Consider the following 56,001-nt stretch of genomic DNA (forward strand, 5'->3'; position numbering starts at 1 on the left):
GGCCTTCCCTCGTCACTCCAGTCGCTTCGCTCCCTCCGCTCCTCAGTCCAGGCCGGGAGGCCCCATGACCACGACCAATCCCCTTCACAGGCACGGATTCAACTCGCTCCGGTCCGGAGGCTTCAACTGGGACGGGCTGCCGCTGCGGTTGTTCGACAAGGGCAATCGGAAGTTCTGGAATCCGCGCGACATCGACTTCAGCCAGGATGCCAAGGACTGGCAGGAGCTCAGTGACAACGACAAGGACAACGCGTTGATGCTGTGCTCGCAGTTCATCGCCGGGGAGGAGGCGGTGACCGAGGATCTGCAGCCGTTCCTGCAGGCGATGGCGGCCGAGGGCCGGTTCGGCGACGAGATGTACCTGACCCAGTTCTGTTTCGAGGAGGCCAAGCACACCGCGGTCTTCCGGCTCTGGCTGGACGCGGTCGGCGTGACCGAGGACCTGCACCACTACGTCGAGAACAACCCCGGCTACCGCGCGATCTTCTACGAGGCCCTGCCCGTCGCACTCAAGTCGCTGGCCGACGACCCGTCTCCGGCCAACCAGGTCCGCGCGAGTGTCACCTACAACCACGTGGTGGAAGGGACGCTGGCCCTGACCGGGTACCACGCGTGGAACCTGCTCTGTACGGCGCGCGGCATCCTGCCGGGCATGCAGGAACTGATCCGCCGGATCGGCGACGACGAACGCCGGCACATGGCGTGGGGCACGTTCACCTGCCGCCGGCACGTCGCCGCCGACGAGACCAACTGGAAGGTCGTCACCGACACCATGGAGGAGCTGCTCCCGCACGCACTCGTCCAGATCCAGTGGGCTCTCGACAACTCCCAGGAACTTCCGCCAGAGATCAACCCGACCGCACTGATGACGTACGCCGGTGACCGCGCGACCCGGCGCCTCGGCGCGATCGAGTCCGCGGTCGGCGCGGATGTCGCCGGTATCGACCTCGACTACTCCCCGGAGAAACTCGAGGACGACTTCGGCGACGAGGACTCAGCCGCGCTGGCCGCGGTTCGCTAGGAGGACCACGAGAGCCGCGGTTGCCAGGACTCGGTAGCCAGGTGACGGTCGTCGTACCAGCGACCGCGATACCGGCCGGCAGCGGCGGGAAGTAGCGCGCGAGGGCGGCGGCCGACGCGACGGAGAGCAGGCCGACGGCGGCGAAGGCCCAGCGCCGGCCGACGAGTTCGCCGATGTACGCACCGGCCGGAATGCCAAGCACAGAAGCGATTCCGATCCCGCCGAGTTGCCCAGCAGCACACTGCAGGAAGGCTGTCGCTGATCGCCGCCGACCGCGGCGGCATGCTGCCCTGCCGCGCCGGCGCCGACCAGAACCGCCGTACCGACATCGTCAACATCCCGATCACCGGCGTCCCCGAGTCCGCCCTCGGCCTCGTCTGGCGCCGCGGCGAGGAAACCCCAGCCTTGAACGCGTTCGCCCAGTACCTCAGGTGAGGCCGAGCAGCTCCACGGACTTCTCGCGCATTTCGATCTTGCGGATCTTGCCGGTGACCGTCATCGGGAAGTCGTCCACCAGTACGACGTACTTCGGGATCTTGAAGTGGGCGAGTCTGCCGGTGGCGAAGGCCTTGACGGCTTCCGCGTCGACGGGGTCGGCGCCGGGCTTGAGTTTGATCCAGGCGCAGAGTTCTTCGCCGTACTTCTCGTCGGGGACGCCGATCACCTGGACGTCGGCGATCGACGGGTGGGTGTAGAGGAACTCCTCGATCTCGCGTGGGTACACGTTCTCGCCGCCGCGGATGACCATGTCCTTGATCCGGCCGACGATGTTCACGTAGCCGTCGTCGCGCAGGGTGGCGAGATCGCCGGTGTGCATCCAGCGGGCCTGGTCGATCGCCTCCGCGGTCTTCTCCGGCTCCTCCCAGTAGCCGAGCATCACGGAGTACCCGCGGGTGCACAGCTCACCCGGCTCGCCCCTGCCGACCACGAGCCCGGTCGCGGGGTCGACGAGCTTCACCTCGACGTGCGGCATCACCCGGCCGACGGTCGACGTACGCCGGTCCAGATCGTCGTCGCGACGGGTCTGCGTCGACACCGGCGAGGTCTCGGTCATGCCGTAGCAGATCGCCACCTCGGCCATGTGCATGTCGGCGACGCAGCGCTTCATCACCTCGACCGGGCACGGAGATCCCGCCATCACCCCGGTCCGCAGAGAGGTCAGGTCGTACGACGCGAAGTCCGGCAGCCCGAGCTCGGCGATGAACATCGTCGGTACGCCGTACAGAGCCGTGCACCGCTCGTCCTGCACGGCCCGCAACGTCGCGGCCGGATCGAACGCCGGGCCGGGGATCACCATGCAGGCGCCGTGGGTGGTGCAGCCGAGGTTCGCCATCACCATGCCGAAGCAGTGGTAGAAGGGCACTGGTATGCAGAGCCGGTCCTCGGCGGTGAACGCGATCGTCTCGGTGACGAAGAAGCCGTTGTTGAGGATGTTGTGATGGCTGAGCGTCGCGCCCTTCGGGAAGCCCGTGGTGCCGCTGGTGTACTGGATGTTGATCGGGTCGTCGAAGGCCAACTCGCCTTCCCTGGCGTGCAATTCGGCCTCGGCGACGCGGCCGGCGGCGTCCCGGAGTTCGTCCCAGTCCCCCGTGCCGAGGTAGACGGTCTCCTCCAGCGCCGGGCAGTCCGGCCGGACCTCGTCGACCATCGCCCGGTAGTCACTGGTCTTGAAGTCGGTCGCCGAGATCAGCAGCCGGACGCTGGACTGGTTCAGTGCGTAGGCCAGTTCGTGGGTCCCGTACGCCGGGTTGATGTTCACCAGGATCGCGCCGATCATCGCGGTCGCGTACTGCGTGATCGTCCACTCGGCGCGGTTCGGGGCCCAGATGCCGACCCGGTCACCCTTCGCGATCCCCCGCGCCAGCAGGCCGCGCGCGACCAGGTCCACCTCGGCGCCGAACTCGTCGTACGTCCAGCGCCTTCCGGTCTGGACCTCGACCAGTGCGTCCCGATCGCCGTACTCGCGGATCGTGCGTCTCAGGTTGGCGCCGATCGTCTCGCCCAGCAAGGGAACCTCGGACACCCCGGATGCGTACGACGGCAGGCTCATGGTTGTCATCGTCGCCTCGAGCAGATGCGCCTGCAAGTGCACGCGCGGCAGGAAACAGGTGGTGGACGGCAAGCAATGTCCTTACCAACTCTCCGTCATGACGGTCGCGCAGCGTGGTTGTACCATTACATTGGTGTGGAGAGGTGTGAGGCGATGGGCCGATCCTTTGAAGGTCACGGCCGCAGCGACCGTCCGCCCGGGCGAACCGCCGAGGCGGCACAACGAACCGCTGCGGTGCAGGAGTGCGTCCGGGTCCTGGGCAACGTGCTGGCCGACGCCCTGGCGATCGATGTCCACGGCACCGATCTGCAGACCCTCAAACGGGCGCCCCGGCGGGCGCCGCCGACGGTGTCGCCAACCGATCTCGAAGCGCATCCCGGACCGATCTGGGATGCGTTCGTGCCCCACCCGCCTGGACGGCTCCGCTGGTGGGGAGCCGAACGGCGGTTCGCGCGGCGTCTCGCCTGCGCGGAGGACCGGTTCGCGGAGGCGATCGAGCGGCACCGGGCTGCCGAGGAGAACCGCCGGGAGCGGGTGACCCAGGCGCTGCGGGACCAGGTCGAGCGACAGCGCCGGCTCGACGAGGCGACCGCGGATCAGCACGCCCGGATCGACGCGTACGAACGCTTGGTGGTGAACCGCGATCGCGCGGCGGTCATGCGGTACTTCCAGAAGGCGCTGGACCGGGTTGCGGAGCCGCTCGACTTCCCGCGCCGCCGACGGGTCAGGTACGTCCCCGAGTCGACGTTGCTCGCGCTCGAGTGGGATCTTCCGGACGTAAGCGTCGTACCGGCGGAGGCGTCGTACCGCTACGACCGTTCTGCCGACACGGTGCTGGCGGTGCCGCGGGAGGCAGCGGAGCTACGGCGGCTGTATCAGCAACTCGTGGCCCAGTTGGCGTTGCGGGCATTGCACCTGGTCTTCGGCAATGATCGGTACGGCGTGGTCGACACGGTGGTGTTCAACGGGATGGTCGAGTCCGTGGACCTGACCACCGGTCAGACCGTGCGGCCGTGCCTGATCACGCTGCGGGCGACACGAGAGCAGTTCCAGGCGCTCGTACTGGATCAGTTGGACCCGGTCGCGTGTGTGCGGCACTACTTCGCGGCGGAGGTGTCGCGGCATCCGGAGGAACTGCAGCCGGTGGAGCCGGTGCTGGAGTTCGACCTCGCGGATCCGCGGACGATCGAGGCCGTCGACGTGATCAGCGAGATCGACAGCCGGCCGAACCTGCTGGAGCTCAGCCCCGAGTCCTTCGAGCACCTGGTCCACAACCTGCTCACCAGGATGGGGCTGGAGAGCCGCCTGTTCCGCCGCGGCACCGACGGCGGGATCGACTGCGTGGCCTACGATCCCCGCCCGATCACCGGCGGCAAGTTCGTCGTCCAGGCCAAGCTCTGGACCCGCACCGTCCCCCCGTCCGCCGTCCGCGACCTCTTCGGCACCGTCGTCGACGCCGGCGCCACCAAAGGCATCCTCATCACGACCTCCGGCTTCGGCCCCACCAGCTACCAGTTCGCCACCGGCAAACCCCTCCAACTCATAGACGGCACAGCCCTCCTCTCCCTCTGCCACTCCCACAACATCCCCGCCCGCATCATCCCCCGCGCTAGCTGAGGGGTGACTCGTAGATCTGGATCTCGGTGCCGCCTGGGTTTTCGCCGTCGTCGGGGGCGGTGAGGAGGCGGAGTTTGGTGCCGGTGGTTTCCAGGGCTACTGGGTTTCGGGTGGCGTTGTGGTTGGTGGTGGGGGAAAAGGCAGGGAAGGGGATTTCGTGGAGGATGCGGTTGGTCTTGAGGTCCAGGAGGGCCAGGCCGCCCAGGTCGTACGACGTGTTGTTGGGGCCGGGGAGGGTGGTGACGCCGCCGCAGAGTTCTTTGCCGCGGGAGACGTAGTCGCAGTCCTGATAGTCGAGAATGTGGGACTCGTTGGGGGTGGACTGGAGCTGGCGGCCTGTGGGTGTCCAGTCGTACAGGGTGCGGGAGCCCCAGCTGACTCCGTGGACCTGGCCGGTGGTGCGGTCGCGGACCACTCCCCCGACGTGGTCCTTCACGCGGAAGCGCTCAGTCACGCGGTAGGTCTTCGGGTCGACGGTATACACGATCGCCCGCGAGTTCGGCCGGTACTCCGCGGCCGGGACCCACACGTTCTGCCCGTCGAAGTCGATCCCGCCCGGGTGGTACGCCGTACCCTCGCCGAGCCGGATGTCCTTCTTCAGATTCCCCTGCCGGTCCAGCACGAACAGATGCCCGATCCCCTTGCCCGGAGTGCGGTCGTACCCGTCCACCGGCACCGGGTACTTCACCGGCGCCTCCAGCACCTCCACGCTGGACAGGAAGATCAGGTCTCCCACCAGAGCGAAACCCTGCGGGTGGTACGTCGGGAACCGCAACGGGATCCGCTCCACCAGGGACCACGCCGTACTGCGGTCCGTTGCCTGGAACGCACGAGCGACACCGGAGTCCTTCCCGGTCGCGTCGGCGGTGGTCAGCCCGGTGAGCAGAACACCGGCGAGAGCTGTGGTGACGATTAGTCGGCTGCGCATCAAAGTCTCCTTGGGGCGTGAGTCGATGAAGCAGTGTGCGATGTCCGGATGACACCCAGACCGACACCAGATGATGCCAAACTGACGGGCATGGACACAGGGGTGAGAGTTGTCGGGTCAGGACAGGTCAGTACGGCGCCTGATGTACTGCGAGTCTCGCTGAGCGTCGAGCATGTCGCGGCAGACGTCGCCACGGCGGTGGCGCAGGTCGGTGAGCGGTCGGACGCGGCGATCGCGGCACTCCGGGAGCAAGGAGTCGGGAGCTCCGAGCTCGCGACGACCACGGTGAACGTCTACCAGGAATATCGGGAGCCGGGGACGGCCGCGGCCTACCGCGCGTCGCACTCGATCACGGTGACGACGAAGGACCTGACCGGGTTCGGCCGGCTGCTCGCCGCGGCGGTGGATGCCGTCGGCAACAGCCTTGGTCTGCAGGGTCTCCAGTTCGACGTGGAGGACAAGGAACCGCTGCTCGTCCGGGCGCGCGAGCTGGCCTTCCGGCAGGCCCGCGCCAAGGCCGGGGAACTCGCGGCGCTGGCCGGCTACTCGCTCGGCTCGGTCACGTCGATCTCCGAGACCTATGGCCACACTCCTCTTCGGGAGACCCTGCAGTCCGCCAAGTCGTTCGACTCAGCCATCAACATCGTGCCCGGCGACCACACCGTCGAGGTGTCCCTCGAGGTCCAGTTCTCCTGGGCGTGAGTTGTAACGCCTGTCTCAAAAGCAGAACTGGGGTTGCGCTGTCGGTGCCGTCGTGGAGACTGCTTCCATGTACGCACCGGCGCCCTTGCGGCGGCAACTGAATCGGTCCGGGCTGTTACTGCTCGGACCGGCGTTCGTCGCGGCCGTCGCGTATGTGGACCCGGGGAACTTCGCGACCAACATCGCCGCGGGCGCGACGTACGGGTATCTGCTGTGCTGGGTGGTCGTCGGGGCGAACCTGATGGCCGTCCTGGTGCAGTATCTGGCCGCCAAGGCGAGTATCGCGACTGGGCGGACGCTGCCGCAGCTGTGCCGTGACCACTTCCGCCGGTCCACATCGACCGGGTTGTGGGCGCAGGCCGAGCTGGTGGCGGTCGCGACCGACCTGGCCGAGGTGGTCGGCGGTGCGATCGCGCTGAACCTGCTGTTCGGGATCCCGCTGCTGCTCGGTGGCGTGATCACCGGCGCGGTGTCGTTCGGGTTGCTGATCTATCAATCGAAGCGCGGGCAGCGGCCGTTCGAGGCGGCGATCATCGGTCTGCTCGCGGTCGTCCTGGTCGGGTTCGTGGTGTCGACGGTGAAGTCGGAGCCGTCCGCGGCCGGTGTGATCGGCGGTATGGTGCCGCGGCTGGACGGGACCGAGTCGCTCGTGCTCGCGGCCGGCATGCTCGGCGCGACCGTGATGCCACACGCGATCTGGCTGCACGGCGCCCTGGTCACCGACCGGCACTGGAAGACGATCCGCTCCGCCAAGGGCAAGTCGCGCGTACTGCGCGCCACCAAGATGGATGTGGCCGTCGCGATGGCCCTGGCCGGCGCGGTCAACCTGGCCATGGTCGTGCTCGCCGCGGCCGCACTGAACGGTACTGGCGCAGATTCACTGGACGCCGCCCACGCTGCGATCGGTGACCGGCTCGGCCAACTCCCCGCGCTGCTGTTCGCGCTCGCCCTGCTGGCCAGCGGGTTCGCTTCCTCCTCGGTCGGTACGTACGCCGGTTCCGTCATCCTGGAAGGGTTCTGGCACCGGCACGTCCCGCTGGCGACCCGCCGGCTGATCACGCTGCTGCCGGCGCTGGTCATCCTGGCGATCGGTATCGACCCGAGCCGGGCGCTGGTGGTCTCCCAGGTGGTGCTGAGCTTCGGCATCCCGTGCGTCCTGTGGCCGTTGGTCCGATTGACCGCGTCCCGGCGCGTCATGGGCGACCTTGTCAACCGCCGGGCGACTACTCTCACCGCATGCCTGGTTGCCACCGCCGTCACGGCGCTCAACGTCGTACTGATTGTGCTGACCGTGCGGGGATGACATGACCCGGGTGTTCGCCGTGAGCGACATCCACGGCTACCCGGAGAAGCTGAAGGCCTCGCTGCTGGAGGCCGGACTGATCGATGCCGAGGGCACCTGGTCCGGCGAGGACGCGCGGCTGTGGATCCTCGGCGACTTCTTCGACCGCGGTCCGGACGGGATCGGCGTGCTGCGGTTCGTCCGGCAGCTGATCGAGCAGGCACCGGACGGGGCCATCACCGTACTGCTCGGCAACCACGAGATCCTCGCGCTCGGGATGCGGAAGTTCGGCGACACGTTCGTCCCGCACGACGGCATCACCTCCCGCAGCTTCGAGCGGTCCTGGGCCCTGAACGGCGGTCAGGACCGGGACCAGGAGCTGCTCACCGACGACGACGTCTCCTGGCTGCTCGACCGGCCGATGCTCGGACTCGACGCCGGGCACCTGCTGATGCACTCCGACACCGCGGAGTACCTCGAGTGGGGCGACACGATCGACCAGATCAACGCCACGGCGCGGGCCGAGCTGCACTCCGACGACATCGAGGTGTGGTGGGAGATCTGGCGCCGGATGACGTCGCGGTACGCGTTCCGCGGCGCGAACGGACCGGAGGTGGCCCGCATCATCCTGCACCACCTCGGCGGTCACCGGATCGTGCACGGCCACAGCATCGTCGCCGACCAGCTCGGCATCGACCCGGAGTTCCTCACCGGCCCGCACCTGTACGCCGAGGGCCTGGCCCTGGGCATCGACGGCGGCGCCTTCGACGGCGGCCCCTGCCTGGTGGTCGAGCTCGAAGACCTCACCGCGGACTGACACCAGGCAGGCCGCCGGCCGGCTATTTGTCGGCGGTGAGGGTGCCGCCGACGGCCCAGCTTTCGGGCGGGGTTTCCTGGATCCAGACCTGCACGCTCTGGGCCGGTACGCCGAGGCTGTCGACGAACGCGTCGGTGATCCGCTGGACCAGCTCACGCTTGAGCTCCGGGGTCCGCGGGCCTTGCAGAACGGTGACGACGGGCATCGGATCTTCCTTTCTCCGTGGGGATGTCGTCCCCATTCCAGTCGTCGGAGCGCTCGCGAACGAGACGCAGATCCGATCCGCAGGTATCACTCGAAGTGATCGGACGCCTTCCGGCAAGCATCCAGCAGTACGGCGAGCTCGCCGCTGATCGTGGTCCCGGCGGGGACGGCGAGGCTCGTGGTCAGGGCGAGCCGCGGACGCGGTCGGCGGAAGACCACCCGGCCCTCGCGGAGCAGCTGTGCGTGCGACTCGTAGATCACGGTCCAGCTCGGCGTCCCGGCGCCGATCGCGGCATGGGTGTCCTGCAGACTGTCCGAGCGGGGCCCGAGTACGGGTTCGAAGCCTTCCGCCGCGCAGGCAGACATCACCAGGTCCACGAGTGGAGGGTTGTTGCGGCGCGAGGTGATCCGCAGCGGCAGGTCCCGCAATACCGAGAGGGTGACCGCATCCGCCGGATCGGGCACAGGCGGCCAGGCGGCCGGCAGTGCGATCAGTAGCGCGTCCTGCCAGACCGGGATGAACTCCAGACCTGCCGACTCCTCCGGTCCGCGCACGAACGCGGCATCGAGCTGGCCGCCCCGGACCCGATCCAGCCGGGCGCGCGTCGACGTACTGACCAACTCGACCTGCACACCCTTCGCGGCGAGCTCGGCGACGACCGTCTCCAGCCGTTCACCGAGTCCGGTGCTGGTACCGAGGCGCAACCCTCGACCGGACAGACCGATCGCGGCCGCGCGGGCGTGGTCGACCGAGACGAGCACCGCGCGAGCAGCCGGCAGAAAGCGCTGACCGGCCTCGGTCAGCCGGATCGCCCGGGCCGAGCGGTCGAACAGCAGGACACCGAGTTCACGCTCGAGCCGCGCGATCTGCTGACTCACCCCCGGCTGGCCCATTCCGAGCTGCTCCGCGGCCTGCCCGAAGTTGAGCACCTCCGCGACCGTCACGAAGTACTGGATCTGCCGCAGCTCCATCCCACGATGATGACGGATTCAGGGAATGCCGTCAGAGCAGGCCCGGTTGTCGCAAGGTATGGCGGACAAGACTGTGAAGATTCCTGGCCCGGACCACCCGATCACCGTCGGGAAGAATCCGGACCGGGTGGTGGTGAAGATCGGCGACCAGGTGATCGCGGACACCCGCGAGGCGCTGTCGCTGCAGGAGGCGAGCTACCCCGCGGTGCAGTACATCCCGCGCAAGGACGTCGACCTCACGCTGCTCGAGCGCACCGACCACGAGACCTACTGCCCGTACAAGGGCGACGCGTCGTACTACAGCGTCCTCCCCGCCGGGGCGGACGGGGTGAACGCGGTGTGGACCTACGAGCAGCCGTACGACGCGGTCGCGGACATCCGCGAGCACGTGGCGTTCTACCCGAACAAGGTCTCGATCGAGATCATCACCGACTGAGGAACTCAGTCAGCACCGGCGCGAGCATCTCCGGCGGTACGACGTGATCCTGGTCCACGAGCTCGGCGTGCCGGGCCGTGGGCAGGATGGTCACGATCCGGTGCGCCGCGTCGACCATGAACGGTGGTGACGCGGTCCCGGCGACGACCAGGGTCTCCGGCGTGATCGCGCGGAGCAGGTCGACGGGAGTCCGTCCGCCGGGGGCGCCGTGACCCATCACGGCGAAGTCGTAGGCGAGTGTCGGCGCGAGGTCCTCCACGCCTGGAACGGCCGCGGTCTCGACCGCCACGGCCTGCGGCATGCCCGCCATCATCAGGAACAGCTCGACCGCCTCCTGCCGGCGGTCCTCGCGCAGCAATTCGAGCACTTGACCGCCGTCCTCGTCCGAGTCGACGTCATCCGGCCCGTACGGCGGCTCGTGCAGCACGACCCTGGTGAACGGCAGCCCCGAGCTCGCCGCGATCGCCGCCAGCCCGGCGCCGGACGAGTGTCCGTAGATGGCCGCCGTACCGCCGACCTCGGTGAGCAGCGCCGCGATGTCGTCCACCTCGCGCTCCACGGCGTACGACGTACTGTCCCCGGAGTCACCGCGGCCGCGCCGGTCGTACGTCACGACGTCGAAGTCGCCGGCCAAAGCATCTGCCAGTGGTCGTAGCGCATGTCGGTCGCAGAGCGCGCCACCGACCAGAATGACCTTCGGCCCGCTCCCCAGTCGCTCGTACGCGATCGTCGTACCGTCGGCCGAGCTGACCTTCTCCATGTCCGTCCTCCACATCGTCGTTGACGAACGAGACGTCGGAGCCGGCGCGTGGACTTCGACATAATCCCTGGCGCGGACCCCGCAGCGGTGGTTACATGCCTCGCGATGATCAGCAGAGTCGACGATTACCTCCACGCGGTCCCGCTGTCCGGCTCGTTCGCCGAGCAGGTCGGGCCGTTCACACTCTTCCGCAGTACGACGGTCTGGCCGTACTACGCCCGTCCGGTGCCGGGCTCGGGGACGACCATCGAGCCGGCCGATATCGACGGATTGCGTGCCCGCTGCGCCGAGCTCGGGATCCCGGTGAGTTTCGAGTGGGTCGTCCAGACCTGCCCGTCGCTGGGACCGGCGGCGGCCGCGGCCGGACTGTCCGTGGTCGAGCATCCGCTGCTCGTGCTCGAGCGGAAGGATTTCCGCCCGGCGAAGGCGGAGGCGCGTTGCGAGATCCTGCCCGCCGACGAGGGCGTACTCCGGCAGGCCCGGGCGGTCGCGGGACTCGCGTTCGGCGACCCCGGGACTGCGGTGGGCGTGGCCGGACCAGCCGACCGTGATGCCAAGGCCGACGCGGTGGCGGACGACATGATTGCCGCAGTGCTGGACCGTGTCCTCAGCGGCGTGACCGTGGGTGCGGGTGCGTTCACCGACGAAGGCATGGTCGCCAGCGGGCAGCACCAGCCCGTCGGGTCCACGACCGAGATCGTCGGCGTCGGTACGCTGCCGTCCATGCGACGCAAAGGCCTGGCCGCCGCTGTCACGTCCACCCTGGTCGAGCATGCGTTCGCGCATGGGGTCGACCTCGTCCTGCTCTCGGCCGAGTCCGCAGCGGTAGCGGCCGTTTACGAGCGGGTCGGCTTCCGCCGGATCGGGAGCGCCGGGGCAGCGGAGTGACGGGCAGTCTGACCTCGCGTCTCGTCGTACTGCGTGGCAACTCCGGCTCCGGCAAGTCCACGACCGCCCGTCTGCTGCGGGAGCGGCTCGGCCGCGGTACGGCGTGGGTCGAGCAGGACCAGATCCGCCGGATCCTGCTGTGGGAGAAGGACCATCCGGGCGCGGTGAACATCGGCCTGATCGACGCGAACGTCCGGTACGCGCTCGACCACGGGTACGACGTGATCGTCGAGGGCATCATGGACGCCGGCCGGTACGGCGACATGTTGCGCAAGCTGACCGCGGATCACCGGGGCGTGACGCTGCACTACTACTTCGACATTCCGTTCGAGGAGACCGTCGTCCGGCATGGCAATCGGGACTGGGCGCACAACGTGACCGCCGAGATGATGCGGGACTGGTACCGCGAGCACGACGTCCTCGACGGGGTCGACCAGGTGGTGATCGGGCCGGAGAGCGCTCAGGAGGAGACTCTCGCGCGGATCCTGGACGATCTGGGGGAACGGTTGGTGGTCATTGGGGATCGGGCCGTACCGTTGGAGGGATGAGCACAACCGAGCGGAACCGCCCACGTACCCTCGCGGAGGCGTTGCGTACCTGGGACGACGCCGCACTCGGTCGCCTGCTCCAGCGCCGCCCCGACCTGGCGATGCCGATCCCCGCGGACACCGGCCAACTGGCGGCGCGGGCGACGACCAACGCGTCGGCGGCGCGCGCGATCAACCGGCTGGACGAGTTCGGCGTGGACCTGCTCGAGTCGCTGTCCGCACTGCCCGAGCCGGTGGACCTGGCCGTTTTGGCCGCCGGTGTCGATCAACCGGTCGACGTGGTCCGGCCTCGGGTGACGGCGTTGCTGGAGCTGGCACTCGTCTGGGGTTCCGAGGACGATCTGCGACCGATCCGTGCGGTCCACGAGCTGCTCGGGCCGACGCCGGCCGGGCTCGGGCCGGTCACGACCAGACACTTCGGTGATCTGGACAAGCTGATCGAGGAGGCCGGCACCGATGCGCGACAGGTGCTCGACAAGCTGACGTGGGGTCCGCCGACCGGTTCGGTCGAGAAGGCCGAGCGGCCGGTGACGATCGCCTCCGCCCGCACACCGGTGGAGCGGTTGCTCGCGCGCGGTCTCGTCGTACCCAAGGATGCGAACACGGTCGTCCTGCCGCGGCAGATCGGGCTGCATCTGCGCGGTGGGCGAGTGCTGGCCTCAACCCGGCCGGTGCCACCACCGTTGGACGGGAAGCAGGTGTCGGCCGCGATCTCCGACCGGGCCGCGGCCGGGGCAGCGCTGGACCTGGTGCGGCTCGTCGATCGTGCGATGGAGCAGCTCGGTACCGAGCCGCCGCCAGTGCTGCGCACGGGTGGCATCGGTGTGCGTGAGCTGCGCAGTCTGGCCGGCAAGGTCGGCGCGGAGGAGCATACGGCCGCCGCGGTCCTGGAGATCGCGTACTCCGCTGGGCTCGTTGCGGCGGTGGAAGTCGGGACCAGCGAGCTATGGCTGCCCACCAGCGCCTATGACGACTGGTTGGAGCTCGACCTCGCACATCGGTGGGCCCAGCTGGTCATGGCCTGGTTCGGTGGGCTCAGGGCGATCGGACTGATCGGCAGACGCGACAGTGGTGGTGCTACTGCCGCTGCACGCGAGCGGCTGATCAACGCGCTCGCCCCGGATCTGGAGCGGTTGCTGGCGCCAGAGGTCCGGATGCTGACGTTGCAGGCGCTCGCCGAGGCCGGTGCGGGTACGGCGCCGGCCACGGAGTCGGTCGTCACGTGGGTGGCGTGGCATCGCCCGCGGCGTGGTGGGCAGTTCCGAGACGATCTGGTCGAGTGGAGCATCACGGAGGCCGCACTGCTCGGTCTGACCGGACTCGGCGCGTTCGCGGCGCACGCACGGCCTTTGCTCAAGCCGGAGCCGACGGCCGACGATTTGGCCGAGGCGATCAGCCCACTGGTGCCGGAGCCCGTGTCCGAGGTGCTGCTGCAGGCTGACCTGACCGCAGTGGCTCCTGGTCCGCTGGTGCGTGTTGTGCAGGACGAGCTGTCCGCTATGGCCGATGTCGAGTCGCACGGCGGCGCGGCGGTCTATCGCTTCAGTGAAGGCTCGGTACGGCGTGCTTTCGACCTTGGACGGACCGCTGATCAGTTGCACACGTGGCTGGCCGAGCACTCGCGGACTCCGGTCCCACAGCCGCTCACTTACCTGATCGATGACGTTGCGCGGCGGCACGGCGTACTCCGGATGGGTACGGCGTCGACGTACCTGCGTTGTGATGACGAGGACGTGCTCACGCAGCTGCTGAGCTCGAACCTGCCCGGTGTTCGGTTCCGCCGGTTGGCGCCGACCGTGGTCGTGTCTCCGTCACCGCCGGACATGGTGCTGAGCCGGCTGCGGGAGGCGGGTCTCGCGCCGCTGGCGGAGACGTTCGACGGCGTGGTCCATGTCACCGGTCCGGCGACGCGCCGTGGTGAGGCGCCACGGCGTCGTACCAGCCGGGACTTCGTGGACAACCCGGTCGACCTCAGCGACGACCAGGTGAAGGCCGTGATCGAGAAGGTCCGGGCCGGCGACCGCATCGCCGCCGACCGGCCAACCGACGACGGCCTGATCGAGCCCACCGCCCCCGCCGAGACCATCGCGGTCCTGACCAACGCCGCCGAGGCCCACACCCGGACCTGGATCTCGTACGTCGACCACAACGGCAACGCCTCCGAACGCGTCGTCGAACCGGTCCGGGTCGCCGATGGCTGGCTCACCGCCTACGAGGACGCCACCGACCAGCCCCGCACCTACGCCCTCCACCGCATCTCCGCCGCACGACCTGTCCTTTGACCCCCTCAGGCACAATGGAGGGTCGGGGCGACGATGGGAGCTGTTGGTGACGGACGGGCCTTTGATCGTGCAGTCGGACAAGACACTCTTGCTCGAGACCGCACATCCGGACGCGAACGACTGCCGGAAGGCGATTGCGCCGTTCGCTGAGCTGGAACGGGCGCCGGAGCACGTGCACACCTACCGGCTGACGCCGCTGGGGTTGTGGAACGCACGGGCGGCCGGGCATGACGCCGAGCAGGTGATCGACGTCCTGCTGCGGTACAGCCGCTACCCGGTGCCGCACTCGCTGCTCGTCGACATCGCCGAGACCCTCGACCGGTACGGGCGCTTGCGGCTGGAGAAGCACCCTCAGCACGGCCTGGTCCTGGTGACGACGGACCGGCCGGTGCTGGAAGAGGTGCTGCGCAGCGCCAAGGTGAAGCCGATGCTGGGCGAACGCATCGACGACGACACCGTCGTGGTGCACCCGTCGGAGCGCGGTCACCTCAAGCAGACGCTGCTGAAGATCGGCTGGCCCGCGGAGGACCTGGCCGGGTACGTCGACGGCGAGACGCACAAGATCGAACTAGTCCGGGACGGCTGGGACATGCGCCCGTACCAGCAGCAGGCCGTGGACTCGTTCTGGCACGGCGGCTCGGGTGTCGTCGTGCTGCCCTGTGGCGCCGGCAAGACGATCGTCGGTGCGGCCGCGATGGCGCAGGCGTCCGCAACCACGCTGATCCTGGTCACGAACACGGTGTCCGCGCGGCAGTGGAAGGACGAGTTGCTGAAGCGCACCAGCCTGACCGAGGACGAGATCGGCGAGTACTCCGGTGCCCGCAAGGAGATCCGGCCCGTCACGATCGCGACGTACCAGGTGATGACCACGCGCCGGAAGGGCGTCTACTCGCACCTGGAGCTGTTCGACGCCCGCGACTGGGGCCTGATCGTGTACGACGAGGTCCACCTGCTGCCAGCGCCGATCTTCCGGATGACCGCGGACCTGCAGACCCGGCGGCGGATCGGCCTGACCGCAACGCTTGTCCGGGAGGACGGCCGCGAGGGCGACGTGTTCTCGCTGATCGGCCCGAAGCGGTACGACGCGCCCTGGAAGGACATCGAGGCGCAGGGCTGGATCGCGCCGGCCGACTGCATCGAGGTGCGGGTGGACCTGGAGCAGAGCGAGCGGTTCGTGTACGCGACCGCCGAGCCCGAGGACCGCTACCGGCTGGCCGCGTCGACCCCGGCGAAGTCCAGGCTGGTACGACAGATCGCCGAGCATCACGCGGACGAGCCGCTGCTCGTGATCGGTCAGTACATCGACCAGCTGGACGAGCTCGGTGAGCGGCTGGAGTGCCCGGTGATCAAGGGCGAGACCACGGTGAAGGAACGGCAGCGCCTGTTCGACGCGTTCCGCAAGGGCGAGGTCAAGCGGCTGGTGGTCAGCAAGGTCGCCAACTTCTCCATCGACCTGCCCGAGGCGTCCGTGGCCATCCAGGTCTCCGGCACCTTCGGCTCCCGGCAGGAGGAAGCCCAGCGCCTCGGCCGCGTCCTCCGCCCCAAGGGCGACGGCCGAACCGCGAGGTTCTACTCCATCGTCGCCCGAGACACCATCGACGCCGAGTTCGCCGCCCACCGCCAACGCTTCCTGGCCGAACAGGGCTACGCCTACACCATCGTCGACGCCGAAAACCTATTCGCCTAGCCGGGTGTGAATCCCGTTGAAGTGCTTCTTCATCGAACGGGCGAAGGAGTCGGGGTCGCCGGATCCCAGGGCTACCAGGAGGTCGCGGTGCCAGGCGGCGGCGTCGGCGGGTGAGTAGCGGGCGCCGGGGAGGCGGGCGTCTACCTGGGAGAACGTGCGCCAGAAGACTGACAGCAGGTCGATCACCAGCGCGTTGCCTAGCGGCTCGTAGAGCGCCTGGTGGAAGGCCCAGTCCTCGTCGGGGAAGTACTCGCCGGCGGCCGCCTTGGCTTCCATCCGTTCGACGATCGGCTCGAGGTCGGCATTCCCGTGGGACGTGAAATACGCGACGACGTCGTCCGCCAGGCCGACCTCGATGGCCTGGCGGACCTCCAGGACGTTCTGTACGTCGCGGAGATCGCCGGCCATCGATTGCGACATCCGGAAGGCGAGGCCGTCTTCCAGTGACTGCAGGGAGACCTCGCCGACGTACGTCCCGTACCCGTGCCGGATCTCGATGATGCCGACCGCCTGCAGCGCCTTCATCGCCTCCCGCAGCGGGTGCCGCCCGACCCCGAGCTGAGCCATCAGCTCCTGCTCGTTGGGCAGCGGATCACCCGCCTTCAGCCCACGCTCCAGGATGTACGACTTCATCTGGTCGCGGATGAAGGACTGATTCCCCGCCGCACCACGTGCCCGGCCGAGCCCACCCGTTGTCACGCCGGTCCCTCCTTTGGAATAGGTCGTGTCTGGTGGTCCCCCGCCGTAGCGAGCAGGTGCTCGGTGCGGTGCATCGGCGTGCTGGAGCGAAGGTCTCGATGCGGAGCATCGTGGCCTTTGCGCCAGTGCGGCGAGGTGCCGTGCCGAGTGCCGCGCACTAGGCTGGGGACCACCAGACACGACCTTAGGACCGCTCAGTGTAATCCGGCCCGGTCCAGCAGTGGGCGGATCGCGGCGATCTCCGTGTCGTTCAAGGGAATACACGGGTACGCCGTGACCGGGCAGTCGATCACGCCGAGCAGGTACAGCCCCGCCTTGAACGCACCCAAGGCCGCCGACGAAGCGCCCATCCGCGAACGGTCCGCCACGTTGATGATCTCGAACAACCGGAACAGCCGATCCTGCTCCGCCCGCGCCGCTGCCGCGTCACCCGCCGAGGCCGCGTCGAACAACCGCACGTACCCGGCCGGATCCACATTCCCCAACCCCGGTACGACGCCATCCACACCAAAAGCCAGCGCGGAATCGACGGTCACCTCGGATCCGGTCATGATCGCGAACGCGTCCAATCCCGCATCCCGGCGCGAGAGGACCAACTGACGCAGCGATGTCTCCTGACCGCTGGAGTCCTTCACGCCGGCGATCACGCCCTGTTGCCCGAGCGAGATCATCAGCGATGCCGGCAGCTTGGTCCCCGCCCGCGACGGAATGTCATAGGCATAGAGCGGCGTATCCCCGGCCAGTGAAGCCAGCCGGGTGAAGTGCCGCTCGATCTCCGCCGGATGCGTAGCGGCATAGAACGGCGCCGTCGCGACCAGACCGTCGACACCAGCCTTCAGTGCGGCCGACATATGCGCGCTGACGCGGGAGGTCGACGTGTCGATGACACCGGCCAGCACAGGCACCTTCCCCGACACCTCCGCCACGGTCGTCTCCAGCACGACCTGCCGCTGTTCGTCGGTCAGGAACGTGCCTTCGCCGGAGGTGCCGAGCACGAACACACCGTCCACACCCCCGGTCAACTGGTACTGGATCAACCGCGCCAGCGAGGCGGTGTCGATGTCGTACTCGGGGGTGAGCGGGGTGACCAGCGGCGGTACGACGCCGGTCAACTGGGCGGGGTCGGTCAAGGGGTCTCCCAACGTCAAAGGGCGAATGTGGCGAAGCGCAAGGTCGCGAACGAGGACGTCTCACCGGCCTCGTAGAAGATGCCGACCGAGCCGTCAGGCAGCAGCACCAGATCGGAGTACCCGGCCATTCCCGGGTGCACGACCAGGGCCGGCTGCCACGAGACACCGGCATCCGAGCTGACGAAGACGGTCAGCTCCCGGCGGCTCGTCGGATTCACCGGAGTCGACAGCAGCAGCCGGCCGTCGGGCAGGGTGAGCACACTCCCCTGGATCCCCGGCGCGGTGATCTCGGGAACCCCGACGTACGGCGCATCGAGCGTCAGACCGCCATCGGACGACCACGCGTGCACCCGCGCCGGGCCGGTGCCCTGGTGGTTGCGGGCGTTGAAGTACACCCGCCCATCAGGCAACTCGGCCACAGCCGTCTCGTTCGCGTTGATCTCGGCGCCGTCGTTGCGATCGACGAAGCCGACCGACCACGTGACACCACCGTCGTCGCTGACGATGCAGTGCCCGCCGTTCAGCCGGATCAGGTCATCCACAGGTTCCGACGGCACGAACGAGTGGTTCGCCGGTAGGACGATTCGCCCACTGGCCAACGCGATCCCGTGACACGGCCCGGTCGCATACCAACCCCAGTCGGACGGCTTGACCTGCGCGGTGATCTCCACCGCCGGGCTCCAGGTCGCACCGTCGTCGGCGGACCGCTGCACGAACACGCGCCGGCCGGACTCCTGATCGGTGCCGCGGGCAAGCGACATCTCCACCGCGTGCGCGCCGTTCTGCACGGTCACCAGCACGATGTCGCCGCTCGCGGGGTCGATCACCGGCACCGGGTTGCCACACGTCTTGCCCGGCTCGGCCGACGCCACCTGCAGCGGCAGCCAGGTCCGTCCACCGTCGAGCGAGCGCCGCAGTACGACCTCGATCTCGCCGGCGTCGCCGGACCCGTGCAGCCGTCCCTCGCAGAAGGCGAGCACCAACTCGCCTCGCGCCAGCACGGACGGGATCCGGAACGTGTGGTAGCCGCTGCCGGCCGGATCGAACACCGGTCCGGCGATTTCCACGGCACCGACTCTTGAAGACATAGGACGTACTATGTCATGGTGTGGCCCCCCGATGGAAGTGAGGCCTCATGCCAGTCAGCAGAAGAACATTCCTCGGCGGCGGCCTGGCGGCCGCCGCTGTCGCGGTCACGGGTACGCCGCTGCTGGCGGGGTGTGCTTCGGACAAGAAGACCGCGGCCGCGGCGAACGCGGCCGTGAAGCTGCCGACGTACACGAAGTACGGCCAGATCAAGCCGGACCTGCCCGGCACCGACGTGGTGCTGGACGGATTCCTCAAGTACCCGGCCAACCCGGTGAAGGCGATCACCGACGTGCCCGGCGACGGCCGGCCGATCACGTTCCTGACCAACATCCCCGGCGCGATCCCGCCGGCCGTGGACAAGAACCAGTTCTGGCAGGCGCTGAACCAGCGGCTCGGCTCCGAGCTGCAGATCAGCATGGCGTCCAACGACGAGTACAAGGACAAGTTCGCCACCCGGATCGCGGGCGGTGACCTGCCGGACATCCTGAACATCCCGACCGACACCGCGCAGATCCCGGGCCTGGTGAAGGCCAAGTGCATGGATCTGAGCGAACACCTGTCCGGGGACGCAGTGAGCAAGTACCCGTTCCTGGCCAACATCCCGACCGAGTACTGGAAGGGGTGCGTCTTCAACGGCGCGATCTACGGCGTGCCGGTGCCGCGCGGGATGTCGCGGACCTCGCTGGCGCTGTACCGCGAGGACCTGCTGGCGGCCAAGGGGATCAAGAACCCGGCACCGAAGAACTTCGAGGAGTTCTTCGACCTGGCCAAGGAAATGACCGCGGCCAAGCAGAACAAGTGGGCCTGGACCCGGGTGCCGACGTCGTCCATCCGGCAGATGCTCGGCCTGCCGAACGTCTGGAAGGAGGAGGGCGGCAAGTTCTCCTCGGTCTACGAGCACGAGGCGAACGCCGACGCGCTCGAGGCGGCCCGCAAGATGGTCGCCGCCGGCGTGATCAACCCGGACGCGTTCAACGACAAGGCCAGCGCCCGCAAGCAGTGGTTCAACGGCGGCATCGCGGCGTTCGACTACGACAGCTTCGTCGCCTGGAACCAGTACTACTCCGACAACACCGCCGGTGACGCGTTCGCGGTGAACATGCTCGACGTACCGGGCTTCGACGGCGGCGAGGGCAAGCCCTGGATGGGCTCCGCTCTGAACAACGTGACCGCGTTCAGCAAGGACAGCAAGCACTCGGCCGAGACGCTGCTGAAGATCGCCAACTGGATGGCCGCGCCGTTCGGCACCGAGGAGTACATGTTCCGCAAGTACGGCGTGGCCGGCCGGCACTACACCATGCAGGGCACGGATCCGGTGCCGACCAAGGTCGGCCTGGTGGAGACCGGCATCGGTCTGCAGTACATCAGCGACAGCACGCTGGCGCTGTACTGGGCCGGCAAGCCCGACGTACCGCAGAAGCAGCACGCGATCCAGCAGAAGGTCGCCGACCGGCTCGTGTACGACGCGTCGTACGGCCTGTACTCCGACACCCTGTCGAAGAAGCAGGCGCAGCTCACCAAGACGATGAACGACCTGGAGAGCCAGATCGTGCAGGGCAAGAAGCCGGTCTCGGACTGGGCCGCGGGCGTGCAGACCTGGAAGTCGTCGGGCGGCGACAAGATCCGCACCGAGCTCGAGCAGGCCCTTGCGGACACGGCAGGGAAGTAGATGCTGCAACGTTCCAAGACGCGGCCGCAGCAGCAGCTGAGCCTGGGGCGGCGCCTGCTCCGGGACCGGGTGCTGCTGCTGTTCGCGCTGCCCGGGACCGCGCTGATCATCGCGTTCCACTACGTGCCGTTGCTCGGCAACGTGATCGCGTTCAAGGACTACCAGCCGTTCCTCGGGATCGGCGGCAGCGACTGGTCCGGCTGGGCGAACTTCAGCGTGATCTTCAACGGCGACCCGACGTTCCTGCGGGCGTTGAAGAACACGCTGATCCTGACCAGCCTGCAGTCGGTCTTCGTGTTCCCGGCGCCGATCCTGCTCGCGCTGCTGCTGAACTCACTGTTCTCCGAGCGGATCAAGCGGATCGCGCAGAGCATCCTCTACCTGCCGCACTTCATGTCCTGGGTGATCGTGGTCGCGCTCTTCCAGCAGATGCTCGGCGGCAGCGGGTTGCTGAACAACTACCTGCGGTCGCACGACCTGGCCACGATCAACATCATCGGGAACTCCGAGCTGTTCCACGTCCTGCTGACCTCGCAGATCATCTGGAAGGACACCGGCTGGGCGACGATCCTGTTCCTGGCCGCGCTGTCCCAGATCGACTCGCAGTTGTACGAGGCGGCGAGTGTGGACGGCGCGAGCCGGATGAAGCAGCTCTGGCACGTCACGCTGCCGGGGCTGCGCGGGATCATCATCCTGCTGTTCATCCTGCGGCTCGGCGACTCGCTGACCGTCGGCTTCGAGCAGATCATCCTGCAGCAGCAAGCCGTCGGCCGGGACGTCAGTGAAGTGCTGGACACCTACGTCTACAACAACGGCGTACTCGGCGGCGCCTGGGGCGTGGCGGCCGCGGTCGGGCTGGTGAAGGGCATCGTCGGCGTCATCCTCGTCCTCACCGCGAACAAGGTCGCCCACATCTTCGGGGAGCAAGGGGTGTACAACCGATGACACAGGCAGTCGTGTCCCGGCGGGTCGCGCCCCGCCGGATCGTGCAGGGCGTGCCGATGCCGTCCTGGCCGATGCGGATCTTCAAGGGACTGATCCTGCTGGTGTTCTGCGCGGTGGTGATCATTCCGTTCGTCGGCGTGATCTCGACCAGCGTCGCGCCGAACAAGCAGATCAACGAGTCCGGCGGGCTGGTGCTGTTCCCGAAGTCGGTCAACTTCGCCGCCTACGAGTCGCTGTTCGCCGGCGGAGTGGTGACGCAGGCGCTCTTCGTCAGCATCTTCGTCACGGTCATCGGCACGCTGCTGAGCCTGACCGTGTCGTGCCTGCTCGCAAACGCGTTGTCCCGGCCGGGGTTCGCGGCCGGGCGGCCGATCCTGCTGGTGATCCTGTTCAGCATGCTGTTCTCCCCCGGCATCATCCCGACGTACCTGACGGTCAAGGGCGTCGGGCTGCTGGACAGCATCTGGGCCCTGATCGTGCCGACGATGGTGAGCGCGTTCAACGTGGTGGTGCTGCGGGCGTTCTTCATGAACCTGCCGAACGAGATCTCCGAGAGCGCCCGGATCGACGGCGCGGGTGAGCTGAAGACGTTCTGCTACATCGTGCTGCCGCTGTCCAAGGCGGTGCTCTCGGTCATCGGCCTGTTCTACGCGGTCGCGTACTGGAACGCGTTCTTCTCCGCGCTGCTGTATCTCAACGACTCCAAGCTGTGGCCGTTGCAACTGGTGCTGCGCACGTACGTCATCAACGACACCCAGCTCGGCAGCGCTGAGCTCGGCACCGAGCTGCTGCCACCCCAGGCGTCGATCCAGATGGCCATCCTGGTCGTCTCGATCGTGCCGATCCTGCTGGTGTACCCGTTCCTCCAGCGCCACTTCGCCAAGGGCGTGCTGACAGGGGCCGTCAAGGGTTGATCGCGGGGGTGTGACGGTCGCGTCACGACCCGTGGTCCCCGAGCGTGACCAGGGTTGCCCAGGGCAACGCCAGGGTTGCGCCTGGGCAAATCCTGAGGGTACGGCAGGTACCGTCGAGGAGTATGGGGATAGAGGCGCTGGAGCGGGTGGGGCAGGGTGGGACAGAGCAAGGGCAGCGGGGGGCGCAGACCTTCTGGCGGGTGGTCCGGGAAGCAGTCCTGTTGGCCACCCTCTTCTTGGTCTACAGCGCGGGCCGGCAGATCGCCGCACGACATACCGGTTCCGCGTTCGACCACGCACATGACGTCCTGGCCATCCAGAACTGGCTCCACCTGCCGAACGAAGCCGCGATCCAGCACTGGGCACTGAAGTTCCCGAATCTGATCGAGAGCGCGAACCTGTACTACGCCAGCGTGCACGCTCCACTGACGGCGGCGGTGCTGCTCTGGCTGAGCATCTGGCGACCGAAGGCGTACCCGCACGTTCGGTGGACGATGGTGTCGGTGACCGGACTGGCTCTGGTCGGACACATCGCGTTCCCGCTGGCGCCGCCGCGGATGATGCCCGGGTTCGTCGACACCGGCCTGCGGTTCGGCCAGTCGGTCTACGGTCCGGACCACTCCGGCGGACCGGTGAACCAGTTCGCCGCGATGCCCAGCCTGCACGTCGGCTGGGCATCGCTGATCGCGCTCTCGATGATCCTGATCACCCGGTCGAAGTGGCGCTGGCTGTGGCTGCTGCACCCGATCATCACCTTCGCCGTGGTCGTGGTGACCGCGAACCACTACTGGCTGGACGGCATCGTCGTACTGATCCTGCTGGCGGTCAGCCTGCCGCTGCTGCTGCGTCCCGGGTTGCACGACGACCGGCTGCGGACCCGTAATTCGGTTCCCCCACGGCGGGTGCTCAAGTAACGTGGCCGGGCTTCCCCCACCCTTGCCGGAGGTTTCAGCATGCCCCCCGATACGTCCGACACCCTCCAGGCCGAGAAGGACTACCTGAAGAGCTCGCGGGCCGCGCTCGCGGTGATGCGGGAGAAGACCGGCGCCCTCGAGGTGCACAGCGCGGACCGGGTCAACCAGGAGTATCTGCAGGCCGCGATCTGGCGGCGGATGAAGGAGCTCGAGGACGACCCGGACGTACCGCTGTTCTTTGGCCGGCTGGACTACCTCGAGCCGACCGACGAGACGTTCCACATCGGCCGCCGGCACGTGAACGACGAGCTCGGCGAGCCGCTGGTGGTGGACTGGCGAGCAGACATCTCGGTGCCGTTCTACCGGGCCAGCCGGACCGAGCCGATGGGTGTCGGCGTACGGCGGCGGTTCGGCTTCACGCATGGCGACATGACGGCCTTCGAGGACGAGGACCTGACCTCGAGCGCTCCGGCCGACGAGCACAGCGACATCCTGGACGCGGAGATCGAGCGACCCCGTTCCGGCCCGATGCGCGACATCGTGGCGACCATCCAGCCGGAGCAGGACGTGATTGTCCGGGCCGGTGTCGACGACACCATCTGCGTGCAGGGAGCACCGGGGACCGGGAAGACCGCGGTAGGCCTTCACAGAGCGGCGTACCTGCTCTATGCGTACCGCGACCAGCTCAGCCGGGCCGGAGTGCTCGTGGTCGGGCCGAACGCGAGCTTCCTGCGCTACATCGGCGACGTACTGCCCGCACTGGGCGAGATCGAGGCGAAGCAGACGACGGTCGAGGAGCTCGTCGCCCGGGTGAAGGTCGCGGGTCCGGGTCCCGCGGCAGTCGACGTACTCAAGGGCGATGCGCGGCTGGCCGAGGTGCTGCACCGGGCGGTGTGGTCGCAGGTGCAGCTGCCGAAGGAGGCACTGGTGGTGCCGCGCGGCGCACACCGCTGGCGGGTGGCGGCGTATCAGGCGGAGGAGCTCGTCAACGAGCTTCGGACCCGCGGAGTCAGGTACGGCGCCGGGCGGGCGATGCTGCCGCAGCGACTGGCCCACGCCGTCCTCCTGCGCATGGAGGCGGCCGGAGACTCCCCGGACGACCGGGTGCAGGACTCTGTCGCGCGGAGCCGACCGGTCAAGCAGTACGCCGAAGCACTCTGGCCGGCTGTCGACCCGGCGAAGCTGCTCTTCCGGCTCTTCACCGACCCGGAGCTCCTGGCCGAGCACGGCGACGGGATCCTGACGCCTGACGAGCAGGCGATGCTCATCTGGGAGAAGGCGCCCCGCTCGGCCGGTGCGGCGAAGTGGTCCGTAGCGGACGCCACTCTGATCGACGAGATCGCCGATCTGGTCGACCGTACGCCGTCACTCGGTCACGTAGTGCTGGACGAGGCACAGGACCTGTCGGCCATGCAGCTGCGGGCCGTCGGACGACGCTGCTCGACCGGCTCGATGACTGTGCTCGGCGACATCGCCCAGGGCACCACTCCGTGGGCCACACCGTCGTGGGACGAAGCGCTGAAGCACCTGGGCAAGACTGGCGCCCACACCGAAGAGCTGACCGCAGGCTTCCGCGTCCCCGGCCAGGTGATCGAGTACGCCGCCCGTCTGCTGCCCACGATCGCGCCACACCTCACCCCGCCCACCGCGGTACGGCGGGCGCGCGGTGAGCTCGCCATTACCCGGGTGCCCGACAGCCTGGCCGCCGCGGTGACGACCGTCGACGAGGTGTCGGCGCGCCTGGGCTCGATCGGCCTGATCGTCCCGGACGCCATCGTGACCGCGACCCGGAAGGCCTTGCAAGACAAGGGAATCGCGTTCTCCGTGCTGGGCGACGAGGACGACGTCGACGCGCACCTGGACGTCGTCCCTGCGTCGCTCGCGAAAGGCCTCGAGTTCGACCATGTCGTCCTCGTGGAGCCGGCCGGGATCGTGGCCGGCGAGGCCGACGAACGAACCGGTCTGCGCCGCCTCTACGTCTGCCTCACCCGCGCCGTCACCTCGCTGGCCGTCCTGCACAGCGAGGACCTCCCCCTGGTACTAGAACCCGCGGGAGCCGCCTGACCTGCGCGATGAGCGCCGGGACGAACCGCCACTGCTCGAGCGTGTGCGGGACGACCAAGAGCGCCTGGAACTGCCACTCGACCAGCCGCTGCCGCTGTCCGAGCCGTTGCCGGAGGACGCCGACCAACTGCTCACCGAGGATCCGACGTCGGAGCTCCAGCGGCTGAAGCGTGCCCCCGGGCGGCGCGAGCGCCAGCGGGCCCGCATCCGGTCACCGGTCCGCCGGGCGTCGTCGTCCGGGAACCACCAGCGCCGCCCGTCGCCCTGCGACCAGTAGCCGTCGATGTAGGCGGAGACGTCCTCGCCGACTTCCCAGTACGGCCGGAAGTTGTCGCTCCACTTCTCGACCATCCGAACCTGCGGCTCCTCCCCGGCCACGGCACGCTGCTTGCAGGCCGCGCACACGCTGACCTCGCGGACGCTGCCCCGCTCCGGCTGCCACTCGACGGCGTCCGTACTGGGTCCGTGGCGCGGGTCGAAGAAGCAGGGCGCCGTAGGCTCCGGGATCGGCTTGCCGGCCCGCACTGCGTCGAGGCACACCAGCCCGTAGCGAGCCGAGCCGAGCAGCGTCGTCACCGCCTCGACGTCCGCGTCGCCCTTGGCCGCATCGAGTCTCTGGCGCGCCTTCTCGACGGTGTCGAGCACGTCCTTGGACAGCTTGGACTGCTGAGGGTCGGACGTCGTCGGCAGCGCTGAGACCTGCTGCGACAGCGCGATGATCTCCTCATTCAGCAGCGGCCGTGTGACGTCCAGATGCTCCTTCTCATCCGTACGGCGAGCCCGGCGAGCACCTAGCGCGGTCAGGCCGTACCAGAGCCCGATCACACCGGCCACACCACCGGCGTACGGCGCAGCGTCGACATAGAACGGCTTGTCGACCTGCTGTGCCCGCTGGATGAACCTGACCAGCATGTCCTCGTAGTCCGGCGCACAGCAGTCCACTGCCTCGTCCACTGCGTCACCCACGTGGTACGTCGGCCCGCGGTCTGCCCGTTGCACGGCGTGGAACCCGCGTCCGTCGGACTCCGAGTCCGCATCGACCAGTACGGCGTACACACCCTCGACGCCGACGCGGTCGTACAGCTGGTCCGCGATCTCCTCGCCCTCCCAGGCCAGGTTCACGTTCGCCGTCGACCACGCGCCCGGCATCGGCGTACGCATCGATCGCCGCCTGCACGTCCACTCCAGTGTCCACGCCGTCCAGACGCACGTCTGCGGCATCCAGTTCCTCACCGAACCGGGTGACGTCCTCGCGCGCCAGCGCTTGCCGTTCCTCGAGCGAGTCCCCTTCGTCCGGCAGAACTTCGTACGACGGCCGGTAGAGCGCGGGGCCTTCTTTCTTGCGTGATATCGATCGCAAGGAGCGGGCCAGGAAGAGAGCGGCCACCAGCAGCACCAGGACCGGCCAAAGCCAGCCTGGTCCCGACGACGTCTTGGGTACGTCGAGTTGGTCCAGCACCCCGTTGAGCGTGCCGACCGGGTCGGAGCGGCTGTGCTTGTCCAGCTCGTCGGTCAGGATGTCCGCGATCGGGGTGTCGACACCGACCGCGCTCCCCCAGGTGATCGCCCCGCCGAACACCACCAGGTAGATCCCGTCGGCCTGCTGCACGTCCACGAGCTTGTCCACGTACGCGCGAGCGGCCGCGCTGTTGTCGCCACTTCCGTCGTTGAGGGTCGCCGCGGGTACGACCGCGATCCGGATAGCCGGATCGCGGTCGCGGACCCGCTCGGCCAGCTGGTCGGCGTCCTTGTCCGGAACCAGCGAGCGCTGCGACGGGTCGACGTACACCGGTGAGGTCTTCCAGCCGTCGACGACGGACGCCGGATCCGGACCGAGAGCGGCCGCTGTGGGCGCGAGTACAGACGCGACGGCGAGGACCCCAGCAAGCAGACGCATGGGCAGAAGCCTGCCCTGTCCGCGGTTCGCTTCAGTCAGCTGCAGCAGTGAGATAGATGTCCTCTTCGCGCTCGAGCTCCTCGACCCGCTGGAGTCCCGTGTCACGCCAGAGCACGTACAGCAGGCCCAGCACCGCCAGCGAGAGTACGGCCGCCAGCAGCGGCAGGTAGCCGACACCGACCAACTGGATGACCAGACCGCCGACTACCGCGGACAGTCCGGCGCCCAGGTAGATCGCCGAGGCGTTGAGCGAGATCAGCAGACCGCCACCGAGCTCCAGCAGCAGGTTCTGGATCGGCGGGTTGAAGGCCCAGGTGAACATGCCCCAGACGAACAGAGCCGCACCCGCACCGACCTCCGTGCTCGCCGTGATGTCCAGAGTGCTGACAACGGCGGTGATGCCGATCAGCAGGACCAGGAGTGTGCGCAGACTGCCGAAGCGGTCCGTGGCGCGTCCTCCGACGAGATTCCCGAGCACTGCGCCCAACCCGTACAGGAGAAGCAGGAGGCCGGCGGCGTTGCCGGACAGTCCGGCCGTGTGCTTCAGCAGCGGCACGATGTAGATGTAAACGCTGAAGGCGCCGAGCACTGCGAGGACTGTCATCGCGAGAACGATCTGCACCCGTCGATCGGCCACACCGGCAAACCGTTCTCGCAGTCCGACCACTGGAGGCGCGTCCACCTTCGGGAGGGCGACGCGCTCGACGATGGCGACCAGTACGGCGATGACCGTGATGAGTGCGAAGACACCCTTGTAACCCAGCGTCGGACCGAGCAGACTCCCGGCCGGTACGCCGATCACCAGAGCGAAGGTCAGTCCGCCGAAGACGATGGCGACGGCCCTGCCACGTTCCTCGGGTCGCATCAGTCCGGTGGCGAACAGAGTGGCCGCAGGGGTGTAGGCGGCGGCACCCAACGCGGCCACCACGCGACCGACGATCAGCACCGGGTAGTTGGTGGCGACCGCGGCGATGAGGTTGCCCAGCGCGGCCAGAACGAGTGCGGCGATCAGGAGGGTACGGCGCTCCCACCGGCCGGCCAGGGTGGACAGGATCGGCGCACCGATCGCGTACGACAGGGAGAACGCGGTGGCGAGTTGACCCGCGGCCGTCAGCGAGACATGGAGCTCGGAGCTGACGTCGGGCAGCACACCGGACACGACGTACGCGCTGGTGCCGACCGCGAACGCACCGGCGCCGAGCAGGTAGATCCGTGCGGACATCGGGGACCTTCCGGACGAGTCGAGTAGTTCGATGGAGATCGTACTACGAAGATCATCGAACTTCGACCGATATCGTATTATTGACCCATGACCACACTCATGCCACGCCTCCGGCGCGGCGGGTCACGGGGCTTTGACTCCCGGCCGTCCCTCGTCGCTCCAGTCGCTACGCTCCCTCCACTCCTCAGTCCAGGCCGGGAGGCCCCGTGACCAGCAAGGAACTCCCCCAGCCGGACCGCGACGAGATCGAGGTCGCGACGGTGCTCCAGGCTCTCGGTGAGCCGGTGCGGCTGCAGATCGTCCGCGCACTCGCCGACGCTCCCCAGGGCATCGCCTGCGGCGACATCGAGCTCCCGGTCACCGCATCCACCCGGGCGCACCACCTGCGCATCCTGCGCGAGGCCGGCGTCCTGACCACCCACACCGAAGGCACCCGCCGGATCAGCAAACTCCGCCGGACCGACCTCGAGGACCTCTATCCCGGCCTCCTCACCGGCATCCTGGCCGCCCGTCAGTAACGACGCGCACACGCCGGGTGAACCCGCACCGCAACCGCAAGCTGCCGGTGGGTTGATCGAGCGGTGGTTGTAGGGGTGCGACTGGCAAACTGTGGCAGTGGTCGAGCTTCGTAGGCGGTGGGACGAGCTGGTGCCCGGCTCGGCCTCGCTGGCAGACGAGCTGGTCGCCAGGTACGTCGAGCGCACCCGGCGGGCCTACCGGGACCACTATCTGGAGATCGTGCTCACCGCACTCGACTCCCTCATCCAGCTCTCCACCGATCCGACCTCGGTCCGGCTGGCAGCGTGGTTCCACCGCGCAGTACACGAACCGGGCGGCACACCGGCCGAGGACGCTGAGGCCTCCGCCCGGCTGGCCGAGGAGCGTCTCCCGCAGTACGGCGTACCGCCGATCCGCATCGCCGAAGTGGCCCGCCTGATCCGCCTCACCGGCGACCTGGCGGCTCCCCTGCCGGATGCCTACGCACCACCGCGCCGCGACGCCAACGGCGACGTACTGCTCGACGCCGTCAACGCCATCCTCGCCGCCGACCCCAGCCGGTACGCCGTCCACACTGCCGAGGTACGGCGGGACACGGGCGACCGCAAGACCGCACTCGAGCACCGGTACGACGAGGTCCGCGAACTGCTCGACGGCCACCTCTACCGCACCCAACTGGCCCGGCAACGGCTCGGTCCGGTCGCCCGAGTCAACCTCGAGTCCGAGCTCGCCGGACTGGACAGCCAACTCCCCGCACCGTGGCGTGGCTGGCAGCAAGCCGCACTGACCGCCATCGCGACCTTCAGCGCGATCGCCTCCGCAGTAGTCGCGATCGCCGCGTCCGGCGCCTCCTGGCAGGTCCCGACCGCCCAGAACGAGGCCGGCTGGCCGCCCGTCGCGCTGGCTGCCGTCGCCTTCTTCAGCGCACCCCTGCTGTTCCGTTGCGCCCGCAGCGCCAGCCAACGCTCGCGACTCATCGCAGGAGCCGTAGTCGCGATCGCTGTCACCGGACTGCTCGTCGCCTGGGCACAGGTCCCCAGGACAAACCCAGCCGTCGGTGTGGGCCTTCGAGTGCCGCTACTGATCGCCGCTCTGCTACTCCTGCTCCTGGCCGGCGTGGCGGCACTGGTCGCCTCGCTGCTGCGCACCAGAACGGCTCGCTTTCTCCCTGCCCGCAACCTCGGTCAGCAACTCGCGTGGCTCGCCGTACCGGCAGCGGTAGCGCTGATCCTGCTGCTGATCGTCCAGCCGCTGGCTCGCAACTACGTGCTGAGTTCCAACGAGCGAGTAGAAGGCTCACCGAACGAGCCGGGCACGGCGTCTCCCTCAGTCCTCGACGGCTCGGTCGCCTGGGTCAGCAGGTCGCTGCACGGCGCGGGCGCCGAGGGCGCGATCGGCACGAGGTACGGCGTCGCCATCCCGCGGCAGAGTGGCGTGGTGGAGATGCTGGACGCCGCCACCGGGGAGCTGCGCTGGCGCTACAGCCGGTCCGATTCCGACGAGCTGCCGAATATCGTTGCCACCGGCAACGGTGACTATGTGCTGGCCGAATTCGCCGACGTCGGCTACCTGCTGCTCGACGCGAAGACCGGCCACCGCAAGGCCGCCTGGCCGGGCCGGACCCGTGACCACCTCGTCCAACAGGCCGAACCGCTGCTGACCGCCGAGCCTTCGTCCGGCGGCTCCGGCAAGCTGCATGGCGTCGACCCGGACGGCCACGAGCGATGGACGTTCGAACCGGGCGACTGCACGGACATCGGCGCGGTCGCGACCGCCGAGACCGTGGTCGCGTTCCTCGGCCACAGCTGCAACGACAGGCCCGACGAGATGACCGCGCTGGATCTGCGGTCCGGCAAGAAGCTCTGGAGCAAGGTCTCCGCCGACACCTACCGGCGACCGGTCGTCGTGGCCGGACTGGTGGTCGTCGCCGAGCCTGGCGGTGATTCCGACGTACCCGTCGCTCTGACGGCCATTGAGCCGCGGACCGGCGACATCCGCTGGCGCTGGCCGGTGCCCCGGAACTGGGCGTGCCGAACGCTGCTCAACGCGGCCGGCAAGTACCTGATCGTGGTGGACTGCCCCGGTCCCAGCAGCCAGGAGAACCGCCGGACCGTGGTCACGGCCGTCGACGCCAACACCGGTCTGACGGCCTGGCAGACGACCGCACCGGTCAGCCCGCGCGTGAAGGTCACCGTCACCGCCGACGGACGGGTGATCTCGCTCGGCCGCGGCGCAAGCGGCTGCGTCGCGAACGTGATCAGCCGCGCCGGCTTCCGTCAGGTCCCCTGCCCACCGGAATCTCCTGCGGCCGCGACCCCCGCGCCATCGGCAACCTCATCCTCACCTCAGGCCCGGACACGGTCATCGCCCTGCGCTGACTCAATCGGGTCAGGAGAGCTGGTGCTCGGCAGTGGCTAGGAGCTCGACGATGCGGGTGCCGAAGGCGACGTCGACTGGGTGCGACTCGCCTGACTCGGCGGCGGTGACCAACTCCTCGGCGGCGAGTTGTAGCGCCTCGACCGCGGAGGTCTCGCTGGCCGGCAGGAGCGCCGTACCCGTCTCTCCCCAGACGCCGGTCTCGAAGTTGCTGCCGGCGGGCGGAGCCGACAGCGAGATGCTGGCGGTGCTCGTGGCTCCGGACTCGTGGGTGAGGACGAGGTGGACGAGGCCGCCGGCGCCGCCGACGGCGGCCAGCTCGACGATCGGGCCGAGCATCGCGGTCAGGTTGGACAGGGCGTGCGGGCCGACGTCCCAGATGGCACCACGCCGCTCGCGTCGCCAGGGTGAGTCGATGAGCGGCTTGCCCGGTTCGTCGAGGGCGGCGAGCATCCGGGTCCAGCCGCCTTTCCACCCGCCGCGCGCCTGAAGCTCCGCGAAGAACGTCCGCAGCGGCGGCTGGAACCGGCCGGTGAAGAACACCACCGAGGCGATGCCCTCGTCCGCGACCTCGTCGGCCAGTGCCCGGGCATCGTCGAGCGAGTCCGCGACCGGCTTGTCGAGCAGCAGGTGCTTGCCCACGGCCGCGGCCTCCAGCGCCATCGACGCCTGCACCTTCGGCGGTACGGCGAACGCGACCGCCTCGACCGACTCGAGTAACTCCGCGTAGTCGTCGTACGGCGTGACGCCCAGGTCACTCGCGATCGCCGCGGTCTTGTCCGGATGCCGGCCCCAGACGCCCACCAGCTCCACCCCGGAGGCGGCCATCAGGCCCGGTCCGTGCGTCCGGTGCGCCCACGGACCGGTGCCGACCAAACCGAACCGCATCTCTTCTCCGTTCCGCCACAGATGTGATCTGCACCGCAATTTCAGTGCTGCGACTCGGTGCCTGGTGCCCCCATCGAAGCGGCAAGGTGACGAGCCGATATCGCTTTGGCCACGACCCTATCCGGGAACGCCGGATCGGTCGGCGCAGGCTCCCGAGGGGTGCGAGACTCCCAGCCATGGACCTGCGCGACCAGTGGAATCGCCTGCTGCCGCACGCGCAGCCCTTGGGCGAGGATCTGCTGGCTCGTTACGCAGAGCAACATCGTCATTATCACGACCAGCGGCACCTGACCGAGGTACTGCGGACCGTCGACGAGCTGGCCGAGGCCGCCGACGACCCGGACACGGTCCGGCTGGCAGCCTGGTTCCACGACGCGATCTACGACCCGCAGGCCGACCCCGGGGAGAACGAGGAGGTCTCGGCCCAGCTGGCCGAGCTCGAGCTGGCGGCGTACGGCGTCGAGGCCGAGCAGGTCGAGGAGGTCGGCCGGCTGGTCCGCCTGACCGCCAAGCACGACTGCGAGCCGGACGACCGCAACGGCGCCGTCCTGTGTGACGCCGATCTGCGCATCCTGAGCCTGGACCCGGAGCGGTACGACGAGTACTCGGCCGGCATCCGGCAGGAGTACGGGCACATCGCCGACCGGGAGTTCGCCCGCGGCCGGATGTCGTTCCTGCAGACCCTGGCCGAGACCCGGCTGTTCGCGACCACGCGAGGCCATGACGAATGGGAAGAGGCCGCCCGGGAGAACATCACCCGGGAGGTCGAGTCCTGGGGCCCTAAGGCGGCCCGGCCGATCGGCGGGCTGATCCCGATCGTCTACTTCGGTGCTGCCCTCGGCGCGGTCGTCGCGTCCTCCGTCCTGTTCGGCCGTGGCCTCGGTGCGGCCGCCAAGTGGCCCGCCGACCCGGACGAGGTCGCCGGCTTCCCGGTCTGGGCACCGATCGCGGGTACGGCGCTGTCGGCCGCACTGGCCTGCGCCTGGTTCCGGCGGGCCGAGCGGCGACTGGTCACCATCCCGGCACTGGTGTTCGGAGTGGTCGGCCTGATCGCCGTTGGCTTCTGCTGGTGGCGCTGGCCCGCCGCGCAGCCCGGTGCGGCCATGTCAGAGCGCTGGCCGTACCTGATGCTCGCGTCGGTCGCTCTGGTGCTGGCCGGTGCGCTCCTGGCGTTGGCGAGGCGGCTGCGGCTCGCACCGCCGTACGCGCAGGCTCCACCGCGATTGCTGGGTGTCGGCGCCACTGTGGTGTGCGGGGCGCTGCTGGCCTGGGTGGTGGTGTCGGCCGGTGAGCCGTTCGTGCAGGCCCGGCTGGAGACCGCCAACACGGTCAGCACGACGACCACCATCGAACCCAACCAGCTCCCGGTGCAGCTCGACGGCACTCTGGCCTGGAGCCGCGAGGTGCCCGCGACAGGCGCCATCGCCGGTACGGCGGGCGGAGTGGCCGAACTGCGGTCGGACGGCGTGGTCATGTCCGATGCGACCACCGGCCAGATCCGGTGGCGGTACTCGCGGGCCGACGTCAAGGACGCCGCATCCAGTGGTTCCAAGGGCCTCCTGGTCTCCGCCGACGGCCGTACCGTCGCCGCACACCTCCCCAACGCCGACTACCGCGAACCCGCGGGCGTCGACCTGCCGACGTACGCCGTACTGGATGCAGTGACCGGGAAGGTGCTGACCGAGGTCCACACCGACGGGACCGCACTGGCCGTCGACCAGAACCAGTTGCTCGTCGCGGAGGACAACTACGTCGTGGCGCACGGCGTGAGCAGCCCGACCCACTGGCGCACCCAGCTGCGCTGCAACGTGACGCAGGGCGAGCTGATGGGCGATCAGGCGGTCGTCGTCGACGGATGCGGTGGCAACGGAGCCGTCGTACGCGGTCTGGACCTCAAGACCGGCGATCAGCGCTGGGAGGTCGACCTGGGGAACAGGTTCGACCTGAGTGCCGAGCTGGACCCGACCACGTGGGTCGGCGATCTGGTCGCCGTACCCGACACCCGTGAGGTCTCCGGACTGATCTGGACCGGCGCTGCGGGTGGAACGCTCTACCAGTGGTCCATCGACGTCGCCGAGGGCCGCGTCATCTGGACGACCCCGGTGCCCGGCACACCGCGGCCTCGGCTCGGGTCCTCGTCGTGCGACGCACAGCTCGCCGCCACCCACGCCTCGCTCGTCCTGATCACCTGCCGGAACACCACCGACCCCGGACAGGTGCAGACGTACGACGTCTCCGCGCTGAGCCCCGCGGACGGAACACCGCAGTGGCACCACCTGCTGGAGGTACCACCGAAGCTGCAGCAGCCGGAGTACCCGCGGGACGGGTTCAGCATGTTGCCGGACGGACGCGTGGTCACGCTGATGCCGCAGCGGAACGGCAGTTGCTCACCGGTGATGATCGGCACCACCGGCGTCCAGCCCCGCCCGATCCTGGCCGGCCCGACCGCCACATCGGTCGCCCAGTCCGAAGAAGTCACCTGCGACAAGCCCGCCGTCGCAGTAGCCGGTGCCCGCCCCATCTTCTCCGACGGCAGCAGACTCTTCGCCCTCAGCTGAGGTCTCTCTCCCCCTCCACTCCTCCTTCTTTCCCTTCGTTCTTGTCGCGCGGGCAGCGCGGGAATTCTGTTGCTGCAGGCAGCGTTCGTCTCTACCGTGATGCTCATGTTCCGCGTGGTTTTCGAGTTCGACCTGTCAGGCACCGGCCTGACGGGCGCTCCCACGTGGGCCGCGTCAGTCGATTCAGCCTTGTGCACCGGCGCGCGAATCCGACCCTCCTCCTGCTGAGCAGGACCCGCGGAGGAGGGTGGTCGCTCACCGGCCCCCTCCGTGCGGGTGACAGCCGCGGAGGGCTGCCCGGAGGGTCCTGGCTCACACGAATCTTCTGACACGTAAGGACTTTTCATGGCCAAGAGCCAGTTCGTGCGGACCAAGCCGCACCTCAACATCGGGACGATGGGTCACGTCGACCACGGCAAGACCACCCTCACGGCGGCGATCACCAAGGTGCTCGCCGAGCGCGACCCGAGCGTCAACCGCTTCGTCGCGTTCGACGGGATCGACCGGGCGCCGGAGGAGGTCCAGCGCGGGATCACCATCAACATCTCGCACGTGGAGTACGAGACCGCGACCCGGCACTACGCGCACGTCGACATGCCAGGGCACGCCGACTACGTCAAGAACATGATCACCGGCGCCGCCCAGGTGGACGCCGCGATCCTGGTCGTCTCCGCGCAGGACGGCGCCATGCCGCAGACGCGCGAGCACGTGCTGCTCGCGCGCCGGGTGGGCGTGCCGTACCTGGTGGTCGCGCTGAACAAGGCGGACGCCGTCGACGACCCCGAGCTGCTCGACCTGGTCGAGCTGGAGGTCCGTGAACTCCTGTCGGAGTACGGCTTCCCGGGCGACGACGTACCGGTCGTGCGCGTCTCCGGCCTGAAGGCGCTGGAGGGCGATCCGCAGTGGACCGCCGCGATCGGCGAGCTGCTGGACGCGATCGACTCCTACGTGCCGGTACCGGACCGCGTGCTGGGCGAGCCGTTCTTGATGCCGATCGAGAACGTCCTCACCATCAGCGGCCGCGGCACGGTCGTCACCGGTGCGGTCGAGCGCGGTTCGCTGAAGCTCGGCGACACCGTCGAGGTGGTCGGGCTCGGTCCGACGGTCACCAGTACGGCGATCGGGATGGAGACGTTCGGCAAGACGCTGGAGTCCGCGGAGGCGGGCGACAACGCGGCGGTGCTGCTGCGCGGCGTGAAGCGCGACGAGGTCCGTCGCGGCCAGGTGGTGGCGTTGCCGGGCAGTGTGCGGCCGCACCGGAAGTTCCGGGCGACCCTGCACGCACTGTCCACGGCCGAGGGTGGTCGGCACACGCCCTTCGCCGCGGACTACCGCCCGCAGTTCTACTTCCGTACGACGGATGTCTCCGGCGGCATCGACCTGGGTGACATCACCCTGGTGATGCCGGGCGACACCATCGAGCTCGGAGTAGAACTCGAGAAGCCCGTAGCCATGAACGTCGGCCTCGGCTTCGCGGTCCGTGAAGGCGGCCACACCGTAGCCGCCGGCACAGTCGCTGAGCTCCTCGACTGACGCAACGGCCCTCAACCTCACTCGGTTGGGGGCCGTTGTCCTTTCCGGTGACGCAAACCAGAGGCAGTCAGTCTCCGAACAATTTCCCGACTGGAGACCGGTACGGCGCCGGCGGCGATCAGATCGTCGTAGCGGTCGCTGGGGACGTCGTAGTGGTCGCGGTCGAAGCCCCGGGCCGGGATGCCGGCAGCTTTGGCGAAGGTGTGCAGCTCTTCGTACGACTCGTCGCTGACCAAGTGGGACCAGACCCTGTCCCACGCCGGCCAGGCCGGTGGGTCGATAAGGATCATTCGCGCGCGTCCTGGGCGTCGAGCAGGTTCCGCCAGGCACGGACGAAGCGCGAGTTCACATAGGCCTTGGTCCACGAGCCGTCCTGGCGGACCGACGAGCCGACGTGGAAGCGCCGTACGCCGCTCTGGTACAGCCACGGCACGTGCTCCGGCTGCAGTCCACCGCCGGCCATCATCACGCTCGCGACCGCGGAGTCCTCCTTGGCCAGCCTGCACAGATCGTCCAGCCCGTGTCCGACTCCGATCGACGACCCAGCGGTCAGCACAGTGTCGAGACCGGGCAACGACCGCAACGCACGCCACGCCGACGCCTGCTCCAGTACGGCGTCGATCGCGCGGTGGAACGTCCACGGCGTACCGGCGAACGTGCTGACCAGAGCACCCGCCGACTCCGCATCCACCACGTTGTCGGGAGTCAGGAACCCCAGCACGAAGCCATCCGCGCCGGCGGACAGATAGGACTGCGCCATGGCGGTCAGCCGGTTCAGCTCGGCGCCGTTGATCGTGAAGGAGTCCGTCAGCCGCAGCATCACGCGCAGCGGCAGATCGGTCGACCGCCGGATCGCACTGACCGTCGACACCGACGGCGACAACCCGTCCGCCTCCATCGACGCGCACAACTCCAGCCGGTCCGCCCCACCCTCTTGCGCCGCCTCCGCATCCGCCGGATGCAGCGCAATGACCTCCAGCAACGACCCCATGCGTGCCATCATCTCGCACCCGCGGTCAGACCTCGCGGAAATAGGTGTTGCACTCCCTCAGAGTCTTCTGTATCGTTTTTCTAGAACGATTTAGAAGAACGATACAGAAGACTGCCACAGAGCGGTCCCCGGACGAGGAGGTGGAGTGATGGCAGGAGTCACGCTGAAGACCGTGGCGAAGGCCGTGGGTGTGTCGCCGTCGACCGTCTCCAACGCCTACAACAAGCCCGACCAGCTGTCCGCCGCCTTGCGCGAGCGCATCCTGAGCACCGCCCACGAGCTCGGGTACGCCGGACCGGACGCATCCGCCCGTGCGCTGCGCAGCGGCAAGGCCGGTTCGGTCGGGGTGCTCTTCACCGACAAGCTGGCGTACGCCTTCTCGGATCCGTACGCGGTCGGCTTCCTGGCCGGCCTGGCCGAGGTCGCCGAGGAGTTCGCCACCAGCCTGCTGCTGATGCCACTCAGCTCGACCGACATCACCGGCGGCAGCAACGCCGTCCAGCAGGCCGCCATCGACGCGGCCGCGATCTTCTGCGTCCCAGGTGGTCACCCGGCGCTCGACATCCTCGCCAACCGCGGCATCCCGGCGGTCTCCACCGACCGCGGCGACCACCCGGACCTGTCCTGGGTCGCCATCGACGAGGTGGAAGCGGCCGCCCAACTGGGCGAGCACCTGGCCCGGCTCGGCCACCGCGAGATCGTCGTACTGGTCGACAACGCCCAGGCGGCCGGCGGCCGGCCGGTGGAGCTGACGCTCGACGAGGTCGGGTACACCGACTGTGAGCTGCGGATTCGCGGCCTGCAGAAGGCTATGCCGGACGCTCGGCTGCGGATCGTCTCCGGCGGTCACAACGCCTTCAGCTCCGGGCTCGCCGGCGCGGAGTGGGTGCTCGACTCGCAGGACCGTCCGAGCGCGATCGTCGGACTGAGCGATGTCCAGGCGCTCGGCGTGATGGAGGCGATGAAGGTCCGCGGACTGGTCCCAGGACGGGATCTGACCGTGGCCGGCTTCGACGACATCCCGGCGGCCGGACCGGCCGGACTGACCACGGTCCACCAGCCGATCAAGGACAAAGGCCGCGCGGTCGGCCGGATCCTGCTGGACCCGGCCAGCACCGAGCGTCAGCTCCTGATGCCCACCGAGTTGGTCGTCCGCTCGAGTAGCGGACCCGCACCGAAACTCTGACAACCACACAACACACCCAGGACCCACTCGGGTTCCCGGGCTGATACCGCACGACATCCGACGGCCGACCGGTCGCCGGCCGAACCACCACGCTCTCAGAAGGGAGCAGCATCATGACGTACTTCATCGCCGGCAACACAGCAGTCGAGAACGCTCGCGCCCTGTCGCAGTCGGCGCTCCCGAACGCTCCCCAGCAGCCGTACGACGAGCCGGCCCCGCGCCGCGCCGTCACGGTCCGCACCCGGCTCAGCGCCGTACTCCGCACCGCCGCCCAGCGCGAACTCCGCCTGGCCGACCGCATCGACCCCACCTGCCCCACCACCAGCTAACCCCGGTGGCACAACCCTCCAGCTCAGTGGTTAACCCCCGAGCTGGAGGGTTGCCCACCGAGAATCTGAGGGGGCAACCCTCCAGGTGAGGGGGCAAGCACTGTGATGGGTGTTGGGAAACCCCACGTCTTACGCGAGGCGTGGGGTTTTGTCGGTTGGGTCTGGCACTCTGAAGGGCGATGAGTGAGCCAGGTGTGTTGCTGACCGCCCGGGCCATGGTCTTGCATGACCTGGCCGCGCGGGGATTCGACGATGCCGTCATGGTGTCGCTGCTCGAGGACGCGGTCGCCGGACGGCAGTGGTGGCTGGATCAGTGGCCGGACGGCGCGGAACACATCGCCGGACTGGTCGCCCAGGACGTTCAGGACCGCCTGGTCGACTCCGGTGTTCGCTGGCCCCGGTGCACCGCCTGCGACGACTTGCACGACCACGAGCTCCGGATCGAGCCGGAACTCGGCCCCGACCCGCACTGGGTCTGCGAGCGCGCCGGCATCGACGTCGCGCCCCTCGGCCACCTCACCTGACACCACCCGAACCCCCACCGGACGACACCGACCGGCTCCGCACGCGGCGCCGCACCGCACACGGCACCGCACACGGCACCGCACACGGCACCGCACCCGGCGCCGCACCCGGCGCCGGACCGGAGCGCACCGACCCTGGTTCGCGTCCGGGGGATACTTGATTGATCTACATGTAGCCAGACTACTATTGTCTGTCTACATGAAGACTCTCACCGCCCTCAGAGTGGTCGCCGGCGTGCATGCCGTCGCGATCTGCCTGCAGCCGATCCTCGCGGGCGTGTACCTGAACGGCTCCGGCCCGGCGATGCGCCTGCACGAGTCGATCGGCCTGGCACTCACCTTCACCGGCCTCATCCAGTTGCTCATAGCAACGATCTGGTGGCGGTCCGGCGGCCCGCTGATCGCACCGGCGGTGACACTGCTCATCACGCTCGGCGAGGCTCTCCAGGTCGCAATGGGGTACTCGCGCCAACTCGCCATCCACATCCCACTAGGCATCGCCCTGATCGCAGCCGCGGTCGCCTTCGCGTTCTGGACAGCGCGCCAACCGACGAGGGTGCAGGTGACGGTATGACGACCACCATCGAGCCGATCAAGACGCAGGTACGTCGGCCACGCGCGAGCCTCTGGGGACTCCGGATCACCCTCCTGCTGCACGCCGTACTCGTCGGAGCGCAACCGATCCTGGCCGGCTACTTCCTGTCCGGCAACGTCGACGCGATGAACATCCACGGCCCGATCGGGTCGACGGTCTGGATGGTCGCGATGATCCAGTTCGTCGCCGCGGCGATCTACTGGCTGGGCGGCGGCGGTCGGGTCTGGCCGACCATTCTCACCGCGGTGCTGTTCGTCGCCGAGTTCGTCCAGCTCACCTTCGGCTACCTGCAGAACTTCGCGGTCCACGTCCCACTCGGTACGGCGATCGTCATCACCGTCATCTGGATGACCGTCTGGTCGTTCCGTCCCACCGCACGCCTGAGCCGCCGGGAGGCCAAGCGATGACCCTGTCCCGCCGAGGGTTCTTGGCCGTTGGTGCGGCACTCACCCTGACCAGTTGCGGAAGCGAGGCCAAGCCCGCACAAGCCGGTGAACTCCTCCGCAGCAAGGCGCCATTGCCCGAGCCGTTCAAGGTCCCGCTGCCCATACCACCGGTGAAGAAGCCCGTCCGCACTGATGCCGCCGCCGACTACTACCGCGTCGTACAGCGCAAGGCGAGGCTGGAGATCCTCCCCGGCCTCAAGACCGAAGTGATGGGGTACGACGGCCTCCTGCCAGGACCCACGTTCGACTTACGGAGTGGGCGGACCACTGTGATCGAGCAGGTCAACGAGCTCGACTCGTCGACCGTCGTACACCTGCATGGCGGTCACACGCCGGCCACGAGCGACGGCTGGCCACTGGACCTCCTCATGCCACCGGGCGAGAGCCACGCCGGTCACCACGCCATGCCTGGTGGTGACGTGAAGACGGGCAGTCGCACGTACACGTACCCGAACACGCAGCGGGCGGCCATGCTCTGGTACCACGACCACACCATGGACTACACCGCTCCACAGGTCTATCGCGGCCTGTTCGGCGTACACATCATCCGTGATGACGAGGAAGACCGTTTGCCTTTACCTGCGGGCGATCGGGAGATCCCGCTCGTGATCGCGGACCGCGCGTTCGACGACAACGGCGCGTTCCTCTACCCGGTGGCCAAGGACGGCATCGGCGTCGAGCCGCAGTACATGGAAGGCGTCATCGGTGATGTCACGCTGGTGAACGGCGCACCGTGGCCGGTGCACGAGGTGGACGCGGTCCGCTATCGGTTGCGGATCCTGAACGCGAGCAACGCCCGCCGCTATGAGCTCGCGGTCGACAGAGGGCCGGCGAAGTTCGTCCAGATCGGCAGCGATGGTGGACTGCTGGACGCACCGGTCGAGCACAAGACCTTGGTGATCGCCCCGGCCGAGCGCTTCGACGTGATCGTGGATTTCTCGCCGTACCAGCCCGGCGATGAGGTCACGCTGGTCAACAAGCTGGACAACAACGCCAACGTCCTGCGTTTCAAGGTCGCCCGCAAGGCTGTCGACGAGAGCAGCATCCCGGCCAAACTCTCGTCGTACGCCGTACTCCCCAAGCCCGCCGGCGTCGTCCGGAGGAAGTGGCGGTTCAGCCGGGGCGACGCGGGCGAGCACAAAGGGTGGACGATCAACGGAAAGCCGTTCGACCCCGCGGTGATGCAGGCGCAGGTGAAGCTGGATCAGGACGAGATCTGGTCGTTCGTCACCGACGTCCACCACCCGGTGCACGTCCATCTCGCGCCCTTCCAGGTGCTCAGCCGCGGCGGTGGCAAGCCCGGCGGGTACGACGCCGGCTGGAAGGACACCGTCGACGTCCGGCCGGCCGAGGTCGTCGACGTCCTGGTCAGATTCACCGCCCACAAGGGTAAATACCTCATCCACTGCCACAACCTCGAACACGAGGACATGGCGATGATGGCCGGCTTCGAAACGATCTAGCGGACGCCTTGGACCAGGGCTTCGGCGGCCTTGGCGCGCAGTGCGGCGCGGTCGACGCCGGCCACCTCGAGGGCGCGGGCGACGCGGCCGCGTTCGGTGTCGAGGAGGCCGACCAGGATGCGGGTCGGGCCGATCCGGCCGGAGCCGATCTTCGGTGGCGCGTCCATCGCGCGCTTGAGCAGCAGCTTGGTCGACTCACCGATGTCCGGGTCGCGGTGCTCATCAGCTGTTGCGATCGGCAACAAGCCGATCTTGATCGCGATCCCGGCGACGGCCAGGCTGTGCTCCCACTCGCGGGTCAGCGCAGCCCGGATCGCCTCCTCGGTCAGCCCCGCCTCGGCCAGCATCCGCGCCGCGGACGTCGTTTCCGTGGCGGCCAGCGCGAGCAGCACATGCTCGGCCTCGATCGTCCGGGATCCGTCCCGGCGGGCTTCCTCGCGCGCGCCGCGGACCAGCAGCGCGCGGATGTCCTTTGCAGATTTGGACAGCTCATCGCGTCCGGGCGCATCCGACGGCATCAACGCCTCCTCAGGGGGACGCCGGCGGCGAGCAGCCGCCGGGCGTGTTTCTTGTGTACGGCCTGCCGGGTGACCCCCAGCACCTCGGCCACGTCGGACCAGCTCCAGCCGGCCCGCATCGCCTGCTCCACCTGGCTGTCCTCCAGCCGGTCGGCCAGCCGGCGCAGCGCCATCACCGCGGCCAGGCCGGCCGCGGGGTCCTCGGGATCCACCAACTCGGTCATCTAAGCAACTTAGGTTGACAACGCTTGAATGTCAACCAAGGTTGCTTAAACAGACCCCTTGACACCAGGCAGGCCGCCTTCCTATATTCAACGTATCGGTTGATCAAGGGAATGGTTGATAAAGATGACGGTTGATGACGACCAGCTCGATCGGGCCTTCACCGCACTGGGTGACCCGGTCCGGCGGGCGATGATCGCGCGACTGTCCCGCGGGCCGGCCACCGTGAACGAGCTGGCCGAACCGTTCCCGATCACCAAGCAGGCGGTGTCGCGGCACATCCAGGTGCTCGAGGCCGCCGGGCTGATCACCCGGACCCGGGAAGGGCAACGCCGTCCCTGTCACCTGGTGCCGGCCGCCCTGGAAGCCCTGACGAGCTGGATCGACGAGTACCGGCTCGAGACCGAACGCCGCTTCCGCCGAATGGAAGCACTACTGCAGAGGGAGAAAGAACGATGAGTGGCACAACCATCAACACCCCCGCCGGCACCCCGTTCGTCGAGGTGATCCGCGAGTTCGACGCCACCCCGGCGCAGCTGTTCCGGATCGTCACCGACAAGGACCTGGTCGTGCAGTGGCTCGGCCCGCGCGACCTCGACGCGACGGTCGAGAAGTACGACGTACGCCCGGGCGGGACGTACCGCTACATCCACAAGGACGACTCCGGTGAGTACGCCTTCCGTGGTGTCTTCCACACCGTGGAGCAGGACAAGGTGATCATCCAGACCTTCGAGTGGGAAGGCGCGCCGGGCGAGGTCTGCCTGGAGAAGATGACGCTCGAGCCGACCGAGAAGGGCGTCCGCCTGCACCAGCAGTCGGTGTTCCCCTCGGTCGAGAGCCGCGACCAGTCGATCGAGTACGGCATGGCGAACGGCATCAACGACTCGATGGACCGCCTGGCCGAGCTGCTCGCGAAGGAGAGCTGACATGAGCCAGGTCGTCATCGACATCTCGGTGTCGCTGGACGGCTACGTCACCGGGCCCAACGTCGGTCTCGACAACGGGCTCGGTGACGGCGGCGAGGCCTTGCACGACTGGGTCTTCCACGGCACCGACGCGGACCAGGCCATCCTGGACTCGGCCTTCGAGGCGACCGGCGCGGTCATCCAGGGCCGGAACCTGTTCGACATCATCGACGGTCCCGGCGGCTGGAACGAGGAGATGGGGTACGGCGCCAAGCCGACCGGCGAGATGAATCCGCCGATCTTCGTGGTCACCCACTCGGCCCCCGAGAAGACCCGGCTGGGCGATCGGTTCCGGTTCGTGGGCACCGTCGAGGACGCCGTCGAGCAGGCCCGTGCGGTTGCCGAGGGCAAGGATGTTGTCGTGATGGGCGGCGGTCAGGTCTGTCACGAGGTGCTCGCGTCCGGGCTGGCCGACGTACTGCGGTTGCACGTGGCAACCGTCGTACTGGGCGACGGGACGCGACTGTTCCCGGCCACCGCCGCACCTGCTGTCGGGCTGGAGCTGGTCGAGTCCGTCTCGACGCCGGCCGCGCAGCACCTCACCTATCGGGTCGTGAAGGAGAAGTAGCCATGGGCAACGTCATCGCCACGGCGGTCGTCTCGCTCGACGGGTTCGTGGCCGACACCGAGGACGGGGTCGGTCCGCTGTTCGACTGGTACAACAACGGGCCGATCGAGATCTACGGAACCGACCAGGACCGGCCGTTCCACGTGAGCCAGGCCAGCGCGGACTACATCAACTCGACCTGGCCGAACGTCAGCTCGTGCGTGATCGGCCGGCGCCTGTTCGACATCACCAACGGCTGGAACGGCGTACCCGCGGTCGGGGATCACGTCTTCGTGGTCACCCACGAGCCGCCGACCGACTGGCCGTTCCCCGACGCGCCGTTCACGTTCGTCAACGGCATCGAGGAAGCGATCGCCCAGGCCAAGGAGCACGCCGGCGACCACGACGTCTCGGTCACGGGCGGCAACCTGACCGGCCAGGCACTGGCCGCCGGTCTGGTCGACGAGATCGCGTACAACCTGGTCCCGGTGGTGTTCGGCACCGGAGTCCGCTTCTTCGGCGAGTACACCGGCGACCAGATCCTGCTGGACGACCCGAAGATCGTCGTGGGTGACCGCGTCACCCACCTGCACTACCGCGTGAGCAAAGGATGATCCGCGATCACGGTCCGGGACCCGGGCTCAACTTCGGTGAAGCCCGCGTCCTGGACAAGGGGTAGGCCGCTGGCCAGCAACTCCGCCCACCGTGCCGGAGTCGCCGTACGGACGGCCAGCGCGAAGTCCGCCGCAGCCCACTCCTTGCGCGCCCCGGCCGACAACTCCCACCAGGCGAGCTGCGCCGCGTGACCACACTGCGCCATCGCCTTCCCGCTCGACATCTCCAGCCCTGGGTTCAACCACAGCACCGGTACGCCGGGCTCCAGCGCCGGAAGCTCCTCGGGATCCTCGAAGTCGGTGCCACTCACCTGCAGATTCGCGATCTCCGCGGGGATGGCATCCACCGGTGTCGGCGGAAACACGCGTACCTCCGCGGTCACCCCGGTCATCGTGATTCCCGGCACCCCTTCAGCACGGCGCCACTCAATGCCGCGGGCGCGTTTCACGATCTTCCGGATCCGGTCGTCCTGCCAGGCGTGCATCGCCTCGGCCCACTCCCCCACATCCGCCGACCGCTCGTCCGCCAGGATCGCCAGCACCGCCCGCGCCGCCGTCTCCAACGCATCCGTCTGCGCGGGCCGCGCGTTCTTCTCGACTCGCACGACGAGGGTGAGCACCTGTTCCACGCTGCGAGTCTGCCAGGGCTGTAGGTTGACCACATGCAGCAGTACCTGGATCTTCTACGGCACGTGCTGGACAACGGGGTGCAGAAGGGCGACCGGACCGGGACGGGCACGCTGAGCGTGTTCGGCCACCAGTCGCGTTACGACCTCCGTGACGGTTTCCCGGCGGTGACGACCAAGAAGCTGCATCTGCGGTCGGTGATCGGCGAGCTGATCTGGTTCCTCAGCGGGTCGACGAACATCAAGTGGCTGCACGAGAACAACATCTCGATCTGGGACGAGTGGGCCGACGCCGACGGCGAGCTCGGCCCGGTGTACGGCTACCAGTGGCGGTCCTGGCCGACGCCGGACGGCCGGCACGTCGACCAGATCGCGGGCGTGATCGAGGCGATCAAGAACAACCCGGACTCCCGCCGGCACCTCGTGAGCGCGTGGAACGTCGCGGATGTGGACAGCATGGCGTTGCCGCCGTGTCACACCATGTTCCAGTTCTACGTCGCCGACGGCCGCCTGTCCTGCCAGCTGTACCAGCGGTCGGCCGACATCTTCCTCGGGGTCCCGTTCAACATCGCGTCGTACGCGCTGCTGACCCACATGGTCGCGCAGCAGACCGGGCTCGAGGTGGGCGACTTCGTGCACACGCTCGGCGACGCCCACCTGTACCTGAACCACCTCGACCAGGCCCGCCTGCAGCTCACCCGCGGGCCCCGGCCGCTCCCGACCCTCCAACTCGCCAAGCGCGACTCGATCGACACCTACGAGATCGCCGACGTCGAACTGGTCGGGTACGACCCGCACCCCGGGATCAAGGCGCCCATCGCCGTATGACCGTCATTCTGGTTGCCGCAGTCGGGCGGAACGGTGTGATCGGGCGGGACAACGATCTGCCCTGGCGCATCCGCGAGGACCTGCAGCACTTCAAGCAGCTCACTCTCGGCCACACCCTCGTGATGGGCCGCAAGACCTACGACTCGATCGGCCGGCCGCTCCCAGGCCGCCGTACGGTCGTCGTCACCCGCCAGCCGGACTGGTCCGCCGACGGCGTCGAGGTCGTCCACACCCTCGAAGAGGCGCTCAAGTACGAAGGTGACCTCTACGTGGCCGGCGGCGGCGAGATCTACCGCCAGGCCCTCCCGTACGCCGACCGCCTCGAACTCACCGAGGTCGACCAGTCCCCCACCGGCGACGTCACCTTCCCCGAACTCACCCCGGCCGACTGGACCGAAACCGCCCGCGACCAGCACGACGGGTTCACGTTCGTCACCTTCCGCCGCAGCTAACAACGAGTAGCTAACGACCTGACCAGTTCGACCGGGAACCGCGTAGATTGTGTGCGCGTCACGGAGGTGACAGCGCGCGGGCGAGGGGACGCCTCGCGAAGGCCACCGGAGGGGAACCACGATGACCGAAGCAGACAACACAGCAGGTGCGGGAGCGGCCGCGCAGCCGGCGGTGTCGCCGTTGCAGCCGCCGACCGCGACGGCTCCGGGACTGATACTGACCGCTCCGCCACCGTCACAGCCCGTCGCCGCGACGGCCGCTCCGAGTCTGGCACCGGCCGTGGACGCGGCGGCCCTGCCGGCCCTCGACGCGAAGGTGGACACCTTCCTGACCTCCCTGATGGCGGCCGAGCCGCGGTCGCCGGAGTTCGCGGCCAAGGCCAGTGACGTCCGGAGCATGGGCGACGTCGACATCCGCGCCGCCGCGGACAGCTCGAACCGCCTGCTCAAGGCACCGGTACGGGCGCTGCAGGAGGGCGGCCTGTCCGAGGGGTCGACCGTTGGCAAGACCCTGCTCGACCTTCGCCGTACGGTCGAGGACCTGGACCCGAAGGAAGCCGCCGGGCCGAAGAAGCTGCTCGGGATGATCCCGTTCGGGAACAAGATCGAGGACTACTTCCGCAAGTACCAGAGCGCGCAGAGCCACCTCGATGGCATCCTGCACGCGCTGCGCAACGGCCAGGACGAGCTCGGCAAGGACAACGCCGCGCTGAACCTGGAGAAGCAGAACCTCTGGGACGCGATGACCCGGCTGAACCAGTACGTGTACGTCGCCGAGCGGCTCGACGCCCGGCTGTCCGCGGCGATCGCCGAGCTGGACGTGACCAACCCGGACAAGGCGAAGGCGTTCCGCGAGGACGTGCTGTTCTACGTCCGGCAGAAGCACCAAGACCTGCTCACCCAGCTGGCCGTGTCGATCCAGAACTACCTGGCCATCGACATCGTGATCAAGAACAACATCGAGCTGATCAAGGGCGTCGACCGCGCGTCGACCACCACGGTCTCGGCGCTGCGTACGGCGGTCATCGTCGCGCAGGCCCTCAGCAACCAGAAGCTCGTGCTGGACCAGATCAGCGCGCTGAACACGACCACCAGCAACATGATCGAGCGCACCTCGCAGATGCTGAAGGACAACTCGGTGGCGATCCAGCAGCAGGCCGCGTCGGCGACGATCGGGCTGCCGCAGCTGCAGGCGGCGTTCGCGAACATCTACGCGACCATGGACGCGATCGACACGTTCAAGGTGGAGGCGCTGGATAACATGGCCGCCACCATCGGCACGTTGGAGACCGAGGTGACCAAGTCCCGCAGCTACCTGGACCGGGTCGCCCAGCAGGACCAGCGCGTCGTTCACGGCAGCCTCGACCTCGACCTGGGTCGCTGAGGCAGGACGTTGGCTGGGGGACGGGGACTGCATGGCATTCGGTGACTTCCTTGCGCGGCTGACCGGCCGCAAGGCGGAGCCCGAGCCTGCCCCGACCCCTCGCGCACCGACGACCGACGACCTACTGGCGGCGCTGGTTCGGGTCGAGCAGCTTGTCGCGGACGGCGCCGTACCGGCCGTGGTCGCGTCACGGGTCAACCGGGTGGTCCGGACCGTGCGGGACACGATTCCGCGGCTCGGGAACCTCGGTGGCAGCGCCCAGGCGTACTCCGTGATGGCGACGGCGACCGACTACCTGCCGGAGGCGATCGGCGGGTATCTGCGGCTGCCACGGCAGTGGGCGGACACGCGGCCGGTGGACCGGGGCAAGACGTCGCTGATGATCCTGATCGACCAGTTGGACCTCTTGGCCGCAACGATGGACAAAGTGTTCGACGCGGTCAACCGGGCCGACGCGGCGGCGCTGATCGCCCACGGCCGATTCCTGCAGGAGAAGTTCGGCACCGGGTCGACCGGTGGAGCGTTGGCCCTCGGCCCGACGGAATCGACACCACCACCGGACACCGGACCACTGCAACCACCACCTGGACGAGGAGGGGCATGAGCGGCGAGGGGGGCAAGTCACTGCAGCAGGCGCTCGCCGAGCTGCTGACCGTCGCCGCGCGCGCCGGTGTCGCGGAGGACCGTGCCCGCACGGAAGCGCTCTCGCTGGCCGCCGCGTTGGCGGAGTCCGCTCCCAGCGCGCCCGTGGACTGGGCGAAGGCCAACCCCGGCGCGACCACGCAGGACTTCTTCGACAGCGCCGTTCGCGGTCGTCGCTGGCGAGGTGCACCGACCGCGGTGCTGAGTGAACTGATCGCCGAGGGGTCGGCCGAGAAGGTCGCCTATGCCGAGGCGCTCGCCGAGGTGGCGTCGGCGGCCTGCACGCTCGGCGAACCGACGATGCGGGTCATCGGCAACGCGTCTGTTGCTGCGGCCGCCCAACTGCAGGCGGCGGGCGCCCGGCCTCTTCAGGTCGGGGCGACGCCGGTGCAGGCCGGGTCAACGCCGGCGCTCCCGGCGACGTCGGCCGCCGAGGCCGGGCAGGCGGAGCCGGCCGCAGCCGCCGAGGCCGTTGAGGCAGAGCCGGCGAAGACGGTTGAGGAGTTGCTGGCCGACCTCGATGAGCTGACCGGGCTGGCACGGGTAAAGCGCGAAGTGCACCGGCAGGTCGCCGTACTGCGGGTGGAGAAACTGCGGACCGAGGCCGGGTTGAAGAGCCCGACGATCACGCGGCATCTGGTGTTCGTGGGGAATCCGGGCACCGGCAAGACCACGGTGGCGCGGCTGGTGAGCGGGATCTACAAGGCGCTCGGGCTGCTGTCGAAGGGACAGCTCGTCGAGGTCGACCGGTCCGAACTGGTCGCCGGGTATCTCGGCCAGACCGCGACGAAGACCGCCGACGTGGTCGCGTCCGCGGCCGGCGGGGTGCTGTTCATCGACGAGGCGTACAGCCTGACCTCCGGTGACAACGGCGCCGACCAGTACGGGCGCGAAGCCGTCGACACGCTGGTCAAGGAAATGGAGGACCGGCGCGACGACCTGGTCGTGATCGTTGCCGGGTACCCCGAGCCGATGGAGGCGTTCATCGCCGCGAACCCGGGCCTGGCCAGCCGATTCCGGACCACGATCGGGTTCGAGAACTACACCGACGACGAACTCACCGACATCCTCACCGGCCTCGCCGAGGCCGCCGACTACGAGCTGGTCCCGGAAGCCCTCGAGAAGTTCCGGGAGATCCTGGCCACGACGCCGCGGGACAGCTCGTTCGGCAACGGACGATTCGCCCGGAACGCGCTCGAAGCCGCGATCGGCAGGCACGCCTGGCGGCTCCGCGACGTGACGGCACCGACGAAGGACCAACTGCGTCAGATCCTCGCGGAAGACCTGACCGACGACCCCGAGCCGCCACCCGAGGCCAAGCCCGAGCCGCCAGGGGAGTCCGAGGAACCAGACCAGTCCGAGCAAGGAGACGAGGCGTGACCCAAACACAGAGTGCGCCGCCCGCGACCTGGTCGCCACCGGCGCAGCAACCCAGCAACGGCACGCAGCAGGTGCCGGCCAAGCGGACGCGCAGCCCGCGGACCGCGGTCGCAGCCTGGTTCGAAGGCACTCCAGGCCGGATGCGCGCCTTCCTGCTTGTCGCCGCGGCGATGAGCGTGATCTTCGGCCTGGCCGCCGCTCAGGGCTTCCGTCAGTCCGACGGGGCCCTCGAGCGCGCCGAGGCCAACACCGCCCAACTGGTCCGGATCCAGGCGATCCACACCAACCTGGTCAGCGCCAACGCCGACGCGACCAACGCCTTCCTCGTCGGCGGTCTCGAGCCGCCGGAACAGCGTCAGCACTTCGTCGACTCGCTGGCCAACGCCGCTGCATTGATCACGGAGGCGGCCACCGCGCAGCCGGCCGACCAGGAGGCGCTGGGAGCGCTCAACCAGACCTTGATCACGTACGAAGGTCTGATCGAGCAGGCCCGCGCGAACAACCGGCAGGGTCTCCCGATCGGATCGCAGTACCTGAAGGACGCGAACGCCGTACTGCAGAACGACTCGCTCCCACTGGTGAAGGCGTTGGTGCAAGCCAACGAGGAACGGGTCAACACCGAGTTCGACGGCGTCGGGAAAGGCACGATCTGGGTCGTCGTGAGCGGGCTGCTCGCGCTGGTGGTGTTCGTGATCACGCTCCGCTGGCTGGCCCGCCGTACCCACCGCTACGTCAACGTCCCGATCGCGGCCGGCGCCTTGCTCGTCCTGCTGACCACGATCGTCGGCGGGGTCGCGCTGTCCAGCGCCGCCGGCAAGGCGTCCGACACGGGCGACAATGCGTACGCCAAGACCCTGGCGTTGTCGCGGGCCCGGATCGCGGCGTACGACGCCAGGTCGAACGAGAGCCTCACCTTGATCGCGCGCGGTTCGGGCGACGCCTTCGACAAGGCCTACAACGACGCCGCCGCGGTGGTCGACGACCAACTCGGCAAGGCCTCGGGTACGACGGATGGCCTGCAGGACCGCTGGTCCGCGTACAAGATCGTCCACGGCCAGGTCCGCAAGGCAGACACCGGTGGCGACTGGGACGGCGCCGTTGCCTTGGCCGTCGGCAGTGAGCAGAGCCAGAACGACTCCGTGGACAAGTTCACCGACTTCGACAAGAGCTCGGCCGACCAGCTGCAGACCACGAGTGATGCGGTCAGCGACGAACTGACCGACGCCCGCGACGGCCTCCCGCCGATCGGCTGGCTCGGCCTCCCGATCGGCATCGTCGCCGCCCTCCTGGTGGCCTGGGGCATGTCACAGCGACTGGGGGAATACCGATGAAGAAGCTCATCCCGATCGCCGCCGCGGCCGCCCTGCTGCTGACCGCCTGCGGCTCCGGCAACTACGCCGCCACCGAGATCCCCGCCAAGCCGCAGCCCACCGTGACGTCGGCGGCACCGCCGGCCGCCCAGCCCAACTGCGGAAACCCGTTGGCGTCGTACGCGCCCGACGGGCCGCTGCCCGCCCCTGGAGCGATGCCGGCCGGCACCACGATGGCCAAGATCAAGGACCGTGGCCGGCTGATCGCCGGAGTCTCCGCGGACAGCTTCAACCTCGGAGCGCGGGACCCGATCACCGGCCAGATCCGGGGCTTCGACATCGACATGGTCAAGGCCGTCGCGGCGGCGATCTTCGGCACCGACAAGGGGCACCTCGAGCTGCGGGTGATCTCCAGCCCGCAGCGGATCCCCACCCTGCAGGCCGGCTCGGTCGATATCGTCGCGCGGAACATGACCATCAACTGCGCCCGGTGGCAGCAGATCGCCTTCTCCGCCGAGTACTACCGGTCCGGCCAGAAGACCCTGGTGCAGAGCGACTCCACGGCGAAGACGGTGGCCGATCTGTCCGGCAAGACGATCTGCGCCCCAGCCGGGTCGACCAGCCTGGACAACCTGAAGAAGGCGAACCCGGCGGTCAAGCCGATCACCGCCGACACCGACACCGGCTGTCTGGTGCTGTTCCAGCAGGGCAAGGCGGACGGCATCAGCGGTGACGACACGGTACTGGCCGGCGATGTCGCGCAGGACCCGTACGCGAAGGTGCTCGACGAGAGGTTCAGCGAGGAGCCGTACGGCCTCGGGATCCCGAAGCAGAACGTGGATTTCGTGAAGTTCGTGAACGGCGTGCTCGCGCAGATGAAGGAGAACGGCACCTGGATGACGTCGTACAACACGTGGCTCAAGCCCGCGCTGGGTGAGCTGAAGGCTCCGCCGACGGCTGTGTACGGCCGGTGAATCGATGACCGTTCGTACGCCGACGGCGAGTGCTCCGGCGCCGCCGGGGAGGATGGGGAGCAGCGTTCCGGCTTCGGAGCTGCTGTCCTTCCTTGATGCGTTGGGGACTTGGCGGGATCGGCGGAAGGCTGAGCTCGACGAGTTGGATCAGGCTGCGTTGCACGCGCCGGATGCGGATGCTTTGAGTGCGGACGTCGTACTGAGCATGGCGGTGTGGAAGGCCGTGTCGGATCGGTACGAGTTGATCCTGGTGACCTGGGACTCCGGGCGGGTCGGGACGAAGGAGACCGAGCGGATCTCGACCTTGATCTGGGGCGGCCTGGACACCGGCGGCGCCGGCGGGTCGCTCGCGGTTTCGTTGCCTGAGGCATGCAAGTTGTCGGATGCGCTCGCGTCGAGCCTGCGGGCGAAGCTGGCACTGGAGCCGGGCGACGCCGACCTCGCCGCCCACCTGCGGCAGCTGCGCGCTCAGGTCGAGCGGATCAGCGACCTGGTCAAGCAAGAGCCGGCAACCGTCCGCAACGCGGCGCTCGCCGAGCACCACGACCTCGATCGCCGCGTCATCGATCTGACCGACCGCAACAAGCGCGGCGCGGACATCGGCGGGCTGATCGGTCCGCTCGAGATCGACGCGGCCCGGACCGAGCGCGACCTGATCGTCGGCGCCGCGACCCGCAAGGAGCGCGCGGCCGACGTAGCCCGCGCGCGATCCCTGCGCGGTGAACTGGAAGCGCAGGGCACCGCGGTCCGCGCCCTCGCCGACAAGGCGGTCGCCGCGGTCACACCCGCCCCGCGGCTCGCCGTACCCGATGTGACCGCACTCGGCCCGGTGCCGAACACCCCGGCCGAGCTGGAGAAGTACCTGACCCGGCTGGACGCCGTACGGCGGGCGCTGGGTCAGGCGCAGGCGGCGTACGGCGCCGCACTCGAACGCCGGGACGAGCTGGCCGCCCGGCTGGACGCGTACCAGGTGAAGGCGAACAGTGTTGCCCGAGGCAATGAAGATCTCGCGGAGCTGTACCGGCGGGGCCGCCAGGTGATCGCGGCGGAGCCGGTCGACACGCTCCGGCTCGGCGCACTCGTGACGGCGTACCAGGCCTACCTGGAAGCCACAGGAGGGACGAAATGACGACCACCGCCTGCACCCAGCCCGGCTGCACGGGGACGATCCTGGACGGGTACTGCGACGTCTGCGGCTCACCCGCGGCAGCAGCGCCCGCCGCGTCGGCTGCCCCATCGACCGGCGCCTGTAACCAGCCCGGCTGCACCGGCACCTTCGTCGACGGGTACTGCGACGTCTGCGGCTCCCCCGCGCCCGACGGCACCACGAGCCCGTCGGCCGTCTCCGGCGCCCCGGCCGTGACCAGCGACCCCGACCCGATCAGTACGCCGTCGACCGTGTCCCGCGCGTCGAACCGGCTCGCGTCGACACCACTCGGTTCCGCCCGGGCAGCCCAGGCCGGGTCGAAGCTGACCCGCAAGCTCGGGACGTCGTCCACCCGGTTGCGCGGAGCGCGGCTCGGCGCCGGGCTGACGCACGTACCGACGATCCCCGCGATCGACGCGAGCAAGGCGATCCTGGCCAACCCGATGGTGCCCGAGGACCGCCGGAATTGCCCGAACTGCGGCAACCCGGTCGGCCGCTCCCGCGGTGGTGAGCCAGGCCGGACCGAGGGCTTCTGCCCGAAGTGCCGCAACCGGTTCTCGTTCTCGCCGAAGCTGCAAGCGGGTGACCTGGTCGGCGGTCAGTACCAGGTGGCCGGCTGCCTGGCGCACGGTGGTTTCGGCTGGATCTACCTGGCCCGGGACAAGAATGTGTCCGACCGGTGGGTGGTACTGAAGGGCCTGCTGAACTCCGAGGACCCCGACGCCGTCGCGGCCGCGATCGCTGAGCAGCAGTTCCTGGCCCGGGTCGAGCACCCGCTGATCGTCGAGATCTACAACTTCGTCACCCACGACGGCGCCGGCTACATCGTGATGGAGTACGTCGGCGGCACCTCGCTGAAGACGTTGCTCAAGCAACGGATGGCCGCGAACAACGGCCAGTACGACGCGCTGCCGATCGACCAGGCGATCGCGTACCTCCTGGAGATCCTGCCGGCCTTCTCGTACCTGCACGACCTCGGCCTGGTGTACTGCGACTTCAAGCCGGACAACATCATCCAGGTCGGTGACGCGGTCAAGCTGATCGACCTGGGTGGCGTCCGGCGGATCGACGACCTGGACTCCGCGATCTACGGGACGGTCGGCTTCCAGGCCCCCGAGGTGGCCGAGGTCGGCCCGTCGATCGCCTCCGACATCTACACCCTCGGCCGGACACTGTGCGTGCTGGCGATGGAGTTCCGGGGCTACCAGTCCCGGTACGTCGACTCGCTGCCGCCGGTGAACGAAGTACCGCTGTTCCAGAAGTACGACTCGGTGTACCGCCTGCTGACCAAGGCCTGCGCGAAGGACCCGGCGGACCGGTTCCAGACCGCGGACGAGTTCCGCGTGCAGCTTCTCGGCGTACTGCGTGAGGTCGTCGCGGAGAAGCAGGGCACCAAGGCGGCCCAGCACTCCGCGTCGTCGCTGCTGTTCGGTACTCCGGGTGACAAGGCATCCGGACTGGGTGACACGACCGCACCGTGGCAGCAGCTGCCTTCGCTCGCGCCGGACGACAGCGACAAGATGGCCGGCTGGCTGAAGACCGTCAGCGTGCCGGACCCCGCCAAGCGGCTAGAGTTGCTGGTCGACGCGCCAGAGCAGTCTCCGCAGACCCTGCTGGAGGTCGCGGAGGCCGCACTCGAGGTTGGCGAATCCCGCTACGAGATGGTCGACACCGCGGTGACCGACCTGCTCGCGGCGGACCCGTGGGAGTGGCGGGCCGTCTGGATGGCCGGACTGGTCGCGCTTGCCCGTGGCGACTCGGCTGCCGCGCAGTCCGCCTTCAACGCCGTCTATGGCCAGGTCCCGGGTGAGCTGGCGCCGAAGCTCGCGCTGGGGATCGCCTGTGAGCTGAGCAACGAGTTCGACGTTGCCGAGGGCCTCTATCTCACCTGTGCCCGGACCGACGCCAACTACATCGCCCCGTCGGCGTTCGGTCTGGCCGCCATCCGCACGCAGCGCAACGACCTCGACGGCGCCCTCGCCGCACTCGACCTGGTGCCGCGCACCAGCGGCTCGTACGTGCGGGCTCGTCGCCAGCGAGCCGGACTCCTGGCAGGATCGGGCCGTGGCCTTCCCGCGCTCGCCCAGGCGATGAACAGCATCGAGTCGCTGACCATCGACCCGGTCGACCGGGCCAACCTGGCCGCGGACGTGTTCCGGACCGCGCTGGCCGAGGTCCAGCAGTCCGGTCCGCAGAAGGAGCTGCGGATCGACGGCCGGGAGGCCACCGAGCCGGCCCTGCGGGACGGGCTCGAGGCCACCTACCGGC

Annotated in this window: 55 protein-coding genes (1 of these 55 only partly in view); 39 read left to right on the plus strand and 16 right to left on the minus strand. The window is 68.7% G+C overall.

Annotated features, from left to right (window positions below):
• The first annotated feature begins 64 nt into the window (after window positions 1–64).
• Together AB0E63_RS32015 and AB0E63_RS32020 are read left to right on the plus strand one after the other, a co-directional pair.
• Complete coding sequence (locus AB0E63_RS32015) at window positions 65–1,021, plus strand: R2-like ligand-binding oxidase (RefSeq protein ID WP_360374536.1); 957 nt, start codon at window positions 65–67, stop codon at window positions 1,019–1,021.
• Between the two features lie 282 nt (window positions 1,022–1,303).
• Window positions 1,304–1,456 carry a hypothetical protein gene (locus tag AB0E63_RS32020; protein WP_360374538.1) on the plus strand — a complete coding sequence of 51 codons (153 nt, stop codon included), beginning with the start codon at window positions 1,304–1,306 and terminating at the stop codon, window positions 1,454–1,456.
• Here AB0E63_RS32020 and AB0E63_RS32025 read toward each other — a convergent pair.
• Window positions 1,449–3,080 (minus strand): AMP-binding protein, encoded by a 1,632-nt coding sequence (locus tag AB0E63_RS32025; RefSeq protein WP_360374661.1) that lies wholly within the window; start codon window positions 3,078–3,080, stop codon window positions 1,449–1,451. The genes AB0E63_RS32020 and AB0E63_RS32025 overlap by 8 nt on opposite strands.
• A 144-nt stretch (window positions 3,081–3,224) precedes the next feature.
• Here AB0E63_RS32025 and AB0E63_RS32030 point away from each other — a divergent pair, with 144 nt between their 5' ends.
• On the plus strand, window positions 3,225–4,688 hold the full coding sequence (locus AB0E63_RS32030) for a restriction endonuclease (protein ID WP_360374540.1): 1,464 nt from the start codon (window positions 3,225–3,227) through the stop codon (window positions 4,686–4,688).
• On the opposite strand, the gene AB0E63_RS32035 is transcribed toward AB0E63_RS32030, so the two are convergent.
• Complete coding sequence (locus AB0E63_RS32035; RefSeq protein WP_360374542.1) at window positions 4,681–5,616, minus strand: DUF6454 family protein; 936 nt, start codon at window positions 5,614–5,616, stop codon at window positions 4,681–4,683. The two genes, AB0E63_RS32030 and AB0E63_RS32035, sit on opposite strands and share 8 nt — an antisense overlap.
• Before the next feature lie 90 nt (window positions 5,617–5,706).
• Here AB0E63_RS32035 and AB0E63_RS32040 point away from each other — a divergent pair, with 90 nt between their 5' ends.
• From AB0E63_RS32040 to AB0E63_RS32050, 3 genes are all read left to right on the plus strand, one after another.
• Complete coding sequence (locus AB0E63_RS32040; protein WP_360374544.1) at window positions 5,707–6,318, plus strand: SIMPL domain-containing protein; 612 nt, start codon at window positions 5,707–5,709, stop codon at window positions 6,316–6,318.
• A 67-nt stretch (window positions 6,319–6,385) separates the two neighbouring features.
• Window positions 6,386–7,621, plus strand: coding sequence for an Nramp family divalent metal transporter (locus AB0E63_RS32045; RefSeq protein WP_360374546.1), 1,236 nt, complete (start codon window positions 6,386–6,388; stop codon window positions 7,619–7,621).
• A 1-nt stretch (window position 7,622) separates the two neighbouring features.
• Entirely contained in the window at window positions 7,623–8,417 is a 795-nt protein-coding gene (locus tag AB0E63_RS32050) for a metallophosphoesterase (protein ID WP_360374548.1), read from the plus strand.
• 22 nt (window positions 8,418–8,439) lie between these two features.
• Here AB0E63_RS32050 and dmpI read toward each other — a convergent pair whose 3' ends face one another.
• Together dmpI and AB0E63_RS32060 are read right to left on the minus strand one after the other, a co-directional pair.
• A complete protein-coding gene (gene dmpI, locus AB0E63_RS32055; protein ID WP_328526316.1) occupies window positions 8,440–8,622 on the minus strand; it encodes a 4-oxalocrotonate tautomerase DmpI in 183 nt (60 codons plus the stop codon).
• 86 nt (window positions 8,623–8,708) lie between these two features.
• The gene (locus tag AB0E63_RS32060) at window positions 8,709–9,593 is read right to left on the minus strand and encodes a LysR family transcriptional regulator (RefSeq protein WP_360374550.1); all 885 of its coding nucleotides are present in this window, start codon (window positions 9,591–9,593) and stop codon (window positions 8,709–8,711) included.
• A gap of 25 nt (window positions 9,594–9,618) precedes the next feature.
• Here AB0E63_RS32060 and AB0E63_RS32065 point away from each other — a divergent pair, with 25 nt between their 5' ends.
• Entirely contained in the window at window positions 9,619–10,029 is a 411-nt protein-coding gene (locus AB0E63_RS32065) for a DUF427 domain-containing protein (protein WP_360374552.1), read from the plus strand.
• Here AB0E63_RS32065 and AB0E63_RS32070 read toward each other — a convergent pair.
• On the minus strand, window positions 10,019–10,789 hold the full coding sequence (locus tag AB0E63_RS32070; RefSeq protein ID WP_360374554.1) for an alpha/beta hydrolase: 771 nt from the start codon (window positions 10,787–10,789) through the stop codon (window positions 10,019–10,021). The genes AB0E63_RS32065 and AB0E63_RS32070 overlap by 11 nt on opposite strands.
• Before the next feature lie 105 nt (window positions 10,790–10,894).
• Between AB0E63_RS32070 and AB0E63_RS32075 the strand changes: the two genes are divergently transcribed.
• From AB0E63_RS32075 to AB0E63_RS32090, 4 genes are read left to right on the plus strand one after another with little or no spacing between them, the layout of a single operon-like run.
• The gene (locus AB0E63_RS32075; RefSeq protein WP_360374556.1) at window positions 10,895–11,677 is read left to right on the plus strand and encodes a GNAT family N-acetyltransferase; all 783 of its coding nucleotides are present in this window, start codon (window positions 10,895–10,897) and stop codon (window positions 11,675–11,677) included.
• Entirely contained in the window at window positions 11,674–12,225 is a 552-nt protein-coding gene (locus tag AB0E63_RS32080) for a zeta toxin family protein (protein ID WP_360374558.1), read from the plus strand. Before AB0E63_RS32075 ends, AB0E63_RS32080 begins: the two co-directional genes overlap by 4 nt.
• Window positions 12,222–14,507, plus strand: a complete 2,286-nt coding sequence (locus tag AB0E63_RS32085; protein WP_360374560.1) for a helicase-associated domain-containing protein — start codon at window positions 12,222–12,224, stop codon at window positions 14,505–14,507. The genes AB0E63_RS32080 and AB0E63_RS32085 overlap by 4 nt, the downstream gene beginning before the upstream one ends.
• Window positions 14,508–14,553: 46 nt before the next feature.
• Window positions 14,554–16,194, plus strand: a complete 1,641-nt coding sequence (locus AB0E63_RS32090) for a DNA repair helicase XPB (protein WP_360374562.1) — start codon at window positions 14,554–14,556, stop codon at window positions 16,192–16,194.
• On the opposite strand, the gene AB0E63_RS32095 is transcribed toward AB0E63_RS32090, so the two are convergent.
• The 3 genes from AB0E63_RS32095 to AB0E63_RS32105 all read right to left on the minus strand — a co-directional run bounded on the left by AB0E63_RS32095 (window position 16,183) and on the right by AB0E63_RS32105 (window position 19,111).
• Window positions 16,183–16,893 (minus strand): FCD domain-containing protein, encoded by a 711-nt coding sequence (locus AB0E63_RS32095; RefSeq protein WP_360374564.1) that lies wholly within the window; start codon window positions 16,891–16,893, stop codon window positions 16,183–16,185. The genes AB0E63_RS32090 and AB0E63_RS32095 overlap by 12 nt on opposite strands.
• Window positions 16,894–17,087: 194 nt before the next feature.
• Complete coding sequence (locus AB0E63_RS32100; protein WP_360374566.1) at window positions 17,088–18,023, minus strand: dihydrodipicolinate synthase family protein; 936 nt, start codon at window positions 18,021–18,023, stop codon at window positions 17,088–17,090.
• A 14-nt stretch (window positions 18,024–18,037) separates the two neighbouring features.
• Window positions 18,038–19,111, minus strand: coding sequence for a sialidase family protein (locus AB0E63_RS32105; protein WP_360374568.1), 1,074 nt, complete (start codon window positions 19,109–19,111; stop codon window positions 18,038–18,040).
• Between the two features lie 47 nt (window positions 19,112–19,158).
• On the opposite strand from AB0E63_RS32105, the gene AB0E63_RS32110 reads away from it, so the two are divergent.
• From AB0E63_RS32110 to AB0E63_RS32130, 5 genes are all read left to right on the plus strand, one after another.
• On the plus strand, window positions 19,159–20,781 hold the full coding sequence (locus tag AB0E63_RS32110; protein ID WP_360374570.1) for an extracellular solute-binding protein: 1,623 nt from the start codon (window positions 19,159–19,161) through the stop codon (window positions 20,779–20,781).
• Window positions 20,782–21,726 (plus strand): ABC transporter permease subunit, encoded by a 945-nt coding sequence (locus tag AB0E63_RS32115; protein ID WP_360374572.1) that lies wholly within the window; start codon window positions 20,782–20,784, stop codon window positions 21,724–21,726.
• Window positions 21,723–22,640, plus strand: a complete 918-nt coding sequence (locus tag AB0E63_RS32120) for a carbohydrate ABC transporter permease (protein WP_360374574.1) — start codon at window positions 21,723–21,725, stop codon at window positions 22,638–22,640. The genes AB0E63_RS32115 and AB0E63_RS32120 overlap by 4 nt, the downstream gene beginning before the upstream one ends.
• A gap of 122 nt (window positions 22,641–22,762) precedes the next feature.
• Entirely contained in the window at window positions 22,763–23,554 is a 792-nt protein-coding gene (locus AB0E63_RS32125) for a phosphatase PAP2 family protein (protein ID WP_360374576.1), read from the plus strand.
• A gap of 39 nt (window positions 23,555–23,593) precedes the next feature.
• Window positions 23,594–25,618, plus strand: a complete 2,025-nt coding sequence (locus AB0E63_RS32130) for an AAA family ATPase (RefSeq protein WP_360374578.1) — start codon at window positions 23,594–23,596, stop codon at window positions 25,616–25,618.
• Here AB0E63_RS32130 and AB0E63_RS32135 read toward each other — a convergent pair.
• Together AB0E63_RS32135 and AB0E63_RS32140 are read right to left on the minus strand one after the other, a co-directional pair.
• A complete protein-coding gene (locus AB0E63_RS32135) occupies window positions 25,595–26,779 on the minus strand; it encodes a hypothetical protein (protein WP_360374580.1) in 1,185 nt (394 codons plus the stop codon). The genes AB0E63_RS32130 and AB0E63_RS32135 overlap by 24 nt on opposite strands.
• A 767-nt stretch (window positions 26,780–27,546) precedes the next feature.
• On the minus strand, window positions 27,547–28,737 hold the full coding sequence (locus AB0E63_RS32140) for an MFS transporter (protein ID WP_360374582.1): 1,191 nt from the start codon (window positions 28,735–28,737) through the stop codon (window positions 27,547–27,549).
• A gap of 206 nt (window positions 28,738–28,943) precedes the next feature.
• On the opposite strand from AB0E63_RS32140, the gene AB0E63_RS32145 reads away from it, so the two are divergent.
• A complete protein-coding gene (locus AB0E63_RS32145) occupies window positions 28,944–29,255 on the plus strand; it encodes a metalloregulator ArsR/SmtB family transcription factor (protein ID WP_360374584.1) in 312 nt (103 codons plus the stop codon).
• Between the two features lie 97 nt (window positions 29,256–29,352).
• Window positions 29,353–31,653, plus strand: coding sequence for a PQQ-binding-like beta-propeller repeat protein (locus tag AB0E63_RS32150; protein WP_360374586.1), 2,301 nt, complete (start codon window positions 29,353–29,355; stop codon window positions 31,651–31,653).
• Here AB0E63_RS32150 and AB0E63_RS32155 read toward each other — a convergent pair.
• Window positions 31,624–32,499: a Gfo/Idh/MocA family oxidoreductase gene (locus AB0E63_RS32155; RefSeq protein WP_360374588.1), complete on the minus strand. Its 876-nt coding sequence runs from the start codon at window positions 32,497–32,499 to the stop codon at window positions 31,624–31,626. The two genes, AB0E63_RS32150 and AB0E63_RS32155, sit on opposite strands and share 30 nt — an antisense overlap.
• 176 nt (window positions 32,500–32,675) lie before the next feature.
• Here AB0E63_RS32155 and AB0E63_RS32160 point away from each other — a divergent pair, with 176 nt between their 5' ends.
• Complete coding sequence (locus AB0E63_RS32160; RefSeq protein WP_360374590.1) at window positions 32,676–35,057, plus strand: PQQ-binding-like beta-propeller repeat protein; 2,382 nt, start codon at window positions 32,676–32,678, stop codon at window positions 35,055–35,057.
• A gap of 345 nt (window positions 35,058–35,402) precedes the next feature.
• A complete protein-coding gene (gene tuf, locus AB0E63_RS32165; protein WP_360374592.1) occupies window positions 35,403–36,590 on the plus strand; it encodes an elongation factor Tu in 1,188 nt (395 codons plus the stop codon).
• A 17-nt stretch (window positions 36,591–36,607) separates the two neighbouring features.
• On the opposite strand, the gene AB0E63_RS32170 is transcribed toward tuf, so the two are convergent.
• Both AB0E63_RS32170 and AB0E63_RS32175 read right to left on the minus strand, forming a co-directional pair.
• A complete protein-coding gene (locus AB0E63_RS32170; RefSeq protein ID WP_360374594.1) occupies window positions 36,608–36,880 on the minus strand; it encodes a DUF4031 domain-containing protein in 273 nt (90 codons plus the stop codon).
• A complete protein-coding gene (locus AB0E63_RS32175) occupies window positions 36,877–37,581 on the minus strand; it encodes a copper homeostasis protein CutC (protein ID WP_360374596.1) in 705 nt (234 codons plus the stop codon). The genes AB0E63_RS32170 and AB0E63_RS32175 overlap by 4 nt, the downstream gene beginning before the upstream one ends.
• A gap of 148 nt (window positions 37,582–37,729) precedes the next feature.
• On the opposite strand from AB0E63_RS32175, the gene AB0E63_RS32180 reads away from it, so the two are divergent.
• The 6 genes from AB0E63_RS32180 to AB0E63_RS32205 all read left to right on the plus strand — a co-directional run bounded on the left by AB0E63_RS32180 (window position 37,730) and on the right by AB0E63_RS32205 (window position 42,124).
• On the plus strand, window positions 37,730–38,767 hold the full coding sequence (locus AB0E63_RS32180) for a LacI family DNA-binding transcriptional regulator (RefSeq protein WP_360374598.1): 1,038 nt from the start codon (window positions 37,730–37,732) through the stop codon (window positions 38,765–38,767).
• Between the two features lie 113 nt (window positions 38,768–38,880).
• Window positions 38,881–39,096, plus strand: a complete 216-nt coding sequence (locus AB0E63_RS32185; RefSeq protein ID WP_360374600.1) for a hypothetical protein — start codon at window positions 38,881–38,883, stop codon at window positions 39,094–39,096.
• A 179-nt stretch (window positions 39,097–39,275) separates the two neighbouring features.
• On the plus strand, window positions 39,276–39,620 hold the full coding sequence (locus AB0E63_RS32190; RefSeq protein WP_360374602.1) for a hypothetical protein: 345 nt from the start codon (window positions 39,276–39,278) through the stop codon (window positions 39,618–39,620).
• 199 nt (window positions 39,621–39,819) lie between these two features.
• A complete protein-coding gene (locus AB0E63_RS32195; RefSeq protein ID WP_360374604.1) occupies window positions 39,820–40,194 on the plus strand; it encodes a hypothetical protein in 375 nt (124 codons plus the stop codon).
• A complete protein-coding gene (locus AB0E63_RS32200) occupies window positions 40,191–40,622 on the plus strand; it encodes a hypothetical protein (RefSeq protein WP_360374606.1) in 432 nt (143 codons plus the stop codon). The genes AB0E63_RS32195 and AB0E63_RS32200 overlap by 4 nt, the downstream gene beginning before the upstream one ends.
• Window positions 40,619–42,124: a multicopper oxidase domain-containing protein gene (locus tag AB0E63_RS32205; RefSeq protein WP_360374608.1), complete on the plus strand. Its 1,506-nt coding sequence runs from the start codon at window positions 40,619–40,621 to the stop codon at window positions 42,122–42,124. The genes AB0E63_RS32200 and AB0E63_RS32205 overlap by 4 nt, the downstream gene beginning before the upstream one ends.
• On the opposite strand, the gene AB0E63_RS32210 is transcribed toward AB0E63_RS32205, so the two are convergent.
• Together AB0E63_RS32210 and AB0E63_RS32215 are read right to left on the minus strand one after the other, a co-directional pair.
• Window positions 42,121–42,642 (minus strand): Clp protease N-terminal domain-containing protein, encoded by a 522-nt coding sequence (locus tag AB0E63_RS32210; RefSeq protein ID WP_360374610.1) that lies wholly within the window; start codon window positions 42,640–42,642, stop codon window positions 42,121–42,123. The genes AB0E63_RS32205 and AB0E63_RS32210 overlap by 4 nt on opposite strands.
• Complete coding sequence (locus tag AB0E63_RS32215; protein WP_360374612.1) at window positions 42,642–42,866, minus strand: hypothetical protein; 225 nt, start codon at window positions 42,864–42,866, stop codon at window positions 42,642–42,644. The genes AB0E63_RS32210 and AB0E63_RS32215 overlap by 1 nt, the downstream gene beginning before the upstream one ends.
• 124 nt (window positions 42,867–42,990) lie before the next feature.
• On the opposite strand from AB0E63_RS32215, the gene AB0E63_RS32220 reads away from it, so the two are divergent.
• The 4 genes from AB0E63_RS32220 to AB0E63_RS32235 are packed head-to-tail and all read left to right on the plus strand — an operon-like array spanning window position 42,991 to window position 44,990.
• Window positions 42,991–43,323: a metalloregulator ArsR/SmtB family transcription factor gene (locus tag AB0E63_RS32220; RefSeq protein ID WP_360374614.1), complete on the plus strand. Its 333-nt coding sequence runs from the start codon at window positions 42,991–42,993 to the stop codon at window positions 43,321–43,323.
• Complete coding sequence (locus tag AB0E63_RS32225; RefSeq protein WP_360374616.1) at window positions 43,320–43,790, plus strand: SRPBCC domain-containing protein; 471 nt, start codon at window positions 43,320–43,322, stop codon at window positions 43,788–43,790. The genes AB0E63_RS32220 and AB0E63_RS32225 overlap by 4 nt, the downstream gene beginning before the upstream one ends.
• A gap of 1 nt (window position 43,791) precedes the next feature.
• Window positions 43,792–44,397: a dihydrofolate reductase family protein gene (locus AB0E63_RS32230; protein ID WP_360374617.1), complete on the plus strand. Its 606-nt coding sequence runs from the start codon at window positions 43,792–43,794 to the stop codon at window positions 44,395–44,397.
• A 2-nt stretch (window positions 44,398–44,399) separates the two neighbouring features.
• Entirely contained in the window at window positions 44,400–44,990 is a 591-nt protein-coding gene (locus tag AB0E63_RS32235) for a dihydrofolate reductase family protein (protein ID WP_360374619.1), read from the plus strand.
• Here the strand turns inward: AB0E63_RS32235 and AB0E63_RS32240 are convergent.
• Window positions 44,969–45,619, minus strand: coding sequence for a peptidyl-tRNA hydrolase (locus AB0E63_RS32240; RefSeq protein ID WP_360374621.1), 651 nt, complete (start codon window positions 45,617–45,619; stop codon window positions 44,969–44,971). The two genes, AB0E63_RS32235 and AB0E63_RS32240, sit on opposite strands and share 22 nt — an antisense overlap.
• A gap of 33 nt (window positions 45,620–45,652) precedes the next feature.
• On the opposite strand from AB0E63_RS32240, the gene AB0E63_RS32245 reads away from it, so the two are divergent.
• From AB0E63_RS32245 to AB0E63_RS32285, 9 genes are all read left to right on the plus strand, one after another.
• Window positions 45,653–46,444, plus strand: a complete 792-nt coding sequence (locus AB0E63_RS32245) for a thymidylate synthase (protein WP_360374622.1) — start codon at window positions 45,653–45,655, stop codon at window positions 46,442–46,444.
• Entirely contained in the window at window positions 46,441–46,896 is a 456-nt protein-coding gene (locus AB0E63_RS32250; protein ID WP_360374624.1) for a dihydrofolate reductase, read from the plus strand. The genes AB0E63_RS32245 and AB0E63_RS32250 overlap by 4 nt, the downstream gene beginning before the upstream one ends.
• 121 nt (window positions 46,897–47,017) lie before the next feature.
• Window positions 47,018–48,280 carry a toxic anion resistance protein gene (locus AB0E63_RS32255; protein WP_360374626.1) on the plus strand — a complete coding sequence of 421 codons (1,263 nt, stop codon included), beginning with the start codon at window positions 47,018–47,020 and terminating at the stop codon, window positions 48,278–48,280.
• 31 nt (window positions 48,281–48,311) lie between these two features.
• Window positions 48,312–48,884 carry a hypothetical protein gene (locus AB0E63_RS32260; protein WP_360374628.1) on the plus strand — a complete coding sequence of 191 codons (573 nt, stop codon included), beginning with the start codon at window positions 48,312–48,314 and terminating at the stop codon, window positions 48,882–48,884.
• Window positions 48,881–50,302: an AAA family ATPase gene (locus AB0E63_RS32265; RefSeq protein ID WP_360374630.1), complete on the plus strand. Its 1,422-nt coding sequence runs from the start codon at window positions 48,881–48,883 to the stop codon at window positions 50,300–50,302. Before AB0E63_RS32260 ends, AB0E63_RS32265 begins: the two co-directional genes overlap by 4 nt.
• Window positions 50,299–51,633 carry a hypothetical protein gene (locus AB0E63_RS32270; RefSeq protein ID WP_360374632.1) on the plus strand — a complete coding sequence of 445 codons (1,335 nt, stop codon included), beginning with the start codon at window positions 50,299–50,301 and terminating at the stop codon, window positions 51,631–51,633. The genes AB0E63_RS32265 and AB0E63_RS32270 overlap by 4 nt, the downstream gene beginning before the upstream one ends.
• Window positions 51,630–52,586 carry a glutamate ABC transporter substrate-binding protein gene (locus AB0E63_RS32275; protein ID WP_360374634.1) on the plus strand — a complete coding sequence of 319 codons (957 nt, stop codon included), beginning with the start codon at window positions 51,630–51,632 and terminating at the stop codon, window positions 52,584–52,586. Before AB0E63_RS32270 ends, AB0E63_RS32275 begins: the two co-directional genes overlap by 4 nt.
• A 4-nt stretch (window positions 52,587–52,590) precedes the next feature.
• Entirely contained in the window at window positions 52,591–53,715 is a 1,125-nt protein-coding gene (locus AB0E63_RS32280) for a hypothetical protein (RefSeq protein ID WP_360374636.1), read from the plus strand.
• A protein-coding gene (locus AB0E63_RS32285; RefSeq protein ID WP_360374638.1) for a tetratricopeptide repeat protein crosses the window boundary here: on the plus strand, window positions 53,712–56,001 show its 5' portion. 86 nt of this gene lie beyond the right edge of the window; 2,290 of the gene's 2,376 nt are visible here — the first part of the coding sequence; it begins with the start codon at window positions 53,712–53,714; its stop codon lies beyond the right edge, outside the window. Before AB0E63_RS32280 ends, AB0E63_RS32285 begins: the two co-directional genes overlap by 4 nt.

The sequence above is a fragment of the Kribbella sp. NPDC026596 genome, assembly GCF_040638415.1.
Lineage (GTDB): Bacteria > Actinomycetota > Actinomycetes > Propionibacteriales > Kribbellaceae > Kribbella.

Coding starts and splice junctions, on each gene's coding strand:
- AB0E63_RS32015 (WP_360374536.1), top strand. CDS start 65: ATGACCACGACCAATCCCCTTCACAGGCACGGATTCAACTCGCTCCGG.
- AB0E63_RS32020 (WP_360374538.1), top strand. CDS start 1,304: ATGCTGCCCTGCCGCGCCGGCGCCGACCAGAACCGCCGTACCGACATC.
- AB0E63_RS32025 (WP_360374661.1), bottom strand. CDS start 3,080: ATGACAACCATGAGCCTGCCGTCGTACGCATCCGGGGTGTCCGAGGTT.
- AB0E63_RS32030 (WP_360374540.1), top strand. CDS start 3,225: ATGGGCCGATCCTTTGAAGGTCACGGCCGCAGCGACCGTCCGCCCGGG.
- AB0E63_RS32035 (WP_360374542.1), bottom strand. CDS start 5,616: ATGCGCAGCCGACTAATCGTCACCACAGCTCTCGCCGGTGTTCTGCTC.
- AB0E63_RS32040 (WP_360374544.1), top strand. CDS start 5,707: ATGGACACAGGGGTGAGAGTTGTCGGGTCAGGACAGGTCAGTACGGCG.
- AB0E63_RS32045 (WP_360374546.1), top strand. CDS start 6,386: ATGTACGCACCGGCGCCCTTGCGGCGGCAACTGAATCGGTCCGGGCTG.
- AB0E63_RS32050 (WP_360374548.1), top strand. CDS start 7,623: ATGACCCGGGTGTTCGCCGTGAGCGACATCCACGGCTACCCGGAGAAG.
- dmpI (WP_328526316.1), bottom strand. CDS start 8,622: ATGCCCGTCGTCACCGTTCTGCAAGGCCCGCGGACCCCGGAGCTCAAG.
- AB0E63_RS32060 (WP_360374550.1), bottom strand. CDS start 9,593: ATGGAGCTGCGGCAGATCCAGTACTTCGTGACGGTCGCGGAGGTGCTC.
- AB0E63_RS32065 (WP_360374552.1), top strand. CDS start 9,619: ATGCCGTCAGAGCAGGCCCGGTTGTCGCAAGGTATGGCGGACAAGACT.
- AB0E63_RS32070 (WP_360374554.1), bottom strand. CDS start 10,789: ATGGAGAAGGTCAGCTCGGCCGACGGTACGACGATCGCGTACGAGCGA.
- AB0E63_RS32075 (WP_360374556.1), top strand. CDS start 10,895: ATGATCAGCAGAGTCGACGATTACCTCCACGCGGTCCCGCTGTCCGGC.
- AB0E63_RS32085 (WP_360374560.1), top strand. CDS start 12,222: ATGAGCACAACCGAGCGGAACCGCCCACGTACCCTCGCGGAGGCGTTG.
- AB0E63_RS32105 (WP_360374568.1), bottom strand. CDS start 19,111: ATGTCTTCAAGAGTCGGTGCCGTGGAAATCGCCGGACCGGTGTTCGAT.
- AB0E63_RS32110 (WP_360374570.1), top strand. CDS start 19,159: ATGCCAGTCAGCAGAAGAACATTCCTCGGCGGCGGCCTGGCGGCCGCC.
- AB0E63_RS32115 (WP_360374572.1), top strand. CDS start 20,782: ATGCTGCAACGTTCCAAGACGCGGCCGCAGCAGCAGCTGAGCCTGGGG.
- AB0E63_RS32120 (WP_360374574.1), top strand. CDS start 21,723: ATGACACAGGCAGTCGTGTCCCGGCGGGTCGCGCCCCGCCGGATCGTG.
- AB0E63_RS32125 (WP_360374576.1), top strand. CDS start 22,763: ATGGGGATAGAGGCGCTGGAGCGGGTGGGGCAGGGTGGGACAGAGCAA.
- AB0E63_RS32130 (WP_360374578.1), top strand. CDS start 23,594: ATGCCCCCCGATACGTCCGACACCCTCCAGGCCGAGAAGGACTACCTG.
- AB0E63_RS32135 (WP_360374580.1), bottom strand. CDS start 26,779: ATGCGTACGCCGATGCCGGGCGCGTGGTCGACGGCGAACGTGAACCTG.
- AB0E63_RS32140 (WP_360374582.1), bottom strand. CDS start 28,737: ATGTCCGCACGGATCTACCTGCTCGGCGCCGGTGCGTTCGCGGTCGGC.
- AB0E63_RS32155 (WP_360374588.1), bottom strand. CDS start 32,499: ATGCGGTTCGGTTTGGTCGGCACCGGTCCGTGGGCGCACCGGACGCAC.
- AB0E63_RS32160 (WP_360374590.1), top strand. CDS start 32,676: ATGGACCTGCGCGACCAGTGGAATCGCCTGCTGCCGCACGCGCAGCCC.
- tuf (WP_360374592.1), top strand. CDS start 35,403: ATGGCCAAGAGCCAGTTCGTGCGGACCAAGCCGCACCTCAACATCGGG.
- AB0E63_RS32170 (WP_360374594.1), bottom strand. CDS start 36,880: ATGATCCTTATCGACCCACCGGCCTGGCCGGCGTGGGACAGGGTCTGG.
- AB0E63_RS32175 (WP_360374596.1), bottom strand. CDS start 37,581: ATGGGGTCGTTGCTGGAGGTCATTGCGCTGCATCCGGCGGATGCGGAG.
- AB0E63_RS32180 (WP_360374598.1), top strand. CDS start 37,730: ATGGCAGGAGTCACGCTGAAGACCGTGGCGAAGGCCGTGGGTGTGTCG.
- AB0E63_RS32185 (WP_360374600.1), top strand. CDS start 38,881: ATGACGTACTTCATCGCCGGCAACACAGCAGTCGAGAACGCTCGCGCC.
- AB0E63_RS32190 (WP_360374602.1), top strand. CDS start 39,276: ATGAGTGAGCCAGGTGTGTTGCTGACCGCCCGGGCCATGGTCTTGCAT.
- AB0E63_RS32195 (WP_360374604.1), top strand. CDS start 39,820: ATGAAGACTCTCACCGCCCTCAGAGTGGTCGCCGGCGTGCATGCCGTC.
- AB0E63_RS32200 (WP_360374606.1), top strand. CDS start 40,191: ATGACGACCACCATCGAGCCGATCAAGACGCAGGTACGTCGGCCACGC.
- AB0E63_RS32205 (WP_360374608.1), top strand. CDS start 40,619: ATGACCCTGTCCCGCCGAGGGTTCTTGGCCGTTGGTGCGGCACTCACC.
- AB0E63_RS32210 (WP_360374610.1), bottom strand. CDS start 42,642: ATGCCGTCGGATGCGCCCGGACGCGATGAGCTGTCCAAATCTGCAAAG.
- AB0E63_RS32215 (WP_360374612.1), bottom strand. CDS start 42,866: ATGACCGAGTTGGTGGATCCCGAGGACCCCGCGGCCGGCCTGGCCGCG.
- AB0E63_RS32220 (WP_360374614.1), top strand. CDS start 42,991: ATGACGGTTGATGACGACCAGCTCGATCGGGCCTTCACCGCACTGGGT.
- AB0E63_RS32225 (WP_360374616.1), top strand. CDS start 43,320: ATGAGTGGCACAACCATCAACACCCCCGCCGGCACCCCGTTCGTCGAG.
- AB0E63_RS32230 (WP_360374617.1), top strand. CDS start 43,792: ATGAGCCAGGTCGTCATCGACATCTCGGTGTCGCTGGACGGCTACGTC.
- AB0E63_RS32235 (WP_360374619.1), top strand. CDS start 44,400: ATGGGCAACGTCATCGCCACGGCGGTCGTCTCGCTCGACGGGTTCGTG.
- AB0E63_RS32245 (WP_360374622.1), top strand. CDS start 45,653: ATGCAGCAGTACCTGGATCTTCTACGGCACGTGCTGGACAACGGGGTG.
- AB0E63_RS32250 (WP_360374624.1), top strand. CDS start 46,441: ATGACCGTCATTCTGGTTGCCGCAGTCGGGCGGAACGGTGTGATCGGG.
- AB0E63_RS32255 (WP_360374626.1), top strand. CDS start 47,018: ATGACCGAAGCAGACAACACAGCAGGTGCGGGAGCGGCCGCGCAGCCG.
- AB0E63_RS32260 (WP_360374628.1), top strand. CDS start 48,312: ATGGCATTCGGTGACTTCCTTGCGCGGCTGACCGGCCGCAAGGCGGAG.
- AB0E63_RS32265 (WP_360374630.1), top strand. CDS start 48,881: ATGAGCGGCGAGGGGGGCAAGTCACTGCAGCAGGCGCTCGCCGAGCTG.
- AB0E63_RS32275 (WP_360374634.1), top strand. CDS start 51,630: ATGAAGAAGCTCATCCCGATCGCCGCCGCGGCCGCCCTGCTGCTGACC.
- AB0E63_RS32280 (WP_360374636.1), top strand. CDS start 52,591: ATGACCGTTCGTACGCCGACGGCGAGTGCTCCGGCGCCGCCGGGGAGG.